The organism is Gulosibacter sp. 10 (genome assembly GCF_900163695.1).
Classification (GTDB): domain Bacteria; phylum Actinomycetota; class Actinomycetes; order Actinomycetales; family Microbacteriaceae; genus Gulosibacter.
Genome location: NZ_FUIC01000011.1, coordinates 1 through 57,671, shown reverse-complemented (window position 1 = coordinate 57,671; position 57,671 = coordinate 1). Strand labels below are relative to the sequence as shown.

Genomic DNA, 57,671 nt, shown 5'->3' with positions numbered 1-57,671 from the left:
CCGACCGGCGCGGCGCGCTCTGCTCCTGCTGGAACTCGTCGCCGAAGGGCCAGAAGCCCTCCTCGGGCTCCGGCTGCCTGGCGGCCCGCGCCTGCTGGGGCGTGGTCGCCTCGGTCACGAACGGCGAGGTGAACTCCGGCGCCTCGGGCTCGGGGCGGGGAGCCGAGCCCTGCGGGGCAGGGCCCGGCACGGGCTCGGCGGGGGCGATCGGCGGCAGGTCGGGCATCCCGCCCGACCGCTCGGGCGGCCGCTGCTCCGACTGCTCCGCCGCCCTCGCCGCCGCGAGGAAGGGATTCTCGGGGCGGGGCTGCTCGGCGCCCGCGGCGTCGGCGTCGCCCCGCTGCCCGGCCTCGCCCGGCCCGGTCGCGGCTGCCGCGGCGCCTGCGGCGGCGGCCGCGGGATTGCGGCCGACGGGGCCCGTCCCGTAGAACTCGGCGGCCCGGCTCTGCGCGCGCTTCTCGGCGTCGCTCCGCTGCGGCTCCTGCATCCGCGAGGGCAGCGGGACGATCCCGGTCTGGTCGAATCCGGGCGCCACGATCGGCCGGTCGGCCGGATCGTCGGCGAGCCCCTTGATGAGCTGCGTGAACGTCGCGTCGTCGGCGCCGCCCGAATCGGGCTCCTGCTGCCTGGGCCGCGAGAACGCGCTGCCGGCGGGCGCGGCCTGCCCCGTGCGGGAGGCGTCCTGCTGGGGGCGCTGCTGCTGCGTGGATTGCGCCGGGCGGTTCGATGCGGGAGGGGTCTGGGCCGCCGACGGCTGGGCGCCGCGGGCGCCCTGTTCCTGCGCGCGCTGGTTCTGGACACCCTGGTTGTGGACGCCCTGGTTCTGAGCTCCCTGGTTCTGCGCGCCCTGATTCCGGGGGCCCTGACGCTGAGCGTCCGGAGCCTGCGCGCCGAGCTGCTGAACGCCCGGCGTCTGCGCATCCTGTGCCCGACCCGTCGGCGCCTGGCCCTGGGCGTTCCGGCCCTGCCCGGAGGCGTCCGGCGCGGCCTGAGGCGGCGCTCCGGTCGAAGCCTGCTGCCGCGGGGACACCTGGGGCTGCGGCTGGGCCCATCCGGCGGGCAGCGTCGGCGGCGTCTCGCCGCGCGCCGGCGTCGCGGACGATGCGCTGCTGCTCCCGTCCTGGGCGAACGGGCTCCGCGGCTGACGCCGGGGCTCGTCGGCGCTCGCATCCGGCAGCGGCATCGCCCTCGTCGGCGCATCCGCGCCCGCGTCAGCCGGGGCATCGCGCTGGGGCGGCCGCTCCTGGCGGGGCGGCTGCCGGCGAGGCGGTTCCTGACCCGTCGGCTGCTGCGCCGGACCCGGCCCGGCGGCGCCGGCGGTCGGAACGGGCCTGTCCGGCGACTGGGACGGCGCGGCCTGCCGGGGCGGCTGCTGAGCGCCGCGATCCCCGGCCGGCGCGTTCGCGCCGGGAACCTGGGCGTCAGGACCCTGCGCGCCAGTTCCCTGCCCGCTCGAACCCCGCGCGCCGGAGTCCTGCGCGCCGAAGGGCTGCGATCCGGGGGCCTGCGCGCCCGGCGTCCGGGCACCCGGCGTCTGCGGGCTGGGCTGCTGCGGGCCCTGCTGCTGCGGGCCCTGCGCACCGCTTGGAGCCTGCGGCCGCTGGGCCGCGGTCTCGCCGGTGTGCTGCGGGAAGAGCGGCGGCACGGAGGGAGGCGTCGTGGGCTCGGTCCGCGCGGTCTCCGTCGGCGCCTCCACGGTGTTGTCGAGGTCGAAGTTGAAGCGCCGGCGGGAGCGGCGCGTGGGCGGCGGGACGTCCTCGTCCCCGACCGCCGACTTGGGGCGGAAGCGGCTGAAGAAGTCGTCCTCGCCGTTCTCCTCGGTGTCAGCTGTGCCGATGTCCCACGGGTCCGGGCGGCCCCCGCCCGGACGTCGGGGAACCGAGTTGCGCTCGTCCGGAGAGACGGGCGCGGCCTCTTCGCGCAGCCGCGTCCCGCACTCGCCGCAGAAGCGCTGCGACGCGTTCGCGACCGCTCCGCACTGGGGACATCTCGTCATGCTCATCACTCCTTGGCTGCCACAGACCCGCTCGAGGCCGGACGTCTCAGGCAAATTTACCTGCCCGACGGCGCGTTTGCTTGCGCGCACGCCAAGGTTCGGCGCCGCATCGGAGCGAATCCACACGTTCGATCCCTACCATGACCGCATGTCTGAAGCAGCTACCGAAACCGCCAAGGCCGACTACGACTTCTCCAAGGACCCCGGCCACCACCGCTACGTCGTGCACTACGACGGCGACATCGTGGGGTTCACCACCTACCGCGAGCTCGGCGACGGCGTGCACTTCGACCACACCGTGGTCGACTCCGCCCACCAGGGCGGCGGCGTCGCGTCCAGGCTCGTGCGGTTCGCGCTCGACGATTTCGCCCAGTGGAGCCGGATGCCGATGATCCCCGACTGCTCGTACGTCGCGAAGTGGGTCGAGAACCACCCGGACTACGCGCACCTCCTCAGCGCCCGCGGCTGATTTCATCCTCCTCTCATCAAGCGTCCATACGCTCCCTCGCATGAACAAGAAGCTCCAGAACCTCGCACTCTCCTCCGTCGCGGTCCCCGCGCTGCTCGTCTCGCTCGCGGCCTGCTCGAACGGCGATCAGGGCGACCCCGCGGCATCGCAGGATGCGCCGGCGGCCGACGCGCCGCAGGACGGCGGCGGCTTCCAGAACAGCACCGAGGACGCCGCCCCGACCGAGGACGGCGCGACCGGCGAGAGCGCCGACGGGGCGGGCTCCGGCGGCGACTCGGCCGAGTACGCCACCGCGATCGCCGCGGCCGAGGAGGCCGTCGGCGCCGACGGCGTGGCCTTCTCGCTGGACCGCGACGATGACGACGACGCGCTCTTCAACATCGACGTCGCGCAGGGCACGACCGTGTACGAGATCGACGTGACCGCCTCCGGCGAGGCCCGCATCGACGAGGCCGAGGAGGACGACCTCGACGGCGACGACCAGCGCGAGCTCGAGGCCGCGCAGCTCACCATCCTCGAGGCCATCGACGCCGCGCTCGCGCACCAGCCCGGCGTGCTCGAGGAGGTCGACCTCGACACCGAGAACGGCGTCGTCGTCTGGAACGTCGACTACGAGGACCGCGGCCTCGACGACCTCAACGTCGACGCCGCCACCGGCGAGGTGACCGTCGACAACGACGACTAGCGACGACCGGCAGGGAACCGGCGCCGCCATCCGCGGCGCCGCTCCCGGAACCCGCCGATCTCCGCCGCGGCCAGCGGCCCGGAGCCCGGCGGGTTCTCCGCGTCCCGGGGCGATGAGCGCCCGCGCCCAGGACGCCGCGCCCTACGGCACCCGGTGCGTCCACTCCCGGCTCGCGAACTTCGTCTCCGCGAGCTCGCGCGCCCGCTCCAGCTCCTCGTCCTTCACCTCGCCCGGCGCGCCGCCGTGCAGCTCGACGAACTTGTCGATGAGGTGGCGGATGATCGCCGGCCGCTCCATGCCGGTCTGCGACTTGAGCGGCGAGACGCGCTTCTTGGCCGACTTCGTGCCCTTGTCGCTCATCTTCTCGCGCCCGATGCGCAGCACGCGCAGCATCCGGTCGGCGTCGATGTCGTAGGAGAGCGTCGCATGGTGCAGCAGCGCCCCCGAGCCGAGCCGCTTCTGCGCCGCGCCGCCGATCTTGCCCTTCGGCGAGGTGATGTCGTTGAGCGGCTCGTAGCTCGCGTCGATGCCGATCTCCTGCAGCGCCTCGAGCACCCACTGGTCAAGGAAGGCGTAGGACTCGGCGAAGCTCATGCCGGCCACGAGCTCGGCGGGCACGTACAGCGAGTACGTCACGACCGAGTCGGCCTCCATGAACATCGCGCCGCCGCCCGTGATGCGCCGCACGACCTGCACGCCCTCGTTCTCGGCGCCCACCGGATCGATCTCGTTCTTGAACGACTGGAACGAGCCGATGATGGCCGCATCCTCGTTCCACTCCCAGAAGCGGATCGCGGGCCCGCGCCTGCCGGCGCCGACCTCCTCGGTCAGCACCTGGTCGAGCGCCACGTGCACGCGCGGCGGCAGCGCCCCGGGGTGCAGGATCTCCCAGTCGTACTCGCGCCAGTCGCGCGCCCCGGTGATGGCCCGGCGGACCACGACGGCGATCGCCTCGGGCGAGAAGCCGAGCAGCTGCGCGTCCTCGGGGAGCGCCTCCCGAACCCGACGGACGACCTCCTCCGCGGAGGCCTGCTGCGGCAGCCCCTCGAGCCCGGCGTTGACGGCGTCGAGGGCGTCGTCGGGCTCGAGGAAGAAGTCGCCGGCGAGCCGGACGTTCGCGAGCGCCCCGTCCACCACGTCGAAATCGATGACCACGAGCTTGCCGCCGGGAACCTTGTACTCCCCGTGCAGTCCCTGCCTGTCTTGCATTGTGCGACTCCTTGTCTGTCTTCTCGGAGGTCCGTCTCGGATGATCGGGGCCGGCGGGCGATCCGGTCGGCCCGATCTCCGGGTCGATCAGCGCTCGGGCATCTCGAAGTGCCAGGCCAGCCAGTCGAGCAGGTGGCCGGTCACCTCGTCCCGGTTCAGCTCGTTGAACACCTCGTGCCGGGCCTCGGGATAGATGTGCAGCGTCACGTCCCGCATCCTCGTGACATGACGATACGCCCATGCCAGTGCGCGCGGGCCGCGAGCGCCGTAGCCGATCACGTCCTCAGCGCCGGACTGCACGAGGACGGGCACGCGCGCGGCCCTGCCGAAGCGCGGCATCGGCGGCGGGGTCAGCAGCTGCACGGCCCCGAGGGGCGTCCACACCGAGGAGTCCGCGATGTCGAAGCCGTAGAGGTCGTCGATCATCGCCTGCACCTCGGCGACGTCGCGGCTGATCCAGCTCATGCCGTGGCCGTCGCCGGCCCACTGCGCGTTGAAGTCGCCGGTGTTGATGAACCCGGGCAGCACGAGCGTGCTGCCCGTCAGCACGAGGCCGTCGAAGATCGTCGCGTCGCGGGCGAAGAGCTGCTGGGAGAGGATCGACCCCCACGAGTGCCCGAGGCCGATGAGGGGGATGCCGCGGTACCGCGCCCGCGTCCACAGGATCGTCTCGCGCAGCAGGGCCCGGGTGGCCGGCATGCCGCCCGGCCCCACGTTGCTGAGGCCGAGGAACCCGACACCGGTGCGGCCGTGGCCGAGCTGGTCGGCGGCGACCACCGCGTAGCCCCGCTCGACCAGCGCGTTCGCGAGCCGCTGGTAGCGGCGCGCGTGGTCGCCGGCGCCGTGCGCGATGTGCACGACGCCCTTGGGCGTGCGGCCGGCCGTCCACTCGTACACGTGCACGTCGACCCCGGCGATCGGCAGCACGTGCTCGACGTAGTCGACCTCGATGCCGTCGTTCGTGGTGTCCATGCCCGGCGTGTAGAACCGGTCGGCGACGCCCATCGCTACGCGCGCTCCTGCGCGGCGGCCCAGCGCGCCTCGATCGCCGCGGTGAACTCTCGCACCAGCAGGTCGATCTCCTCGCGGGTCACGACGAAGGGCGGCGCGAGGCGCAGCGTGGCGGGCTTGGCGTCCTTGGCGAGGATGCCGCGCTCGATCAGGTCCATGCACACGTCGTGCGCGGTGCCGATCGCCGGGTTGATGTCGACGCCGGCCCACAGGCCCGCGCCGCGCACCGCGGTGACGCCGCGGCCCTCGAGCGCGCGGAGCCCGTCGAAGAGCACGGGGTGCAGCTCCTGGCTGTGCCGCTGCCACCTGCCGGTGGCGAGCTCGTCGACGACGGCCTTGCCGATGGCGGCGGCGAGGGGGTTGCCGCCGAAGGTCGAGCCGTGCGTGCCCGGGGTCAGCACGCCCATCACGTCCTCGTCGCCGATGACGGCGGAGACGGGCATGATGCCGCCGCCGAGCGCCTTGGCCACGGTGATGAGGTCGGGGTCGACGCCCTCCGCCTCGAAGCGGAAGGTCGTGCCGGTGCGGCCGAAGCCGGTCTGCACCTCGTCGAGGATGAGGAGCACGTCGTGCTCCCGCGTGATCTCGCGCACGGCCTGCAGGTAGCCCTCGTCGGGGACGCTCACGCCCGCCTCGCCCTGGATGGGCTCGAGGATGACCGCCACGGTGTGCTCGTCGATCGCCGCGCGGATCGCCTCGGCGTCGTTGAACGGCACGAGCTCGAAGCCCGGTGTGAAGGGGCCGTAGTCGGCGCGCGCCTTCTCGTCGTTGCTGAGCGAGATCATCGTGGTGGTGCGGCCGTGGAAGTTGCCCTCGGCGCCGATGATCTTCGCCTTGCCCTCCTCCACGCCCTTGACGCGGTAGCCCCACTTGCGGGCGATCTTGATCGCGGTCTCGTTGGCCTCGGCGCCCGTGTTCATGGCGAGGATCATCTCCTTGCCGGCGAGCTTCGCGAGCGACTCGGCGAAGTCGCCGAAGCCCTCGACGTAGACGGCGCGGGAGGCGATCGAGATCTTCTCGGTCTGGGCTCGCAGCACCTCGAGGAAGGGCTCGTAGGCATGGCCGAAGGTCGTCGAGCTGAACGCCGACAGGCAGTCGAGGTATCGCTTGCCGTCGACATCGGTGATCCAGGCGCCCTTGGCGGATTCGACGACGAGCGGAAGCGGTGCGTAGTTGTTCGCGCTGTAGTCCCGGACCTTGCCGATCTCGGTTTGGGCGCGCTGCGATACAGATTCGGTCATACGACCAAGCCTATCGCCCGCATCCGCGCCGTTCCGGGGGACTACGCCTCGAGCCTGCCGAGCAGGCTCGCATCCGGATCCCGCACCAGCTCGTGGGGGAACAGCCGCGCGACCCGCGGGTCGGGCCGGCCGTGCCGCTCGGCGCGGATGCTGATGGTCTGCTCGCGCAGGAACGGCAGCATCTCGACCCGGCCGGCGAGCGTGACGTCGTCGGAGAACACGGAGATCTCCACGGCGTTGCTGATCGCCTCGCACACCTCGCTGCGCGAGCCGCCGATGAGCCGAAGCCGCAGCGCGTCCCGGAGCCCCTCGACGCGGAGCCGCTCGAGGAACTCCTCGTTGGTCTCGACCCGCACCCCGGCCCCGCGCAGCTCGAGCTCGGCGGCGAGGCTCGCCGGCAGCGGCCACGCGGAGGAGAGCAGGATGCGGGCGCGCGCGACGGTGGCGGCCACGAGCACCTGGCCGAGCGCATCCGCGGTGGCGTCCTCGGAGAAGCGGATGACGCAGTCCACGGGCCGGTAGCGGAACAGGTTCCGCTCGACCGGCAGGTTCGTGGCGTCCACGACCTCGCCGAACTCCTCGTTCCACGCGATCTGGCAGCTCAGCGCGGTGCGCCGCACCCGCTCGAACTCGTCGAAGGACATGCCGGGCTGGAGCGCCTCGATGAGGCGGGCCACGCGGTCCTCGAGCCCCCGCAGGTGCAGGGTGTGCGACTGCTCGTGCTCGTCGGCGCGCCACTTGCCGAGGTGCATGAGGGCGTTCGGGCCGCCCGACTTCATCTTCGTGCCGATCATCGACTGCTTCCACCCGCCCGAGGGCTGGCGCTGCACCGTGATGCCGAGCACGTCGCGGTTCACGAACAGGCTGCCCGCCTCGACCTGCTGCACCCACTGCGCGATCTCGGCGCGGTCGAGCGAGAACAGGCCCGCGCCGAGGCCGTAGTCGATGCGGTTCTGCAGCGCGACGGCCTCGTCGAGCGTGCGGACCGTGACGATGTTCACGACGGGCACCGGCGTCGCGTTGCGCAGGACGGGCGACTCCTCGGTGACGCCGGTGCGGATGCCCGGGGTCCACAGTCGGCCCGTGTCGTCGAGGCTGCGGGGCTCGACGAGCCACTTCTCCTCGCCGGTGAGCTCGGTGAGCATGGCGAGCTGCTCCCCCACCGCGCGCGCCACGAGCGGGCCGGTGTGCACGGAGTGGTCGCTCGGATAGCCGACGCGGGTCGAGGTGACGGCATCGACGAGCTGGTTGACGAAGCGCTCGGAGCGCGCGGCGGCGCCCACGAGGACGACCGTGGAGGGCCGCAGCGCGAGCTGCCCCGTCGCAGCCGTGAAGGACGCGGCGATATCGGCTGCGGCCTGGTCGTAGTCGGCCGCCGGGGTGACGACCACCGCGCTCTTGCCGCCCGAGGAGCCCACCACGGGCAGGTCGTGCCGCCAGCCGAAGAAGCGCTTGGCCGTGCCGTATGCGCCCTGCATGATCATGCGCTCCACCCGCGGGTCCACGATGAGCTGGCGGCCCAGCTGCTCCTCCGTGACGACCAGGTCGTCGCCCGAGGCGACCTGCAGCAGGTCGTCGGGGAGGTCGGTGGACCACAGCACCCGCGCGAGCACCGCCGCCGTGCGCGGCGTGCGCGGCGAGGGCTTGAGCACCACGGCGCTGCCCGCGGCGAGCGCGCCGAACACGCCCGCGGCGGTGCTCGAGACCGGGGGGATCCAGCCGGGTACGGCGAGCGAGACCTGCACCGGCTCGAAGCGCGCGCCCTGCATCCGGTCGAGCTGCCGGGCGAGGTGGGCGTCGTAGTTCGCGAGGTCGACCGCGCGGCTCACGTCCGCGTCCACCTCGGCGAACGTCAGGCCCGTCTCGTTCATCGCCACCTCGATGAGCCGCGCGCGGTTGGCCTCCACGGCCTTCGCGAGCTGCTCGAGGCGCGCCGCGCGCTCCCATCCGCTCGTCTGGCTCCACGACTCGCCGGCCGCCTGGGCGCGCTCGAGCACCTCGTCGATCTCGTCCGCGGAGCGCAGGCGGTGGCTGGCGGCCTCGTCCCGGCCCAGGTCGGAGCGCGCCGCGCGGCGCTGGACCCGCGTGGCCCACTCGCGTGTGGCGGCCACGGTGGGATCGGAGCAGGGCTCGTTGCGGAACGTGTTGCGCAGCAGCCGGCCGCGGCGCAGCCCCATCACGACCTCGGTGAGGTTCGGCGCGGCGCCCGTCTCCGCCGGGTTGAGCGGGGCCGAGTCGCCCGCGCCCGAGCGCACGACGCCCGTCTCGCGACCCTCGTCGCGGGACCGCAGCTCGCGGCCGGCCGACGCCTCGGCGTCCTCGGAGCCGTCCTGGGCCCCGCGCCGCCCGAGCACCGTGGTCGCGTCGGGGTCGAAGCCGGCGTGCCCCTTGCCGGGCTCTGGCGCCGACGCCGCGGGCTCCTCCTCGAGCAGCCCCTCGGGGAAGAGCTCGAGCGCGATCGAGGCCGTGATGCCGGGCGCCTCCTCGGGCGCGATGCGCACCTGCGAGCGGACCGGCCCGGTCGCCACGCGGTGCATCCGCGCGATGGCCTGCAGCAGCCGGTCGTCCTCGGCGTGGACCCCGTCCTGGCCGTCGCGGGCCGCCTCGCGCTGCGCCAGCCGCCGCTCGGCCCGGGTCACGCGCCCCCACAGGTACGCGCAGGCGGGCCGGTACGAGTCTTCCGGCAGCAGCGGGATGCGGATGTGCACGCGCGCGCCGAGCCGCGCGTAGCGCTCCCGGAGCCCCGCGTCGTCGCCCTCGTCGAGCACCGCCGAGACGGCGACGAAGCTCTCGCGCATCCGCGCCAGATGGACGGCGAAGGCGATGTCCATGGGCTCGGCGCCCGAGAGCTCGAGCTCGAGCACCCCGCGGTGCTCCGGCGCGAGCACCGCGTCGATCACCTGCATCATGTTCGCGTCCACGTCCCCCTCGTCGAGGTAGGTCGCGACCTTCCAGCCGTGGCGCACCGCGTCGGCGCGCTCCGACTCCCGGTCCGCGAGGCGGTACAGGCCGATGCGCACCGGCGCCCCGCCGTCCTCGCGGCGCAGATGCGCGCGGCCCGCGAGGCGGCGCAGCAGCGTGCTCGACTCGGGCAGGTCCACGGGCGCGCTGATGCCCAGCCGCGCGTGGCCGAGGCCGTCGTCGCCCATGACCCGGCTGATGGTCTCGACGGTCTGCTCGAGGTCCCGCGACCCCTCCGCGCGCAGCACGAGCAGCGTGGGGTGCGGGGAGTTCGCGGCCTCCTGCAGCAGGGCCGCGAAGCGCATCGCCGCGTGCTCGACGGTGCCCTCGAAATCCCATTCGCTGGGCCGGGGCTCGAGATCGCCCCAGGCGATCTCGATCTCGGGGACGTCCTCGCGGTGCAGCAGCTCGCGCACACGCTCGAAGAGGGCGTCCGCGCCCGCATCTCCGAGGATGGGGTCGGTGAGCGGCAGCACGCGCGGGATGGCGTGCTGCTCGGCGGCGGCGCCCAGGTCCCGCTCGAGCTCGCGCGCCCCGGTCACCTCCTTGCCGAAGAAGGCCCGCGCGGCGCGGCGCACGGCCGGCACCGCGATGAAGGGGATCCCCGGGCCCGCGAAGGCCCCGAGCCGGAACAGTCGACGCGAGTGCGGCGTGAGGGTCTCGGGAATCTCGTCCTTGAGATCGCTGAGGCCGAACCCGGAGGCGAGCAGGTCGTCGGGCCGCAGCACCTCGTCGACCAGCCCCCGGAGGAAGTCGGCGCCGCCGGCGGCGCGGAGGGCGCGCACGAAGTCGTCGGCCGGGTCGAGCCGGTCGCGCCTGCGGGGGCTGCCCGCCTGCTCCTGCGCCGCGAGCACCCGCTGCCGGGCCTCGTGCTCGGCGGCGCGCCATTCGGCGAGCGATTGCAGCGTGGGGGCCACGGCCTCGTCGGCGTCGACGCTGGGAGCGGAGTGGCTCGGCAGCGGCTCGGGGCGCAGCACGGCGGGCTGCCGGCTCTCCCGCGGCTCGGAGTTCTGCGGGATGAGCGCGGGCAGCGGCGGCATGTCCGACGGCTGCTGCTGCGGCCGCGGCGTCGCATCCCAGTGCTCCGCGCCGGATGCCGCGGCGCCCGGTCCCGGCTCATCGGCCTCGGGCGCTCGGGACGGCGAGTCCGGGCCGGGCTGCTCGGGCGTCCGCGGGGGCTCCTGCTCCCGCGGCCCGGGATCCTCGGCCTGCTTCTTCTCGAGGATCTCGCGCACGAGGTCGGCGCGCTCCACGCGCCGCACGCGCACCTGCTCGATGTCGCCACGCGCGGTCTCCCGCGCCTCGTGGCGACCTCGTTCCTGGGACGAACCGCGTTCGCCCGTCCCGTCCTCGCCAAAAGGGGTTGCCATGAATCGAGACTAACCATCAGAACCGAGCGCGACCCGCGACACTCTGTCGGGGCGCAGACTCGCCCGCCCGGGCGCCCGGCCGGGCGTTACATGTCGCGCAGATCGCGGAGGTCGCGCAGATCGATCACGCCGGTGTCCGACCTCGCCTCGTCGATGGCCGGCACGTCGGCCTCGTTGATCTCGCCGTCCTCGGCGCCGTCCCGCTCGGCCTCGTCCTGCATCGCCGCGAGCGTGCTGAGGTCGATCATCGTGGTCTCCTCGAGCACCTCCCCGCCCGCGACCCAGGCGAGACCGTCGAGCAGCGAGCCGACCGAGCGCTGCTTCGCCACCACGTCCACCCGCAGGCCGAGGGCGCGCGCGTCCTTCGCCGTGCGGGGGCCGATCGCGCCGAGCAGGATGCCCTCGGGGATGGGGTCGAACTGGCGCACGAGCTGCTCGGCCACCGACCCGCTCGTCACGAGCACGGCGCGGATGCGCTCGTTGCGCATGTCGTACTGGATGGATTCGGGGGCGGGGACGCCCATCGAGCGGTACGCGATGACGGAGTCCACGCGGTGGCCCCTGCGGCCCAGCCCGCGGGCGAAGTCGGGCAGCGACGCCTCGGAGTGCAGCCACAGCACCTTGATCTTGGGCTTGCGGCGCTGCGCCTCGGGCCACTCGACGAGCAGGCCCTTCGCGGAGTTGTCGTGGGTTGGCACGAAGTCGACGCGGTATCCGGCGTCCATGAGCGCCGAGGAGGTCGTCTCGCCGGAGGACGCGATCATCGTCTCGTCCGGGACGCGCACGCCCATCGAGTGCATCACGTCCACCGTCGTCGCGCTCGTCACCGCGAGCCAGTCGTACTCGCCGCCCTGCAGCCGGCGCAGGGCCTCCTCGAGCGCGGAGACGTCATGCGGGGCCGGACTGGCGAAGTTGATGAGCGGCGCAGTGATGGGGAACGCGCCCCGGGCGCGCACCACCTCGGCGGCCGCCGCGCCGAACATCCCCCCGCGGGGCACGAGAACCTTCCACCCCTTGAGTGGCTTTTCTGAAGCCATCACCGCTCCCGATCCCAAGAACTCCGCGACCCGGTCGTCGAACCGAAGGTCGGCACACGAATACCGCCCCGGAGCACGCCGCGCGGATCGCTCCTCGATCCCCGCGACGCGGCTCCGGGACCGAGGCTAGCGACGGCGCCGCGCGAGCCCGACGACGCCCGCGATGATGCCGCCGATCACCGCGACCGCGCCGGCCGCGACGCCGGCGACGACCACGGGCGACTCATCGAAGGCCTTGCGCAGCTGCGCCTTGCGATCGCCCACCCACTCGCCGACCCGCGCCGGCACGTCGAGCTTGTACTCGAGGGCATCCAGCGTCTCCGCGAGCTCTCGCCGGGTGTGCTCGATATCGGCCTTGAGCTCGCCGGAGCTGCGCTTCGGCTGCTCCTTCGCTTCCTCACTCATACTTTCCGAGTCCCTTCACTGCGTTGAAATCCTGCTTGACCGAGGCGATCGTCTCGGTCGGCACCACGCCCTTCATCCGCTTGAAGGACGAGATCGCGATGAGTGCGGCGATGATCATGACGAGCAGCAGCGCACCGGCGACGATCAGCGCCGACAGCCACGGCGCGAACACCGTGTTGAGCCCGAGGATCGCCGCCGTGATCAGCACCGCCCAGAGCGTGACGGCGAAGAAGGCCACCAGCGCGAACAGCCCCGCGCCGATGCCACCGAGCTTCGCCTTCGCGCCGAGCTCGCCCTTCGCGCGCTCGATCTCGTCCTTCGCGAGCTGCGAGGCGAGCCGGGGCACGCTGCTGACGAGCTTGCCCACCGACTGCCTGGATTTCGGGTTGAACTTGCCGAGGCGCGCGGGCTCCTCCGCATTCGGGAACGCGCCCCGCGCCGGCTCATGGTCCGTGGTTCCGCGCGAACCCTTGTCGTAATCGCTCATCGCGTGACTCTCCTTCTCTCCCCGGTAGAGGCTACCGCTGAGCGGGGTTGTCCACGGTCCCGGTCGGGGCCTGCCTCGGCCCGCCGAGCACCTTGCCCACGAGATTCGACGCCACCTTGCCGATGGCGTGGAACGTGGACTCGACCGCCTTCGGGACGTAGCGGTCCACGGCGCCGCGCACCTTCACCACCTGCTTCTGCACGGGCTTGGAGTCCCAGGCCTTCTGCGCGGCCCCGGCGATCTGGTCGTAGCGCTCCCGGCCGGCGCGCGCGCCGAGCACATAGCCGGCGAGCAGCCCGGCGACGAGCGAGAGCTTTGTCGAGGTCTTCATCGGATTTCCCCTCCCGGCGCCGAAGCGCCATCAATGTACAAGCCAAGGCTAGCCGCCCGGCGGTCACAGCTACCAGATAGTCACGCGCTCCTCGGGCGGGAGCCACAGCGCATCCTGCTCCTCCACCCCGAACGTGCCGTAGAACACGTCGATGTTGCGGACGATCTGGTTGCAGCGAAACTCGGCGGGCGAGTGCGGGTCGACCGCGAGCAGCATCTTCATGTACTCCGGGCGACGCTTCTCGCGCCAGGCCTGCGCCCACGAGAGGAAGAAGCGCTCCGCGCCGGTGAGCCCGTCGATGACGGGCGCCTCGGCGCCGTCGAGGTGGCGCTGATAGGCCTTCCACGCGATGCCCAGCCCGCCGAGGTCGCCGATGTTCTCGCCGATCGTGAACTCGCCGTTGACCTTGTCGGTCTCCTCGAGCCCCGTGGGCGTGAGCGCCGAGTACTGGCCGATGAGCGAGGCCGTGTGGCGCTCGAAGGCCTCGCGGTCCTCCTCGGTCCACCAGTTCTCGAGCCGCCCGTCGCCGTCGTACTTGGACCCCTGGTCGTCGAAGCCGTGGCCGATCTCGTGACCGATCACGGCGCCGATCGCGCCGTAGTTGGCGGCCGCATCGCGCGCCACGTCGAAGAACGGGTACTGCAGGATCGCGGCCGGGAAGACGATCTCGTTCTGCGGCGGCATGTAGTACGCGTTGACCGTCTGCGGGGTCATGAGCCACAGCTCGCGGTCGACCGGGTTGCCGACCTTCGAGTACTCCCAGTCCTGCTGGAACACGGCCGCCCGCCGCACGTTGCCCACGAGGTCGCGGGGCGAGATGTGCAGCTCGGAGTAGTCGCGCCACTTCGGCGGGTAGCCAATCTTCGGCGTGAACTTCGCGAGCTTCTCGAGCGCGCGCTCGCGCGTGGCCGGGCTCATCCACTCGAGCCGCTCGATCGAATCGCGGTAGGCCGCGAGCAGGTCGGCGACGAGATCGTCCATCGCGGCCTTCGACTCCGGCTTGAAGTGCCGGGCCACGTAGACCTCGCCGATGGCCTCGCCCAGCAGCGACTCCGCGTGGCCCACGCCGCGCTTCCAACGGTCGCGCTGCTCGGGCACGCCCTGCAGGGTCGTGCCGAAGAACTCGAAGTTCGCCGCGCCGATCTCGGGGCTGAGCACCGAGGCGTGGGCGAGCACGATGCGCCAGATGAGCCAGTCGCGCCACTGCTCAAGGCGCTCCTCGACGAGCAGGCCCGCGACGCCGTCGGCGAAGCTGGGCTGGCAGAGCACGAAGCGGTCGAAGGTGCCCTCGGGCGCCTGCAGCTCCTGCATCCAGCCGCGCATGTCGAGGCCCTCGAAGCGCGCGAGGAACTCCTCGAGCGTCGTCGGGTTGTAGATGAGGTCCGCCTCGCGCGTCTTCACGACGTCCCAGTGGTGCGAGGCGATCGCGGTCTCGAGGGCGAAGACCCGCTCGGCGCGCTCCTGCGCCTTGGGCACCTCGGCGAGCCCGAGCATCCGGGCGATGTGCGCGCGGTAGGCCTCGCGGATCGGCTCGTACTGCTCCTCGCGGTAGTAGGACTCGTCCGGCAGCCCGAGGCCGGACTGCTCGAAGTAGAGCGCGTTGACGCCCGGGTCGCCCAGGTCGCCGAAGACGTCCTGCCCGAAGAAGCCGCCGACGCCGCGGCGCTCCTGCCGGCCCAGGACCCAGAGGAACTCCTCGATCGACGAGACCACGAGCGCCTGCATGACGTCCTGCGAGATCGGGTCGGCGCCGAGGCGCGCGAGGGTCTCCTCGTCCATGAACGCGGCGTAGGCATCCGCCGCCTTGCGGATGCCGGAGCCCTCCTCGGCCTCCTTCGACTCCTCCAGGATGGCGCGGACCGCCTCCTCCGACTCGTCGCCCAGCCGGTGGAAGGACCCGTAGGAGGCCTTGTCGGCAGGGATCTCGGTCTCGGCGATCCACCGGCCGTTGACATGCCGGAAGAGGTCGTCCTGCGGGCGCACGCCCTCGTCGAATGACTCGATGTCGATGCCGGAACGGAGAGGAACGCTGTTGGTCGTCATGTGACCAGGGTACTCACGCCCGAACGGCCGTCCGGCCGTTTCCTGGGAGCCCGCGTTTGCTGGAACAATGGGCGGGTGACGGCTCCCACCTCGACCTCCAAGCGCATCCTCGCCCTCGCGGTCCCCGCGCTCGGCGCGCTCGTGGCCCAGCCGCTGTTCGTCATGACCGACACCGCGATGGTCGGCCATCTCGGGGAGTCCGTGCTGGCGGGCCTCTCGATCGGCGCCACCGTGGTGACCACCCTCGTGGGGCTGATGGTGTTCCTCGCCTACACCACCACGCCGCTCGTCGCCCGGCGCCTCGGCGCGGGCGATCTGCCCGGCGCCGTTCGCGCGGGCATCGACGGCATGTGGCTCGGCCTCGGCTGCGGCATCGCGCTGCTCCTGCTGGGGCTCGCCATCGCACCCTCGGTGGTGAACGCGTTCACGGAGGATCCATTCGTGCGCGAGGCGGCGATGAGCTACCTCACGGTCTCGCTGTGGGGGCTGCCCGGCATGCTCCTCGTCATCGCCGGCACCGGGCTGCTGCGCGGCCTGCAGGACACGAAGACTCCGCTCGTCGTCGCGGTGGGCGGGGCGATCGTCAACGCCGGGCTCAACGCGCTGCTCATCTACGGGGCGCAGCTGGGCATCGCGGGCTCGGCGCTCGGCACCGCGATCGCCGAGACGCTCATGGCCGTGGTCTACGTGCTCGTGGCGATGCAGGCGGCGCGCGACAACGGGGTGTCCATCGGCCCCGGCATCGGCAAGCCGCGCGAGGCCCTCACCGCCTCCTCGCTCATGATCCTGCGCACCGTGACCCTGCGCATCGCGCTGCTGCTGCTCACGTGGGCGGGCGCGCAGCTCGGCGTCTCGGAGCTCGCGGCGCTGCAGGTCACGTACACCGTCTACAACGTGCTCGTGTTCACGCTGGATGCGCTGGCGATCGCCGCGCAGGCGATCATCGGCCACGACCTGGGCGCCGGCGACGGCAGCGCCGTGAAGCGGCTCGTACGCATCCTCGTGTGGTGGGGCATCGGCCTCGGCGTGCTCCTGCTGCTGCTCACCGCGGCCCTCTCCCCCGTGCTCGGCCATCTCTTCGTCACCGACTACGCCGTGCTCGACCTGCTGCCCGGCGCGCTGCTCGTGATGGCGCTGTTCCTGCCGATCGGCGGCGTGGTGTTCGTGCTCGACGGCGTGCTCATCGGCGCCGGGGATGTGAAGTACCTCGCCGTCGCCGGCGTCGTCACCCTCGCGGTCTTCGCCGCGGCGGTCTTCGCGCTGCTCGGCGCCGACCCGGGCGGCCAGGCGGGCGTGAACCTGCTGTGGGCCGCGTTCGGACTGTTCCTCGCGGCGCGCGCGGCCACGCTCGTCCTGCGCGTCGTCGGCGACCGCTGGATCGTGCTCGGCGCGGCGAGGTAGGCGCTGCGCCGGGGCCGCCGGCTCGACTACGATTGCACGGATGCGCCTCGTCATTGCCCGCTGCTCGGTCGACTACGTCGGCCGGCTCACCTCGCACCTGCCCGAAGCCACGCGCCTGCTCATCCACAAGGCCGACGGCTCCCTGCTCATCCACAGCGACGGCGGCTCCTACAAGCCGCTCAACTGGATGAGCCCGCCCGCCGTGCTCAGCATGGCGGAGCTGAGCGAGGAGCAGCAGCTCGCCGGGGTCATCGAGTGCTGGGAGGTCGTGCACCGCAAGTCCGGCGACCGGCTGCGCGTGAACATCTACGAGTGGATCTCGGACGAGCGCTTCGAGCTCGGCACCGACCCGGGGCTCACCAAGGACGGCGTCGAATCGCATCTGCAGGAGCTGCTGGCCGCGCAGATCGAGCGCCTCGGCGACGGCCACACGCTCGTGCGCCGCGAGTACATGACCGCGATCGGGCCCGTCGACATCCTCGCGCGCGACGAATCCGGTCGCGCCGTGGCCGTCGAGATCAAGCGCCGCGGCGAGATCGACGGCGTCGAGCAGCTCACCCGCTACCTGGAGCTCATGAACCGCGACCCGCTGCTCGCACCCGTGCAGGGCGTCTTCGCCGCCCAGGAGATCCGGCCGCAGGCGCGCACCCTCGCCGAGGATCGCGGCATCCGCTGCGTCGTGCTCGACTACGAGGAGATGCGCGGCGACGAGTCGGGCCACCTGCGGCTGTTCTGAGCGGGCCGGGGCACCGGTCTGTGTCTTCCGGGGGCAGGCCTTTGCCCCGCCGCCGGCCTGCACCTCCGAGCCGCCGACCTGCGTTTTCGGGACGCATAGCCGGCCCGAGGCGGATACGTCGACGGCGAGGCCATGCACCCCCATCCGGTTACTTGACCACACCCACCAGATGACGCCTCCGGGACGCATAGCCAGCCCGAAGCGAATACCTCCACGGCGAAGCCACACATCCCAATCCGATCCGACGACCCCCAGACAGCGCCTTCGGGGCACATAGCCGGCCGGAGACGAATACGTCGACAGCGGGGCCATGCGCCCCATCCGGCTCGACCAAACCCACCAGATGACGCCTCCGGGACGCATAGCCGGCCCGAGACGGATACGTCGACGGCGGGGCCATACGTCCCGATCCGGCCGCACGACCGAGTCCCGGCTCCGCGAAGCCCCGCCGGGGCATCGAGTGCTCGCCGGGACTCCGGGAGCCGCCAAGCCCCGCTCTGGACGCCGGCGCCACTCCGCGCGCCGCGCCGGAAGCCGCGCCGGACGCCGCGCCGGGAGCGGCTACCCGTCCTCGGCATCGTCCTCGGGGGCCGCTCGCGACAGGCCCGCGGCGATGAAGAGGCTCGCCCCGGTCGCGATGAACACCGCCGCCGCGCCGGACACCACCGAGAGGCCGGCCACCGCGAGGGGGATGGCGGTCTGGCCCGCGCGGTTGCCCACCAGGCGCATCGACGCGCCGACCCCGCGGATCTCGCGCGGCGTCACGAGCGTCATCCACGACATCGTGAGCGGCTGCACGGCCCCCGCCGCGAAGCCGTAGACCGCGCACGCGAGCAGCAGCGCCCAGACCGGCACGGGCGCGGCGCACGCGATCATCGCCAGCGCGGCTCCCGCAGTCGCCCAGATGAGCACCCGGCGGCGCCCGAGTCTCGAGGTGAGCAGGCCGAGCAGCAGCCGAGACCCCATCGTGGCCAGCCCCCTCACGGTGAGGAGCACCGCGAGCACGGCCGGCGCCAGCATCCGCTCCTGCGCCAGCAGGGGCAGATAGACCAGCAGGATGTCCAGAGACGTGAGCGTGAGGCTGCTCGCGATGAGCGCCTGCGGCACGCCCCGCCTCCGCAGCAGCCGCCACGCCTCCGGCAGCATCCGCTCCGCCGGCGCGGGCGAGCCGCCGCGCTCGAGCGTCGGCCTGACCGCGAAGGACAGCCCGAAGCACGCCGCCGCGACGCAGAGGCAGGCGATCATCACCGGCGCCAGCTCGGGCGAATCCTGCCGCCCCGGTTGCATGAGCAGCAGCGGGCCAAGCATCTGACCCGAGGAGGTGGCGAAGGTGTAGAGGCCGAAGACGTTGTCGAGCCGGCCCCTCCCCGCATCCCGCATCACCCAGGTCTGCTCGCCCACCACCGAGAACAGCACGCCGAGTCCGAGCAGGGCGGTGGCCAGCACCAGGCCCCAGATCGCGCCGCCCGCGAAGAGCGCGAGCAGGCAGGCGGCGAGGAACGAGAGCCCGCCCATCACGAGCGGCACGCGCTCGCCGAGCCGGTCCGCGAGCCGCCCGGCGGGGACGGCGAGGATGAGCGGGGGCACCGCGAAGGCCGCCGTGGCCACGCCGATCCATCCGCCGCCCCCGCCGATCTCGAGCAGGCCGTAGGAGATCGCGGGGCGCATCGCATAGCTGATGATCTGCACCGTCACGGCGTGGACGAGCAGCAGGACGAGTCGCACCGTCCGATCGCCCGGGCGCACCAGCGCCTCAGCGCCGGGGGCGCGGGAACACCACGCCGTCCATGATGGGCCGCGCGGTCCGCACGGCGCCCGTCCGGCGGATAGCGCCGTCCTCGTCGACCTCGAGCTCGACCTCGAACGCGCCGGTGGGATGCTCGATCGACATGCGCGTGCCGATCTCGCCCACGAGATCGCGGGCGATCCCCCGCGGCAGCCGCACGCCGGCCGCCACGCTCGCCGCCCCCAGCACGCCGATGGACGAGTGGCATCGGTGCGGGATGAACGTCCGGGTCGTGACCGTCCCGCCCGACCGGGCCGGCGAGAGGATCGTCATCTTCGGAACCGTGGTCTCCCGCACCTCGCCCAGGCCCATCAGCCGGCCGGCCGCCGAGCGCACCCGCTCCAGCCTGGCGCGGAGCCGCTCGTCCGCCTCCAGTTCCTCGACGGACTCGTCGCCCGCGAGGCCGAGGTCCGCCGCGCGGAGCAGGACCGTGGGCATGCCGTTGTCGACGCAGGTGACCCAGAGGCCGTCCACGAGATCGCGCTCGTTGCCGGTGGGCAGCAGCGCGCCGCAGCTCGACCCCGCGGTGTCGAGGAAGTCGAGGACCACGGCGGCCGCGGTGCCGGGGACGCCGTCGATGCGCGTCTCGCCGTCGTATTCGACGCGCCCGCCCGGCGTGGCGACCCTCGCGACGGCCCGCCCCCCGGTGTTCTCCAGCGCGATCGGCACCCGCGTCGTGCCGTCCTCCGGCTCGACGAGCCCGCGCTCGATCGCGAACGGCCCCACGCCGGCGAGCAGGTTCCCGCAGTTCTGCTTCGCGCTGACGCTCGCGGAGTCCACCGCGACCTGGAGGAAGAGGTATCCCACCCCGTCCTCGCGCCGGCGCACGACCGCCACCTTGCTCGTCAGCGGATGCGCGCCGCCGATCCCGTCGATCTGCCGGGGATCGGGCGAGCCCATGATGCGCAGCAGCAGGTCGTCGCGCTCGCGCGGGTCGTCGGGGAGTTCCTCGGCGAGGAAGTAGGCGCCCTTCGACGTCCCCCCGCGCATGACGAAGCATCGGATTCCTGAAGTCATCGGTCTCTTTCGTTCGGAGCGCCGCGCCCGAGGATCTACTTGCGGGCGGCGGTCTCCTGGTCGTGCACCTCGTGCATGGCCCGGATCACGCTGTCCAGGTGGGCGGCCATCGCCGCCTCCGCGGCCTCCGGGTCTCGCCTGCAGATCGCCTCGATGATCGCGAGGTGCTCGTGGACGGATACGTTTGCGCGGCCGGGCTTCTGCGCCAGCCGGTACTGCTGGCGGACGTTCTGCCCGCGAAGCCGCATGATGAGCGCCCGGGCGGTGTTCTGCCCCGAGATCTCGTGGACCCGGCGGTGGAGCTCGCGGTTCTTCAGCGCGTACCGCTCGCGGTCGCCGGTCTCGACCGCCTCCTGCATCGCGGCGCCGATCTCGCGGAGCTCGGCGATCTCGGCGTCCGACACCGCGGCGGCGGCCTTCTTCGCGCACAGGCTCTCGAGCGCCCGGCGCGCCTCGGCGATCTCGATCGCCTCCTCGAACTCGACCACCCGCACCCGGGCGCCGCGGTTGGCCTTGCGCTCGACCAGGCCCTCCCCCGCGAGCTCGCTCAGCGCCTCGCGCACGGCGGGCCTGGATGCGCCGAACTCCTCCGAGAGGTCCGTCTCGATGAGGCGCTGCTTCGGCACCAGGTCACCGGCAAGGATCTGTTCGCGAATTCGTGCCGCAAGGTCCATGTCTTCTCCGCCGTCGTTGTTGGGTCGTGCGTCGGGGCGGGAGCAGCCCGCCCCGACGCTCGACTGCTAGCCCGTATAACCGAAGATCTCGGCCCACTTGTCAGCGTCAGGTTCCAGATTATCCAGCGATTCCTCCAGGGTTGAGCGGAAGACGAAGTCGCTGTCCGCCGAGGGGAGCTCGATGTCGCCGATGCTCGGGTTCGGAGCGCCCTCCCGGACCGGGAAGTCGCCGATGGACGCCGCGAGCGCCTGCCCCTCGTCCGAGAGGAGCCAGTTGACGAAGACCTCGGCGGCCGCGGGGTTGCTCGCCGACTGGGTCTGCCCGAGGTAGAACGGGTAGGCCGCCGCGCCCTCCTCGGGCGTCGCGATCGAGATCGGCGCTCCGTCGAGCACCGCCGAATAGCCCGTCGCGATCGGGATCGTGCCGATCGAGATCTCCCCGCGGGCGAGGCCGTCGGTGAGCGCGGCCGAGGAGTCGTAGATGCGCGGGTTGTTGGCCGCGAGCCCCTCCATCCACTCCTCGCCGAGGCGATCGAACTGGAAGCGGGTGAGGGCCGCGGTGCTGCCGCCGGCGCCCACCTGCACGATGCCGATCTGTCCGTCCCACTTGGGGTCGAGCAGGTCCTCCCAGTTCTGCGGCGCATCCGCCTCCTCGACGATCTGGCTGTTGTAGCCGAAGCTGTAGACCCGGTCGAAGCTCGAGTAGTAGAGCCCGTCGTCGTACACCGCCTCCTCGAACAGGCCGTCCGCCACGTCCGCGGACAGCGTCGTGGGGGCGAAGGCGCCCGCGTCGGCGATGCCCTCGATGAGATCCTCGCCGGAGATCCTGATGACGTCCGCGGCGAGCTGGCCCGCGGCCTGCTCGGAGAGGATCCGCTCGTTGAGCTTGTTCGGCGCCAGCCGAACGATGTCCACGTCGATGCCGGTGGCCTCGGTGAACGCCTCGGCCGCCTGCTGCTCCGAGACCTCGCTGCCGCCGGTGTAGAAGGTGAGCGAGCCCTCCTCCTGCGCCGCGGCGAACAGCTCGGCGTCGGCGATGAGCTGCCCGTCGATGACGAGCTGGCCGTCCTCGGTGACGTTCTCGGCGGCCGCGCCGCCTCCCCCGCCCGAGCAGCCCGCCAGCAGCAGTGCCGCGGCGGCGGCCGCCGCGAGGCCAGTGGTACGTTTCCGGTTCATGATTCGTCCTCCATCGGATGAAATGCGTGTTGGTGTTGCTAGACGTTCTTCTGCTTGGCGCCGACCTTCTGGGAGAAGAAGGCGAGGATGAAGATCACGACGCAGTACACGAGGCTCGTGGCCGCGCTGCGCTGCAGGATGCCGTTCTCGAAGTCGTCGAAGATGACGATCGAGATGAGCCGGGTATCGGTCGTGAACAGGAACAGTGGCACGGTGAGCTCGCGCATCGAGAGCATGAGCAGCAGCAGGAAGGTCGAGGTCAGCGGCACCCGCAGCAGCGGCACCGTGATCTTCGACACCGCCCGCCACCGGCTCGCGCCGTGCATGACCGCGCTGTCCTCGAGGTCGGCGTGCACCTGCAGGATCGAGCTGCTCGCGCCCTGGTAGCCCTGCGGCATCTGCGCCGCTACGAACGCGATGATCAGCACGAGGAGCGTGCCGTAGACCGGAAGCGGCATGATCAGCCAGGTCCACAGCAGGCCCAGGCCCAGCACGATCGACGGCACCGCGAGGGGCAGCATCGAGACGTACCCGAGCCCCTCCTTGCCAGGCAGCTTCGTGCGGTTCACGACGTAGGAGATCACGAACGCGAGGATCGTGCCGATCAGCGCGGCGGCCACCGCGACGATCACCGAGTTCATCGTGGCTCGCAGCACGAGGTCCGAGGAGAGCGTGTCGGCGAACATGTCGAGGGAGAGCCGCCCGTCGGCGAAGGCGCCCACCACGCTGCCGATATAGGGCGAGTCGTGCAGCGTCACGAACAGCAGCGCCGCGATCGGCAGCACCGCCGAGAGCGTGAAGTAGAGGATGCCGATGATCAGCGCGGGGGCGCGGAACCACCCCAGCCCGACGACGCCGAGCTTCATCCCCTTGCCGGAGACCGTGGTGAAGCTCCGCTTCGACACGATCCGGCGCTGGATGGCCGTGACCACGAGCACGATGAGCACCAGCGTGATCGCCACGGCCGCCGCCTCGTTCGCCCGCGAGGGCGCCGAGTTCATGAGCCGGTAGATGTACGTGGGCAGCGTGTCCAGGCCGCCGGCCGAGCCGATGATCTGCGACACCGGGAAGTTCTCCACGGTGAGCACGAAGATGAGGATCCCCGCGCCGAGGATCGCCGGCAGTGCGAGCGGCAGCGTGACCCTGCGGAGCACCCGGCCCGGGGTCGCGCCGTGGATGCGCGCGGCCTCCTCGAGATCCGGGCTCATCAGGCTCAGCGACGAGTGGATGAGCAGGAACGCGTACGGCGCGTAGTAGAGCGCGAGCACGAAGATGAGCCCGCCGATGTTGAAGATGTCCACGAGCTGGGGCAGCCCCAGATCGCGGGCGAGGATGTTGATGAGCCCCGCGTTCGGCCCGCCCAGCACCGCCCAGGCCAGCGCCCCGACGTAGGAGGGCAGGAACATCGGCACGAGGCCGACGAAGTAGAGGAAGCCCTTCGCGTACACGTTCGTCCTCGCCGTGATGAACGCGAGGAACCCGCCGATGAGCAGCGCGAGCACGGACGAGCCGACCCCGACGATGAGCGAGTTGACGGCCGCCTGGCCCGTGCCGGGCCCGAAGACCGTGCGGAAGTTCTCGAGGGTCAGCCCGGTCAGGTTGATGTTGCCCGGCCGCGGCGGAGAGTCGGTGAACGCGGAGAGCACGACCAGCGCGATGGGGAGCAGGATGAGGATCGCGAGCACCGCGTAGAGCACGGCTGGGAAGATCCCGCGCCGGATGGTCGCGCCGCCGCGGCCGCCGCGGCGCTGCGCCGGCTTCTGCGCGGGACGGCGCTCCTCGGTTCGAGTCGTCATCGCCATCACACCCCCACTTGCCCCACCGAGGTGGTCGGCACGTCGGACCGGGGGATGTCGTCCACGTCGGCGGGCAGCACCTGGATCGCCTCGACGTCGAGGCGCAGCAGGATCTCCTCCCCCTCGGTCTGCGGCGGCAGATGCCGCTTGCTGCCGGCCACCTCGAGCTGCACGTCCGGTGCGACCTGCACCCGGTAGACGGCGGTGGCGCCGAGGAATTCGCGGGTGGCGACGCGGCCGCGGATGCAGTTCGCGCCCGACTCCTCGTCGATGTACTCGATGTCCTCGGCGCGGATGCACGCGCGCAGCTCGTCGGCCGGCACGTATTCGGGCACCTGCAGCGCGATGTCGGATCCCGCGATCCGCACGTGCGCGCCGTCCAGCGGCTCCACCGGCAGGACGTTGCCCACGCCCAGGAAGTCGGCGATCGAGGCGCTCCTGGGCTTCGAGTAGATCTCGTGCGGGGAGCCGATCTGGACGATCCGGCCGAACTGCATCATCGCGATCCGATCCGCCAGCGCCAGCGCCTCCTCCTGGTCGTGCGTGACGTAGACGGAGGTGAGGCCGAGCGACTGCTGCAGCTCCCGGAGGTCGGCGCGCAGCCGCGTCCGCAGCCGTGCGTCGAGGTTCGACAGCGGCTCGTCGAGCAGCATGACCGAGGGCTGCATCACGAGGCTCCTCGCGAGCGCCACGCGCTGCATCTGCCCGCCGCTGAGCCGGGAGGCACCGCGGTCGGCGAAGCCCTCGAGCCCGACGAGCTCGAGCGTCTCCATGACGCGGTCGCGCACCTCCTGCTTGGGCCGCCGCCTGATGGTCAGCGAGAACGCCACGTTCTCGAACACCGTCATGTGCGGCCAGATGGCGTAGGACTGGAAGACCATGCCGATATTGCGCTTGTTCGAGGGCCTGTTGATGCCGCGCTCCGCATCGAAGAGCACGGTGTCGCCCACCGTGATCCTGCCGGTGGTCGGGGTCTCGAGCCCGGCGATGCACCGCATCGTGCTGGTCTTGCCGCAGCCCGACTGCCCCAGGAGCACGAGGGACTCGCCCTTCCCGATCTCCACGTCGAGATCGCGTACGGCGACGTTGTCGCCGTACTGGAGCGTCAACCCCTCAACCTTGATGTCCATTACCGATTCCCTTCGTCCTCGGCTCGGAAGCCGTACGCGTCGTAGGAGAGCTCGCCGCCCCGCCACCGTTCGCGGAGCCGGGCCTCCTTCTCCTCCCGGGCCCGGCCGAGCCGGGCCGCCTCCGGGATCCGCTCCGATTCGACGACCGTCCCGCCGTCGTCGTCGAGGATCACCGCGTCGCCGCTGCGGATCGCGGCGCCCCCGATCCGCACCTCGGCGTCGACCCGGCCCCGGGTCTCCTTCCCCGCGCCCCGGGCGCGGACCCATCGGGTCCAGATCGGGATGCCCATGCCGCGCAGATCGGCGACGTCCCTGACGCTCGAGTCCGTGAGGATCGCGATCGCGCCAGCGCGCTCGAGCTGGGTGACGAGCAGGTCGCCGATCAGCGCCACCGGTCGGGGCTCGGGCATCGCGAGCACCGCCACCTCGCCCGGCCGGATGCGGGCGCAGAGCTCGTGCACGCCGCGGTTGTCGTCCTGCGCGCAGAGCACCGTGCGAGCGGGGCCCGCGATCCGGGCGCCCGGTGCGAGCGGGATCAGATCCGCGTCGATGAGCCCCCGCCGGCCCTGGGCCTCGTAGACGGTGGCCGAGCCGAGCCGGGCCAGCTCCGCCATCGCGGCGCCGCCCATCACAGCGCCCCGACCACGTTGGGCACGAGGCGCATGAACGCCTCGGCCTGGCGGATGGACTTGTCGCCGGTGACCTTGCGGGCGTGGTTGCCGCGGTGCTCGGCGCGCTCCGCGTAGTACTGCTGCAGATAGGACTGCGCCTTCATGCATCCCATCGCCCGCTTCTTCTGCTCGAACACCTCGGTGATGTCCACGAACAGGCTCGGCACGAATCCGCACAGCTCGGGCTGGTGCGGCTCGAAGACGAGGAACTCGCTCGGCGGAGCGGTTCGGAACCCCGCCTCGACGACCGCGCCGGCCGTGAGCAGGCGCGCCCTGGAGACCGCGGTGCTGGCCACCGGGTGATCGGGGTTGAAGGGATCCTTGTCCGGATGGGTGAGCACGATGTGCGGCCGGTAGTCGCGCATGAGCTCCGCGAGGCGCTCGATCGCCTCATCGGTGATCTGCAGGGGGTAGTCCCCGAGGTCGAACCCCTCGAAGGACGCGCCGACCTCGTTCGCGGCCGCCTCGGCCTCGGCGTGGCGGTGCCGCTTCACGTTCTCGACCGTCTGCCCGGGCTCCTTCCAGAGCTCGCCGGACTCTCCCCGCTCGCCGTAGGAGAGCGCGACGACCCTGGCGTCTCCGCCGCCGAGCGTGTGCTTGGCGATCGCGCCCGCGGCGCGCCAGACGAAGTCGGCGCTGTGCGCGCCGACCACGAGCAGTCGTTTCTGTTCCATTCGTGTTGTCCTTCTTCCGAGGTGGACTTGGCTGTCGGGATGGTGCGCGGCCTAGCGCGCCGGCTGATCGTCGAGGAACGAGGCGAGCCACGAGTGGGCCGCGTCGACGACCCGCGTGGGCTGGCCGATGGACTCGAGATACGCGCGCGTATCGGCGAGCTCGTGGACGCGACGGCCGGCGTGCTGCCGGGACCCGTCGATGAGCCGGTCCACGAGGGCGTCCGGATCGCCCGTGAGCTCGTTCGCGATCTGTCCGCGGAGCCACGGCTCGCAGCCGGCCTTCTGCGCCGCACCGACGCTCTCGATCACGACGGCGGCCAGGCCCTTCATGAACGCGCTGCGGATGAGCTTCCGCCCCGCGGCGTCGCCAGCCGGGCCGGGGATCACGTCGATCTCGGCGCCCGCGTGCGCCATGATGCGGGCGAAGCGCTCCGCGCCCGTGCCGCTCGCCATGAGGGGCGTGGCCGCGCCAGCACGGGGCACCGGGGCGAGCACGGCGATATCGGCGAACGCGATACCCGCGCCTGCGGCCTCCCGTTCAAGGGCGGCCTTCAGGTCGGGCGCTGCCGTGTTGAGGTCGGCGTAGACCGTGCCCTCGACCGCGGCGCCGAAGACCTCCCGGGCCACCGCCTCCGCCGCCCGCGCCCCCACGAGCGAGAGCACGAGCTCCGCGCCCTCGACCGCGGCCGCGATCGTCTCGGCCTGCTCGATCCCGGGCTCGTCGAGCCGGACGAACGGGTCGTAGCCGACCACGTCGAATCCGCGCTCCCGCAGTCCGCGGGCGTACAGCGCGCCGGCCTCTCCGAGTCCGAGAACCACTACCTTCGCCACAACGCCTCCTGTCGCCTTTGCCAGATACTGCGAATCTACACATTGCTGACGATTCTGTCTATCTTTTCGTCTGACAATCTTGTCGACTATTTTGCAGGAGAGAGCAGGGCGGCGTAACCGGGCGGGGCGGGCCGGTATGACGACGGGGCAGCGGGAAAGGTGGGAGTGAAAGGTCGGCATGGGGGCCGGGGTCAAGGGGGCAGTGCCAAGGAGTTGGGCGCACGAGGTCCGCGCGCGGAGACGGCACGCGAAAGCGACGTCCGGAAACGATGCATGGGACGGCCGAGGCGGAGAAGATGCTCGGATCGGCATCCGGCACATATCCATCGGACGCCACCCCGCTGTTCGGGACGAATAGCCAGCCCGAGGCGAATGCGTCGATGGCGGGGCCATGTGCCTCCACCCGGCCCCGCACAGCACTCGACGAACTGCACCATTGAGCCACATGGCCCACCGGAGGCCGATACATCGACAGCGAGGCCATACGCCCCTACTCGGCTCAACAAGCCTCACCGACCTGCGTTCCCGAACCACATAGCCAGCCTGCCCGAGACAAATACATCAACAGCAGAGTCATACGACCCATCCAGGCCGGCGAAGCACGCACCGGGACGGCGCCGCCGCGCCGAATAGCCGCCCCGAGACGAATGCGTCTACGGCAGGGCTATATGCCCCCGTTCGATCGCGCTCCAGATCCGGCTCCGACTCGGCCCGGCGCGGTTCCGACTCGGCCCGGCCCGGCGCGGCGCGGTTCCCACTCGGTCCGGCCCGGCCCGGCTGTTCCAGGGGCCGGTGTCCTATCCAAGGCGCGCCTGATCGCGCCGAGCTGTTCTGAGCGGCCCGGGGGCCGGCGCCGGCCTGCGTCGGCTCCGTCTGCTGTTCCGGATGCGTATGGCGTTCACAACCTATATAGGGGGTTCCGCATCCTATTCGCATCCGGAACGGCAGCCCGCGGCAAACCCAGTTGCAGCGCGCGACGGCTGCATCGGCAAGGCGCCCTCGCCCTACGCCAGCCGCACGGTCGCGATGAGCGTGCGACCGCGCATGCGCAGCTCAAGGTGCTCCGCACGGTAGCCCTCGGGAAGCTTCGACACGAGATCGATCGGCTCCCCGATGACGGCGCGGATGCGCCTGCGCAACGCCAGGAGGGCGAACTTCGCGAGCGGGTTGGAGGCCTTGAGCGAGACATCCTCGACGATCGCGACGGCCGTCCCGGTGCGGATCAGCACCCGCGCCGAGAAGTCGACGCGCGTGCCGATGAACCGATAGCCGCCGTCGAGCACCCCGGTCATCGTCACCGCCTGCTCGCCGCCCAGCGGCCGCTCCACCTCGAGGTCGAAATCGACCCGCTTCACGCGCGCCGACGACTCCTTCGCAAGCCGTTCCGCGAGGGCCCGCACCATGGCGCGCGCGTCGTCGATGTCGAACTCCACCTCGCCCTCCGCCGAGAAGCCCTCGAGCTTGCGCTCGCCGAGATCGAGCCACAGGCCGCCCCCGGTATCGACGAGCCAGGCGACCCCCAGCCTGTGCGCGTCCAGCGCTATCCGCACCGGCAGCGTCTCGATCCGGAGGGTGTCGGCCTCGAGCGCCAAGCGGTCGACCTCTGACTCGGTCCGGCTCGCGACGACCGGACGGAACCCCGCCGCGTCCGGGTCGGCCCCGTCGCCGGGCTCCTCGACGCGGAAGACCGCGCCGCCGAGGTCGAGCGCGATGCGCGCGATGTCGGGATGCGCCGCGAAGCCGGCCAGCACCCGCTCCCGCGCGGGGGCCGGAAGCGACGCCCCGACCTCCTCGAGCGCTCGGTCCACGGCCCCGGCGAGGGCCCCGGCGAGCTCGGCGTCGGTCCGCGGGATGGGGCCCTCGCCGATCCGGCAGGCGAATTCGGATCCGAGTCTGATCGGCGGGCTCTCGGTCACGGGCATCCCTCGTTCGGCGGCAGTCGTTCGAAGTGTACGGGGCGGGCCGCCATTCCGGATGCGAATGGCGCGCACAACCCGGATATACGGTCCTGCGACCTATACGCATCCGGAACGGCAGCCCGGCGAGGGCCCCGGCGGCTAAGCTCGGACCGATGCGATTCTTCTTCGACGCGCGATACATCCGCACCGACTTCCACGACGGCATCAGCCGCTACTCGGCCCAGCTGGCCGCGGCGGTGCACGCGCAATCGCCGGACGAGACGACCTTCCTCATCCACGACGAGCGCCAGCTCGAGCACCTGCCCGCGGACGCGAAGTGGCTGCTGCTCCACTCCAACGAATCGCCCCTCGAGCCGATCGCCGCCCTCAAGCTCAACAAGTACCGACCCGACGTCGTGTTCTCACCGCTGCAGACCATCGGCACCGCGGGCCGCAGGTTCAAGGTCATCCTCACCCTGCACGACCTCATCTACTACCGCCATCGCAAGCCGCCCACGCACCTCAACCCCCTGCTACGCCTCGGCTGGCGCGCGTACCACCTCACCTACTGGCCCCAGCGGGCGGCGCTGAACGGCGCGGACGTCGTGGCCACGGTCTCCGAGACCTCGAGGCGCGAGATCCTCGAGGCGCGCCTCACGAAGCGCCCCGTGGTGGTCGTGCCGAATGCGCCCAACGATCTGCGCGCGCTGCTCGACGAGGACGCGCTGGCCCGCCTCGACGGCGCGGCGCGGCGCCCCGTCCGCAACCTCGTGTACATGGGCGCGTTCCTGCCGTACAAGGGGGTCGAGACGCTCATCGCCGGCATGGCGGAGCTGCCCGGCCGCACGCTGCACCTGCTCAGCCGTATCTCGGACGACCGCCGCCACGAGCTCGAGGCTCTCGTGCCCGAGGGCGCCGACGTCGTCTTCCACGGCGGCGTGAGCGACGAGGAGTACGCGGCGCTGCTAGCCGATGACGCCGCGCTCGTGACCGCCTCGGTCGACGAGGGCTTCGGGCTGCCGCTGGCCGAGGCCATGGCCGTGGGGGTGCCCGTGGTCGCGACCGACATGCCGATCTTCCACGAGGTCGCCGGGGGCGGGGCCCTCTACTTCCCCGCGGCGGATGCGCCGGCGTTCGCCGCCCGCGTGCGCGAGCTCGAGGATCCGGAGACGCGCGCCCGCATCCTCGAGGCCGGCAGGGCTCACCTCGCCCGCTTCGACTGGGCGCGCTCGGCCGAGACCCTCTGGGCCACCGCCCGGGACCTCGCGGCGGCGCGGCGATAGGCTGGAGGAATGACCGAGCCTGACGCCACGACCGACTCCGGCACCTCCCGCCAGACCGACGACGACCGGGCGCTCGACGACGCGCCGCTGCTCGAGGAGCTCGATCCCGAGGCGGAGGTCTCGCTGTCGGCCCACGAGGCGGTCGGCGAGGAGGAGTTCGCGGGCTCGGACTTCTCGGAGTCGCGCTCGGCCTCGCGCGAGCACCGCGGCGGCGAGGTGGACGAACCTCGCGGCCGCTTCTCGCCCGCCTCGGTGACGGTGGTGCAGCCGCGCCCCATCGCCCCGACGACCCCGGTCCGGCTGCAGCAGCCCGACGCGCGGCCGCTCGAGCCCCGCGAGCTGCCGCGCGGCACCGCGACGCCGCCGTTCAGCGCCGTGCTCTGGGACCTCGACGGCACCATCTCCGACTCCGCGCCGGGCATCGTCGCGGCGCTGCGGAAGACCCTCGACGTGTTCCGCATGCCCATCCCCGACGACGAGACGCTGCTCTCCTACGTCGGCCCGCCGATCATCGACACGTTCAAGGAGCTCCACCTCGACAACGCGGTGGAGATCCATCACGCCATCGAGACGTATCGCGAGATCCACTCCGAGTCGGGGCTCGACCACTCGCCCCCCTTCGCGGGCGTCGCCGAGCTCGTGCGCGACGTGCACCGCGCCGGCATTCCCCAATCCACCGCGACGAGCAAGCCCGAGCCCTCGGCGCTGCGCGTGCTGCACCACTACGGCATCCTCGACGAGTTCGACTTCGTCACGGGCGCGAGCCCCGACGAGTCGCGCGCCGCGAAGACCGAGGTCGTGGCGGAGGCCCTCGCCCGCCTCGAGGGCAAGGGCGTGGACCTCTCGAACGTGATCATGATCGGCGACCGCTTCTACGACGTCGAGGGGTCGGCCGAGCACGGCGTGCCCTGCATCTACGTCACGTGGGGCTACGGCCGGGTCGGCGAGGATGCGGGCGCCGCCGGCGTCGCGACCAACGCCGTCGAGCTGCGGGCGATGCTGGGGCTCTAGGCGGCGCGCGGCGGCGCCCCTCCAGGGCAAGAGCCGCCCATCTCGTCATTGGACTTCTGGATAGATCTCCCTCTGGATCTGTACCGGATTCTCATGGCCATCTCGACCTCGAGCGCCTACGTTCGGGGAACCGCATGATGCCGAAGCGCATCTCCGGTTCGCTCCCACGACGAGGTGTCCATGGCAGACGAAACACCGAACCGCGCCCATCCGGCGGACCGCATCGAGGCGATCGTCCGCTCGGACGGCTCCGTCGCACCTGCCCTCGGCGAGCCGCTCGTCCCGGTACCCGCCGAGCTCGTCGAGCTCGCGCAGGGGCTGCTCTACGAGCGCTGCCTGCACGTCGGCTTCGTCTGGAGCACGAGCCTGGCTCGGGAGCACTGGCAGGTCGACCTCATCCGCGAGATGCTTCCGGACGGACCGGCTTGTCGGGTCCACGCGTGGCGATTGCGGGAGCTCGCATACGGCCTGAGCCCGCGCGAGCTCGACATCGTGACGCTCATCGCGGCCGGATGCTCGAATCGGGACATCGCCGAGGGGCTCGTGCTGAGCCTGCGAACCGTGACCACGCACGTCACCAACCTCATGCGCAAACTCGGCGCGACGAACCGCGCGCAGGTCGGCGCGACCGCGTACAACCAGTCGCTGCTGCGGTTTCCGCTGCCCGTCGAGGACATCGGCGCCCTGCCGCTGACGCTCGCCCGGATCGCCGCTTCCAAGGGGCGCCGCCGCGACGACGGCCTGCTCTCCCCGCGCACTCCTGTGCAGAGCCCGCTCACGATCGGCGCACTCATCCCGAGAGCCGGTCGGGCCGCCGACGACGGGAACGCGATGCTCCGCGGAGCGCTCCTCGCCGTGGAGCAGATCAACGCGCGCGGCGGCATCCGGGGCAGGAGCCTGAACCTGCTTCCCGTCGGCGTCGACATCGATGACGAGCGCTCCCTGCGAGGCGGCCTCGACCGGCTGATCCGGCGCGGCGTCGAGGCGGTCACCTCCGGATACTTCGCGCATCAGCTCGTCGCGATCGACCGCAGCGGGGTCGAGGGGATCCCCTTCCTCCATTCCTCCGCCTCCGCCGCGACCGAGCGATTCGTCTCGGCCGATCGCGACCGCTACCGCGGCGTGTTCCAGTTCTGCCCTCCGGATGCGGACTACGCGCCCGGCTTCGTGAAGCACGCCACGGATCTCCGCGCGGCGGGCCTCTGGCGCCCCGGCTCGCCCCGGCTGATGGTCGTGCAGCAGAGCGACTGGGCGATCGTCGATTTCGGGGTGCTCCCGGCGCAGCGGCTCGGCGAGCGGCACGGCTGGGAGGTCGAGACCGTCTCGGTGGCGGACGGCCGCACGGGCAGCCCGTCGAACTGGTCCGATGCCGCCGTGGAGGCGGCGCGGCGACGACCGGCCGCGGTGATGCTCGCGAGCTACTTCGTCGAGGATCACGCCGCGTTCATGGCGGAGTTCCTCCGCCGAGGGGCGGACGCGCTGGTGCACGCGGTCTATGCGCCGTCCATCCCCGAGTTCAAGCACCGGCTCGGCGACGGCGCCGAGGGGATCATCTGGGCCACGACGACGGGCACCTACTCCGACCGGGTCGGCGCGCGATTCGTCGAGCAGTACCGGCGGCGATTCGGCGTGGAGCCCGGGCGATCGCACGCCGGGCTCAGCTTCGACCGGGTCGAGGTGCTCGCCCAGGCGTGGGGGCAGAGCGACCCGTCCGACTTCGACGCCGTCGCGGCGCGTCTTCTGGAGACGCGCCACCGCGGGGTCAACGGGCCCTACAGCTTCGAGACCCCGGGCGGGGGCACGCTCGGGCTCGGCAGCACATCCGAGGATCCGTCCCTCGCCCAGGCGCACACGGTCTTCCAGATCCAGGACGGGCAGGATGTCCTGATCCACCCGCGGATCTACGCAGCCGGCAGATTCCGCGCGCCGCCCTGGACGCGCTGAGCCCCCTGCGGCACGCGGCGGGGCCGCATCGCGGCGGGCGACTCGCGATGCGGCCCCGGCGCTCGCGCGCCGCGCCCTACTCGGCGCGGGCGCGCTCGGCGCGAACCGATTCGGTGGCCCCCTCGTCGAGCTCGAGGCCGTCGGTCACCACCACGCCGTACGCGTCCAGCGCGGTCGCCGCCGAGATGATCTCGTTGCGGACGTCATCGAGCACGGCGCGCTCGTCGCGCTCGAGCGGATCGCCCCAGCCCCCGCCGCCGCCGCTTTCGAACACGAAGGCCTCGCCCGGCCGGAAGTGCACGCCGCCGAGCATCTGCGGCAGCCATTCGCCCGAGGCGTCGTCGGTTCCGCCGATCGTCTCGAGCGCGCCGTCCGAGCGTCGGCGCTGCTGCTTCTGCCGCGCTCCGCGCAATCCTCCGTTCGTTCCGGGAGAGCCTTCCCTGGTCCGGGAGGACTCCATCGTGATGATCTGGCCGCGGCCGATGAACTCGACCTCGAGCCGCACCCCCGCCCCTCCCCGGTACTTTCCGGCGCCGGGCGAATCGGTCAGCATCTCGAAGGCGTTGTACCGGATGGGGAAGAGCAGCTCGGCCGTCTCTGCGGGCAGGTTCTGGCAGTTGCCGAGCGGATCCTGCGTGACGTGCATGCCGTCGTTGAACGGCGTCCCTCCCCAGCCTCCGGCCGGCAGGTCCGAGAACACGTGCACCTCGCGCGTTCCGGGATCCGACACGCTGGCGGTGAACCAGTTCGCCTCCGCGTAGGTGGAGGCCACGATCCGGTCGGGGATCGCGTGGGCCAGCGCGGTCCAGATCGATCCGGTGACCTTCGATGAGGACGCCGTCGTGCATCCGAGCGTGGGTGCCGGCCAGCGCGGGTTCAGCCAGGTGCCCTCGGGGATGGTGATGTCGATCTGCCGGTACATGCCCGCGTTCGCAGGGGCGTCGGGGTTGAGGAAGAACTTCAGCGAGTAGTAGATCGCCGACACCGTATTCGCCCAGGGCGAGTTGATCGGCCCCTCCACCTGCGGATCGGAGCCGGTGAGGTCGACGTGGATGCGATCGCCCCGCACCTCGAGTCGCGCCCGGACCCTGACCGGCTCGTCGCTGTATCCGTCGCTGTCGACGTAGTCGGCGCCCTCGTACTCGCCGTCCGGGATCCGCTCGATCGCCCGACGGGTCATCGTCTCGGTGTAGTCGAGCACGTCCCGCATGCCCTGGCGCAGCCGCTCCGCGCCGTACTTGCGCGCGAGCCGGAGGATCTCGTCCCGTCCCGCCCAGAGCGCGCCGATCTGCGCCTGGATGTCGCCCTCGACGTACTGCGGCGTGCGGGACATGTTCTTGATGATCGCGACGATGTCCTGGTCGATCTCGCCCTCGGCGACGAGCTTGTTCGGAGGCAGCCGGAGGCCCTCGCCGGCGATGTGGGTGTCCATTCCCTGGCCCACGTCGGTCCAGTGGGCGCGCGATACCGCGAAGGCGATGATCTCTCCCTCGAAGAAGATCGGCGCGGTCAGCGTGACATCGGGGGTGTGCGTGCCGCCCATGTACGGGTCGTTGAGCACGACGACGTCGTTCTCGCGCAGACCCTCGCGGGGGAATCGCTCGAGCGAGGCCCTCGCGCTGAAATGCATCGCGGCGATGTGGACCGGGCAGTTGGCCGTCTGGCCGATGAGCTCGACGTCCGCATCGAAGACCGCGTTCGAGAAGTCGACCATGTCGTAGATGATCGGCGAGAACGAGGACTTCTGCAGCACCTGGGACATCCGCTCGCAGGAGTATTCGAAGCCTCTGCGCATGACCTCGAAGGTCACCGGGTCGAGTTGCGTATGGCGCTGGGCGGTGGTCATGACTGCGCTCCCTTGCTCTGGAGAATGATGTGTCCGTACTGATCGATGCGCGCGACCGCATCGGCGGGGATGACGACGACCCCGTCCTTCTGCTCGACGATGGACGGCCCCTCGATCCTGAGCCCGGAGGCGACGGCCTGGGAGTCGTAGACCGGGATCTCCTGGAACTCGCCGTCGAAGAAGACCGTCCGGGTCTTCGGCTCGACGTTCGCCTCCGCGGCGGAGCCGGCCATCGAGTCGTCGCTGGGCTTCTGCGTCAGGCCCACCGCGGTGACCCGGAGGTTCACGAGCGCGACCGGGAACTCGGTCGAGTAGAGGCCGTACTCCCGCTCGTGCTCGGCGTAGAACGCCCGCAGCACCTCGTCGACGGAGTCCGGTCCCAGCGTCCCCGACGGGAGCGGGGTGGTGACCTCGTACGACTGCCCGATGTATCGCATCGCGGCGGAGCGGTCCAGCACGGCCGTATCGGGATCCGCGCCGTCCGCGATGAGCAGCTCGCGCGCCCGCTCCTCGAGCGCCTCGAACTCGGCGTTGAGGGCGGCGAAGTCCGCGCCCTCCAGCGGCGAGTAGAACGTCGTCTCGAGGTCGTGCCGCACGTCCATCGTGATCGCGCCGAAGGCGCAGGCGACCCCGGCGTAGGGCGGGACGACGATCTGCTCGACCCCAGCGGCCTTGGCGACCTCGAAGGCGTGCAGCCCTCCCGCGCCGCCGAACGCGACCAGCGAGTGGTCCCGGGGGTCGCGGCCGCGGTCGCTCGACACCATCCGTATCGCGCCCGCCATGCCCTCGCTGACGACGCGGATGATGCCCTCCGCGCATTCCGGCACGGTCATGCCGAGCCGTTCGGCCAGACCGCCGACCGCCGACTCCGCCGCGGCGAGGTCGAGCTCGAACTTGCCGCCGAGATCGGGGCTGATCCGTCCCAGGACCAGGTTGGCGTCGGTCACCGTGGGGTTCTCGCCGCCGCGCCCGTAGCAGGCCGGGCCCGGCACCGAGCCGGCGCTCTGCGGTCCGACCCGCAGCGAGCCGCCGTCGTCGATCCACGCGATCGAGCCGCCGCCCGCCCCGATGCTGCGGATGTCGAGCATCGGCACAATGACGGGCATCTCCCACTCGAGCTCGTACTCGTCGGTGACGAGTCCCCGCCCGTCTTCGAGCAGCGCGGCCTCGTAGCTCGTACCGCCCACATCGGTGACGATGAGGTTGGGCAGGTCGAGCAGCCTCCCGATGTAGGCGCCGGCCGCGACCCCGCCCGCCGGCCCCGACTCGATGAGCTCCTCGGGGCGCTGCTTGGCGGCGGCGCTGCTCATCATCCCGCCGTTGCTCTTGACGATGTAGAGCGGCGCGGTGGACCCCTGGGACTTCAGCTGCTGCTCGAGGCGGGCCATGTAATCGCCGACCACGGGTAGCAGCGCCGCGCGGATGGCGGTGGTGGTGAAGCGGCCCAGCTCCCGGAGCTTCGGCCGCGTCTCGGAGGAGAGCGCCACCGAGGCGTCGGGGATCAGCTCCAGCACCGCTTCGCGCGCGATCCGCTCGTGCTCGCCGTTCTGATACGCGTTGATGAACGCGATCGCGATGTTCTTGATACCCCGATCGCGGATCTCCGCCACCACCTCGAGCAGCTCCTCGCGGTCGATCGGCTTCACCGGTTCGCCGTCCGCGCCCATCTTCTCCACGACGGTATAGCGGTTGCGACGGGAGATGAGCGGCTTCGGCTTCACCTGGTAGGGGTCGTAGAGCGCCTGCCGGCGCTGCCGCCCCACCTCGAGCACATCCCGGAAGCCGCTCGTCGTGATCAGCGCGGGATCCGGATACTTGCGCTCGATCAGGGCATTGGTCCCGATCGTCGTCCCGTGCACCAGCGTGGAGATCTCGGCGGGTAGGATCTCCGCCTTCTCCAGCGCATCGATCACGCCGAGGGACGGGTCCTGCGGCGTCGACAGCACCTTCGCCGTCCGCACCCCCGAATTCGTCGGATTCTCCTCGTCCCACGCATAGAGGTCGGTGAATGTCCCACCGATGTCTACACCAACTCGAAACATTGCATTCCTTAACACTGCATCGTGCCCCTCGGATGCCCCGCCGTCCTCTGCGTCGAGGGCCGGCCGGGTTCCACGCCTTCGTGGAAGGGGTGCTTCGAGACAATCAAGGCGGTGACCAGGGCGCCTCGTAGGAAATACGTAATCGGTGATCGGGGTCCCGGAGAAGACGAAGGAGCCGACCGGCCGCGCAGGCCGATCGGCTCCCCCGTGGAAGGCCCTCCTCCTAGAGCCCCGCGAACAGCCCCCGCTGCAGCGGCTTGCGCGCCAGCCAGAGCGCGCCCCCGAGCACGACGCCGATCGCGATGACCAGCAGGAAGTACGTCACGTCGTCCGTGATCGAGAACAGCTGCCCGAGCAGGCCCGAGAACGACGAGCCCAGCGCGAGCGTCAGGAAGTTGAGCCCCACGAGCTGCGACTTGAACGCCTCCGGTCCGATGCGGGTCGACAGCGACAGGCTGATGGGGCCCACGAACACTTCGGACGAACCGGCGACGATCATGACGACGATGATCGGCAGGAGCGGCACGGCCGCGCCGGGGAACACCTGCAGGACCACGAGCATGAGCACGTAGGCGAGGCCGATCTGGATGAGGCCGATGCCGAACTTCGCCGGGGCGCCGGGCCCCCTGGTACCGCTCTTGCCCCAGATCTGCGCGATGAGCGGCGTCACGACCACCGCGGCGAGCTGGCTGATCATCGTGATCCACGCCACGGGGAAGCTCCACTCCCCGATCCGCAGGTCCACCCGCTCCGCGATGAGGATCGAGATCGTCGTGAACTGCTGGAAGAGCAGACCGAAGTAGATGCCCGCCGCGAGGAAGAGCGGCAGATAGGCGCCCACCCGGCGCTTCTCGTCCGCGGTCACCTTCCTCGAGGTGAGCATCATGACGAAGTAGCACGCGGCCGCGATCAGCACGGCCGCGGTGACGATGCCGGCGAGCTGCTCGGCGCGGACCAGCTCGAACGCCCAGACCGCGCCGAGCGCGACGACCACGAGCAGCGCGAAGCCGCCGATGCCGAGCAGCCTCCCGCCCGAGATCGGCCGCGGCACCAGGCTCGCCTCCTCCGGCAGGCGACGCATCGAGAACACGTACTGGACGAGCGCCGCGAGCATGCCGACCGCCGCGAGCCCGAAGCCCCAGTGGAAGCCCCACTCGTTCTGCACGAAGCCGGTGCTCAGCGGTCCGACGACCGCGCCGACGTTGATCGACATGTAGAAGTACGCGAAGCCCACGTCGCGCTGGGCCTCGGTGCGCCCCGCGAGCACCAGCCCGACGATCGCGGTGATGTTGGTCTTGAGCGTCCCGGTGCCCAGCACGATGAGCAGCAGGCCCGCGGTGAGCCCGGGGATGCCCGGCAGCGCCGCGAGCGCCACGTGCCCGAGCGTGATGATCACCCCGCCCCAGAACACCATCCACTTCGGGCTCATGACGCGCTCGCCGAGCCAGGCGCCGAGCAGCTGCGCGAGATACACCGCACCGCCGTAGGCGCCGACGATGCCGGCAGCGGCGGCGGGGCCGAGCTCGAGCCCGCCGTCGACGAGCGAGTAGAGCAGGTAGAACGACAGGATGCCCTGCAACCCGTAGAACGAGAAGCGCTCCCACAGCTCGGTGAAGGCCATGCCCCAGACCGTGCGGGGCAGGTGGTGGACGCTGACGGCGCGGGTCTCGGTCTGCACCCTCACTCGTGCAGCCCCGCCAGTCGCGAGCCGAACTGCGCGATGAGCGAGGTCTTCGGCTTGCCGGAGCGGGCCTCCTGCGCATCGGCGTACTCGAACAGCCGGTACATCGTGTGCACGCCGAGCCAGCGGATGGGCTCGGGCTCCCACTTCTTCGCCCGGTGGTCGTTCCACGGCATCCGGACGAGCTCGGTGCTGCGACCCTCGGCCCGGTCGAGCAGGGTCTTCGCCGCGAGCAGCGTGGAGCTCACGCCGTGCCCGGCGTAGCCGCGAACCACGCCCACGCGGCTCTCCCGATCGAAGAAGAGGCCGGCGCACCAGTCGCGGGTCACGCCGATCGAGCCGCGCCACGCGTGCGCGATCGGCAGCGTCTCGCCGGGGAAGAGTTGCGCGAGCTTCTGCCGCAGGCTCCGGATCGTCCGCTCGTCCACCTCGCCCTCGCCCGTGAGCTTGGAGCCGAAGAAGTACGGTGTGCCGCGCCCGCCGATCGCGATGCGGTCGTCCTGCGTGCGCTGCGCGTAGATGAAGGTGTGCGCGGAGTCCATGAGGCAGTCCCGCTCGTCCCAGCCGATGCGCTTCCAGAACCGCTCCGGCAGCGTCTCGGTGGCGATGATCGAGGAGTTGACCGGGATCACCTCGCGCGGCCCGAAGCCGGGCAGCGCGCTCTCGATCTTGCCCGTCGCCGCCTCGGCGCAGACGAAGATGGTGTTCGCGATGACCGGTCCGCGGTTCGTGAGCACGTGCTGCTTCTCGACGCGCGTGGCCGCGGTCTCCTCGCAGATGCGCACGCCGAGGCGGTCGACGGCCTCCGCGAGCCCCGCCACCATCCGGGCGGGATCGACCGCGGTCGTGTGCTGGTAGTGGAGCGAGCCGAGGGCGCCGTCGACGTTGATCCGCTCGCGCGTCTCCTCCGCGTCGAGCAGGCGGATGTCCTCCGGCGAGTAGCCGTACCGCAGGTCGGTCTCGTACTTGCCCTTGAGCCGGGCGTAGCCGGCCGGGGTCTGGGCGACGTGGAGGTTGCCGCCCTGCGCCTGGCCGGCGTCGATGCCCTCCCGGCGCATGATGTCCAGCGCCTCGTGGATGCTCGCGTTCACGGCCTGCTGGAATTCACGCATGGCGGCGATGCCGTCCCCGCCCTGCTTGTTCACGCGCTTGGCCCACACCGCGCGGTTGCCGGGCAGCAGCGTGGACATCCAGCCGCCGTTGCGGCCGCTGGCCTCGTAGCCGACCCGCTTCGCCTCGACGACGGTGATCTTCCAGTCGGGATGCTCCTTGGCCGCGAAGTAGGCGGCCCAGAGCCCGGTGAGCCCGGCGCCGACGATGAGCAGATCCTGCCGTTCGTCCGGCAGGGGCGAGTGGTAGCGACGGGGCGAGGCCGACCGCATCCAGTGCGAGACCTCTCCGTTGAGGATGGCGGACATGAGGGATGACTCCTTGGAATACGACGCGGACGCCGGTGCCGCCGGCGTCCTTGAATGCGCATCCGACGCTAGGCCATCGTCGATCGCCCTCCTATACGACTTGATTCACATACGGACAAGGTTTTCATCCACTTGAACAACTGCCGAGACTAGGTGCGGGTCTGCTGCCAGGCCTGGTACGCGATCCACATCGAGGAGAGGTCCGCGGAGCTCGACACGTCGAGCCCGGTCTCCTCCTCGATGCGCTTGAGGCGGTAGGAGAGCGTCTGCCGGTGCACGCCGAGCTCCTCGGCGGTCTCGCGCCAGCGCCGGTCGTTGCGCAGGAACGCGAAGAGCGTCTCCCGCAGCTTGTCGGCGTGCCCGTCCGGGTCGGCGAGCGGGCCGAGCACCCCGACCACGATCTCCTCCGCCTCGCGCTGCGAGCGGGCGAGCACCGAGATCGTGGTGCCCTCGAACTCCACCCAGCTGCGACCGCCGTGCCGCCCGGCCGAGCGCACCCGGCCCGCCTCCTCCGCCGCCGACCGGACATCGCGGAGGTCGGTGAACGTCGAGGAGACTCCGAAGGTCTTCCCCGTCCCCTCCACGAACTCCCGGAAGCGGGCGAGCTCGCGATGCGGGATCAGCGCGAGGTGCGCGACCCGCGAGCGCCCCACGATCACGGTCATGCGCTGCAGCACGACGCCCCGTGCCACGTGCGGCGCCACCCGCCCGCCGAAGGCGGCGACCTGGAACCCGTCTGCGAGCGAGACGTCGCCGAGCAGCTCCTCGGCCTCGGCCGTCACGGTGCCGTTGAGCAGGCCGGTCATCGCCCGCGCGGAGCGTTCGGCCCAGTGCGTGAACGCCCCCATGATCCGGTCGATGTTGACCTCGAGCACTTTGAGCAGGTGCACCAGGAGGAAGCCGTCGAGGGGCTCTCGGGGGAACTCCGCGAGATGCAGGTCCGCCTCGTAGGTGCCGCGGAGCGGATAGCTGCGCGTCTCCAGCGACTGCCCCGCGGGCACGGTCGGGTTGGCCTCCACGATCGTCAGCCCGGTGAGCCGGTCCTCGACGCGGATGCCCACCCCGAGCAGCGAGACGAGGTCGCGCACGAGCGCCGCTGCGTCGTCGTCCGCGTTCGTCGCCACCTGGTAGAGCTTGCTCAGCTTGAGCACCTGCTGGATCTGCGCCGAGGAGGTGCCCGACGCCACATGTCGGGCCACCACGGCGAAGGGAGTCTCGCTCACCACCGACAGCACCGGGAACCCGCGCCGGTCGGCCTCCTCGAGCAGCGGCCTCGTGATGGCCGGCGCGGTGTCGTGATCGCCGATCATGATGCCCGCGAGCCCCGCATCGTCGAGACGGCCGACGAACGCCGCCTGCTCCTCGGGCTCGGCGGGGACGCAGAGCCCCACGGTCATGAGCAGCTCGTGCGGCCCCAGCCAGCGCTCCGGGTCGCTCAGCTCGCAGCTGTGGGCCCAGAGCACCTCGCGGCCGATCCCGGCCTCGCCGGCGAGCACCCGCACGTTGAGGCTCGCGGTGGAGACGAGGTCGGCGACCTTGAGCACCTCATCCGATGCGGCCACCGTCTACCGGCCGCCCACCGAGCCGCCGCCGAAGCCGCCGCCCGCGGAGCCGCCGCCCGAGAACGAGCCGCCGCCCGAATAGCCCCCGCTGCTGCTCGACTCGTAGACGACGGAGGCGCGCGCGGAGGTCTCGAGGTGGCTGATGTTCGTGTGCAGGCTGCTCACCGGCGTGGTGTCGGGCATCCACGTCGGCGAGGTGCGCTCGTGCTCGTACCACTGGCCGAGGATCGTGGACCAGGAGCGCGTGTACCCGAACAGCGCGGCGTAGGGCAGCAGCCGCTCGTAGACCTGGATCACGGTCCGCCCCTCCGCCTCGGTGCGCTCGGCGGTGTGGGCGTCCTGCAGGGCCGCGAGCCGCTCGGCCTCCGCGAGCGTGATGTACTGCTTGAGCCCCTGCAGCTCCTCGAACGCCTGCTGCCCCTGCTCGGTGAGGCGGATCGTGGACGAGCTGAGGGCGCTCAGCATCCAGATGAGCGCGGCGATGCCGAGGACGGCGGCGATGAGCGGGCCCGCCATGAGGTCCTCGCTGACGTGCGCCCAGCCGAGCACCACCCAGAGCGCTGCGCCCACCATGATCAGCAGCGAGACCACCACGAAGATCTTCCTGGTCCGCTCCGGCGCGGAGGGGCCGATGTCGCCCGACTCCTGCGCGGCCTTGTACTGCTCGTCGAGGAACTGGTCCCAGCGCTTCGCGAAGCTCGCATCGCGGAAGCCGATGGTGCGCGTCGAGCCCTCGCGCTCGCTCAGCGCGAGCACCGTCCTCACGAACTTGCGCGTGACCGAGGGCAGCCTGCCGATATCCCCGATCAGCCGCAGCGTGGTGCGCTTCTCGGAGGGCTTCCGCCCCTCGTCGGGCTCGATGCGGAGCACGCCCCGCACGGCCGCGAAGAGCACGTTCGGCGCGAAGGCTCCGGCCCCCTTCTTCTTGGCGCCGTTGGCGAGCAGGATGCTCGCCCGCACCGGCTCGATGTCGGTGGAGTACCGGGTGATCACCGGCCCGAGCGGCTTGGCGCGCTGCCCGCGGATGCGAACGGTGATCGCGATCGCCGCGAGCACGATCGTGCCGAGGAAGACGAGGAGCGCGACGAGCTGCGGCCACGTGAGGGCGTTGAGCGCCGAGCCGGTGTTCGTGGCCGTGTCTGCGAAGGACACGTCGAGCGTCACCGCCTCGCGCTCGATGTCCACGGGGGCGATCGACAGGGTCGTCGTGGCGCCGTCCTCCGTCATCGATACCTCGCAGTCGCCCGTGCCGGTGCTGTAGAGGCTGTCCTGGTAGCAGACGATGTTCAGGCCGTTCACGCCCTCGTAGCGGTCCTCGCTCTCCCGCATCGACTCGGCGTGCTGCATGAGCTCGGTCGGCAGGTGCACGTCGGCCGAGAACTCGTGGATGGGCTGATCGCGGTAGGGCGGCACGAGGTTCGGCGAGTACTTCTGCCAGCCGTACCCGTAGTCCCGCATCGTGTTCACGAGCGAGTACTCGATCACGTAGGTGGTCTCGCCGTGCACGTAGTCGTCGTCGCCGAGGGAGAGCTCCATGTCCTGCGAGCCGTGCCCCTGCGACTGCTCGAAGGGCACGGGGTTCCCCGCCCCGTCGGTGACCGAGATGTCCTCGATGCGCATGGTCTGCTCGCCCATCCGCACCGGGATCGCCCGCACGATGCCCTTGTTCTGATCGAACTCCGGGAAGTCGGCGACGATGGTCTCGGTGAAGTGCGAGCGCACGATGTCGCCGCCGAACGGCCCCTGCTCGACGCTCACCTCGATGTCGGTGTGCCAGCTCGAGAACGAGAAGTCCTCGACATCCGCCTTCGCGGGCGGGGCGAGCCCCGGCAGGGTCACGAGCAGGAGCGCCGCGAGGAGGATCAGCCCGGGGAGGGCGCGGATGCGGCGGATGGCGGAGGGTGAGGCACGCATGCGCTCCAGTCTTGCAGACCGGCGCGCGCCGCCTCGTCCGTCCGCCGTCGGATCGCCGGGGCCGGGACGGGTGCCGGGGCCGGGGCGGGGGGCCGAGGCCGGCACCGGTGCCGGGCTCCGGAGCCAAGGCCGGCATCGGGGCCGGCGCCGGGGCCGAGGCCGGCGGCACGGCCGGCCTCAGCCCGGCCCCATAGGATGTGCCCACCCGACGAGGAGGAAGCATGACCGCAGCCCGCGTTCGCCGTCCCCACCGCTCGCTCGCGATCGTGCTCTGCACGATCCTGCTCGCCGCCCTCGCGGCGACCCTCCCCGGCGCCGCATCCGCGCGCGCCGACGTGGAGGACTTCACGTTCTCGAGCTGGACCGTGGAGATGGACCTGAGCCTCCGGCATCCGGGCCCGGGCGCCGGGCCCGAGGTGCACACGACGTCGGTGGTCGAGGTGACCGAGACCGTCGTCGCCGACTTCCCGGAGCACGATCAGAACAGGGGCATCATCCGCTCGATCCCCCTTGCGCTCGGCGACGGGCAGATGCTCTTCGGCGCCGCGCAGGTCTTCGACGAGCACGGCGATCCGGTGCCCTTCGAGTCCTCGCACGGCGGCGGCGAGGTGACGCTCGAGATCGGCGACGACGACTACGTGCACGGCGAGACCACCTACGTGATCGAGTACTCGCTGTCCGACGTCATCGCGACCATCGACGACGAGTCCGTGCAGGAGTTCTACCCGAACCTGCTGCCGACCGAGCACCCGCAGACCATCGAGCAGTTCGCCGCCGAGATCCGCGTGGACGCCGAGCTCGCCGGCGCGATGCTCCGCGACGCCTCCTGCTACCGCGGCGCCGCGGACGACTCCTCGCCGTGCGAGCTCGAGGCCGTGGAGCTCGACGACGGCGGCCTCGCCTACTCCTACGCCGCCGGGCCGCTCGCGGCCGACGAGACCGTGACCGTGGACCTCGGCTTCGAGCCGGGCACGGTGCCCGAGCTCACGCTGTTCGAGGAGCAGGGCTGGCGCCCCTACCTCATCGCGGCGGCGGGGCCGGCGACCGCCCTCGCGGCGCTGATCCTCCTGCTCTTCCAGTTCCGCGCGAGCCGGCACGCGCGCGGCGGCACCGTCATCCCCCGCTACGAGCCGGACGAGGAGCTGCCGCCGCATCTCGCGGCGCGGCTCATCCCCACGCTCCAGGGCAACGCGTTCCCCGCGGCGGTGCTCTGGGCCGGCGTGAACGGCGTGCTCCAGATCGAGGAGGGCGGGGACGAGCCCGGGGACGGGAAGGATGCGCTGAAGAAGCCGCTCCTGCGCAAGACGGGCAGCACGGACCGCCTGCACCCGCTCGAGCGGCGGTTCGTCGACACCGCGCTCTTCATCGGCGACGGCGGCACAGTCTCGCTCGACGCGAACGAGACCGTGGGCAAGGGCTACGAGCGCTTCACCACGAGCACCGCGGACGCCGCGGTCGACGAGGGGCTCCTCGCCGAGTCCAAGACCGCGATGCGCGCCCGCAGCCGGACGCTCATCGCGGGCGCGGTCGCCGTGGTCGCGGCGGTCGTCGCCACCATCCTGCTGCTCCCCGCCGCCACCGAACGGCTGGCGCCCTGGGCCATCGGCGCGGGGATCGCCGCGATCGCGATCCTCATCGTCGGGGCCTGCGTGCCGGTGACGCTGCGCACCGACGCAGGCGCTGCGGCGAAGGAGCGGCTCGACGGGCTGCGCGAATACATGAAGCTCTCGGAGGCCGAGCGCCTGCAGATGCTCCAGGGCGCCGGCACCGCCGAGCGCGTGGAGGTCGACGAGCGCCGGGTCGTCGACGTCTACGAGCGGCTGCTGCCCTACGCGGTGCTGCTCGGGCTCGAGAGGTCCTGGACCGAGGAGCTGCAGCACCACTACGAGCAGGCGGACTACACGCCCGCGTGGCTGCCCGGCCAGTCGATGCAGTACTTCCCGCTCGCGCTCGCGAACGTCCGCACGGCCGCCGATTCCTCCGCCTCGGTCGGCGGCGACTCGGGCGGCGGGGCCTCCGCGAGCGGGTTCGGCGGCGGCGGATTCGCGGGAGGCGGGTTCGGCGGCGGCTCGGTGGGCGGCCGGTAGCGGCGCGGCGATTCGGATGGCGCGACGGTGCGGCGATTCGGATGACACGACGGTGCGACGGTGCGACGGTGCGACGGTGCGACGGTGCGACGGTGCGACGGTGCGACGGATGAGGGTGGCGGCACGGATCGGGTGGCAGCACAGTGGCGCGGATGGGGTGACGGCACGGATCGGGTAGCGGCGCGGTAGCGCGGACAGGGGCGCTACGCCGATGGCGGTGGCGGCACAGCGGCGCGGGTGGGCTGCATGGCTCCGCCAGCGAGATAGACGGTTCCTTTCGGCCATACGCCCCAGAAAGGCGCCACCGCGGGTGAGCGCCCGGAATGGGACGCATGGCAGCACCGGCCGCATATGCGACTCCCACCGGCCATACATCCCAGAAACGACGTCATCACGGATGAGCGAACACCCGGAATGGGACGCATAGCGCCGCCATCCACATATGCGACTGCCGCCGGCTATTCACCCCAGAACGGCGCGACAGCCGAGCAAACAGCCCCGGATGGGACGCATAGCAGCACCAGCCACGTATGCGGCTTCCCAGCGCCATCCGTCTCAGCCAGGATCAGCCGAATCCGCCGCGGATAACTGAACCCGCCACGAGCGTCCGGCTCCGCGACAGCCGACCGGAGCAGCCGCGACCGGAGCAGCCGCGACCGGAGCAGCCGCGACCGGAGCAGCCGCGACCGGAGGGGCTGCGACCGGAGCAACCGCGGCGTCCACACCCAGATCGACGACCACACCGGGAGCGCGAAAACCACGCCCAGAACGCAGCGACCACATCCGGGCACAGCGCCCGCGCCCAGAAGGCACAGCGCCCGCGCCCGGAGGGGCACAGCGCCCGCGCCCGAGGGACGCGGCGCCCGCGCGCGGCGGCCCGGACGCGGCTACTCGTAGTCGGGGGCGGGGTCGAGCCCGAGGAACTCCTCGTAGGTCGCGGCGCCCGACTCGTGGAAGGCGGCGGCCGCCTCCACCCCGATGAAGCGGAAGTGCCAGGGCTCGTACTCGTACCCGGTCACATCGGCGAGCCCCTCGGGGTAGCGCAGGATGAAGCCGTACTCCCACGCGTGCTCCTCGAGCCACTGCCCCGCCTCGGTCTCGCCGAAGCACTCGGCGAGGATGCAGTCGGGCGCCTCGCCCGGGTCGGAGATGTCGATGGCGAGCCCCGTCTGGTGCTCGCTGTAGCCGGGGCGGGCGCTCGTCTCGTCGGCGGCCTCCTGGCCCATCTCGTCGATGTAGCCGTAGTAGAGGTCGGTCTGCAGCGCGTAGTCGCGGTAGCCGCTCGTGGCGTCGAGCATGAGGCCCGCCGCCTCGGCGTCCGCGAACAGCTCCTTGACCGCGTACGCCGCATCCTCGCGCAGCGAGTGGTCGTTCATGGAGGGCACGTCGATGTCGGTGAGCCGCACGAGCGGCTCGGGCGCGTAGTCCTCGGGGTCGAGGGGCACGCGCTTGTTCACGAGCACGGTCTCGCTCGAGGCGGTGGTGATGTCGTAGGGGCCGTCGTAGCCGGCCACGGTGCCGGGCTCCCCCGTCTCCTCGGGGGTCTCCTCCGGCGCGTCCGCCGGATCGGTACCGGTGGGAGTCGGCTCGGCCGGCGGCTCGGACGCGGTCGGCTCGGGAGCCGCGCTCGCCGTGCTCGGCACGACGGTGAGCGCCTGCGCCTCGGCACCCCAGCCCGCGACGGCGCCGATGCCGACCACGAGGCCGGCGACGAGCACGAGGCTGATCCCGAGCATCGCGATCTCGCCGGATGAGGCGCTTCGTCTGCGGGACTCGCGGTCTGCCGTCACTGTGGGTCTCCTCGAACTCGAGCGGCGTCGGAGACCTCCTCCGGCGCGGCCGCGGCTGCGGCCGGTTCAGCTTCCCACATGCGGCCCGAAGGGGGCCGCTGACGCTCCGCGCGGAGGTCTACTCCGCGTCGGGGCCCAGATCCTCGTCGTGCTCGAGCCGGGCTCGACGCGGATCCCACAGCACGATCTCGTTGCGCGCACGCACGCGAGTGCCGGGCGCGAGGGCGATGATCTCGCCGTGGCCCGCGGCGAAGACCCGCTGCCGGTTGAGCCGCTCCTCGGCGAGCTCGTGCTCGAGCTCGCGCATCCGCCTGCGCAGCATCCGCACCTCCTGGCGGAGCTCGATGACGCGCACGATGCCCTCCAGGCCGACGCCCGCCTCGGAGAGCTCGCCGATCTCGCGCAGCTTCGCGATATCGGCGAGCGAGTACCGGCGCACGCGGCCGGAGGTGCGCTCGGGGACCACGAGCCCCAGGCGGTCGTACTGGCGCAGCGTCTGCGGGTGCATCGCCGCGAGCTCGGCGGCGACGGCGATCGAGAACACCGGCGCGTCCTCGTCGAGTTCGTGCCGCGGTGGTGTCGTCGTCATCGTCGCCTCCTGTTCTGCTGGTCATGCCTGCGGGTGGATCGTGCCGGGTTAGCTGCGCGCCTCGCGCAGCAGGTCCTCGCGCGGGTCGTCCGCGGGGGATGCCGCGATGAAGGCGTCGAGCGCCTCCTCCTGCTCGCGCGTGAGGCGGCTCGGCACGACCACCTCGAGCCGGACGACCATGTCGCCCTTGTGCTTCTTCGTCTCGACGCCTCGGCCCTTCACGCGCATGCGCTTGCCGGACTGCGAGAACGGCGGGACCTTGAGCTTGACGGTGCCGCCGTCGATCGTGGGCACCTCGATCCTCGCTCCCTTGACCGCCTCGGCGAAGGTGATCGGCACGGCGATCTCGATGTTGTCGCCGTCGCGGCTGAACACCGGGTGCGGGCGCACCGAGACCTCGAGGATGAGATCGCCGGGCTCTCCGCCGTTCGGCGAGGGCTGGCCCTTGCCGCGCAGCCGGATCTTCTGGCCGTCGCGCACGCCCGCGGGGATGCGGGCGGTGATGACGCGGCCGTCGCCGGCCTGCAGGTCGATCGTGTCGCCGCGGATCGCGGTCATGAAGCTCAGGGTGGTGGATGCCCGCTGGTCGGCGCCCTTCTGCGGGCCCCGTTGGAAGCCTGCGCCGCCGCCGAACATGCCGCCGAAGAGATCCTCGTAGCCGCCGGGGAAGCCCCCGCCGCGGCCGGCGCTCGAGTAGCCGCCGCCCTGGCCGAACATGCCGCCGAAGAGGTCCTCGAAGCCGCTCGCGCCTCCGGGGCCGCCCGAGCCGGCGGCGAAGCGCGCGCCGGATCCCATCGCGCGGATCTGGTCGTACTCCTTGCGCGTCTCGGGATCGGAGAGCACGTCGTAGGCCTCGGAGACCTCCTTGAACTTCTCCTCCGCGGCAGTGTCGCCCGGGTTCGAGTCGGGGTGGTATTTCCGCGCCAGCTTGCGGTACGTCTTCTTGAGGTCGCCCTCGGACACGTCCTTGTCGACGCCGAGCGTCTGATAAAAGTCCTTCTCGAACCAGTCCTGGCTCGCCATGCACTGCTCCTTAGTTCTCAGTCATGCCCAGCGATGACCGGGCGGGTGGGGTCCCGGCGGAGCGAGACCCCACCCGCTTCGCCGCTATTCGGCCGGGGTGAACACCGCGACCTTGGCGGGACGGATCTCGCGCTCGCCGATGCGGTAGCCGACCTCGATCACGTCCGCGATCGTGCGCTCGGCCACCTCGGGGTTCGGCAGCTGCGCGACCGCCTCGTGGATGCTCGGGTCGAAGGGCTCGCCCTTCTCGCCGTAGGTCTCCACGCCGAGCTTCTCGATGGTCGCGTAGAACTTCGCGACGATGACCTGGAGCGCGCTGCCCTCGGGCAGGTCGCCCGCGGCCTCCGCGCGGCCGAGGTCGTCGAGCACCGGGAGGAACTGCTTCACGATGTTCGCGGCGGCCACGTCGGTCAGCTCCGCCTTCTCGCGGTCGGTGCGGCGACGGTAGTTGGCGTACTCCGCCTGCACGCGCCGCAGGTCCTCGAGGTGCTCGCCGGTACCCCGCGCCTCCCCGGCGGCCGCGGGCTCCTCGCCCTCGGCCGCCGGGGAGTCGGACGCGGCGGATGCGCTCATCGCCTCGTTCAGCAGCGCCTGGAGGTCCTCCTCCGAGATGGTCTCGGCGAGCTCGTCCTCGTCCGCGTCGGGGGCGGCCCCGTCCGCGGCCTCGGAGGCCTCCGTCTCCGGAGCCTCCTCGGCCGCGTCCGCGGGCTCGGCCGCATCCTGCGCCTCCGGCTCGCGAACCTTCCCGGTCTCCGGGTCGATCCGCCGCTTGTCGCGGATGATCGGCTCTTCGTGCTCGTTCGGGTTCTGCTCACTCATCGGCTAGTTCTTCTTCTCTTCGTCTTCGTCGTCGACGACCTCGGCGTCGACGATGTCGTCCTCGCCGCTCTCGCCCTCGGTGGGGGCTTGCGGAGCCTCGCCCGCGGCGGCCTCCTGCTGGTAGATCGCCTGGCCGAGCTTCTGCTGCGACTCGTTGAGCTTCTCGAACGCGGTCTTCACCGCGTCGTCGTCATCGCCCGCGAGCGCGGTCTTCAGCGCGTCGACGTCCGCCTGCACCTCGTTCTTCACGTCGGCCGGGAGCTTCTCGTCGTTCTCCTGGATGACCTTCTCGACCTGGTACGCGGTGGACTCGGCGAGGTTGCGCTGCTCGGCGGCCTCGCGGCGCTTCTTGTCCTCGGCCTCGTGCTCGGCGGCCTCCTTGACCATGCGGTCGATGTCCTCCTGCGGGAGGCTCGAGCCGCCCGAGATGGTCATGGACTGCTCCTTGTTGGTCGCCTTGTCCTTGGCCGACACGTGGACGATGCCGTTCGCGTCGATGTCGAAGGTGACCTCGACCTGCGGGATGCCGCGGGGCGCCGGGGCGATGCCGGTCAGCTCGAAGGTGCCGAGCGGCTTGTTGTCGCGGGTGAACTCGCGCTCGCCCTGGAACACCTGGATCTGCACCGACGGCTGGTTGTCCTCGGCCGTGGTGAAGGTCTCGGAGCGCTTGGTCGGGATCGCGGTGTTGCGCTCGATGAGCTTGGTCATGATGCCGCCCTTGGTCTCGATGCCGAGGCTCAGGGGGGTGACGTCGATGAGCAGCACGTCCTTGCGCTCGCCCTTGAGGACGCCGGCCTGCAGGGCCGCACCCACGGCGACGACCTCGTCCGGGTTCACGCCCTTGTTCGGGTCCTTGCCGCCGGTGAGCTGCTTGACGAGCTCGGTGACCGCGGGCATGCGGGTCGAGCCGCCGACGAGCACGACGTGGTCGATGTCGGCGACCTTGACGCCGGCCTCGGTGATCACGTCGTTGAAGGGCTTCTTGGTGCGGTCGAGGAGGTCCTTGGTGAGCTCCTCGAACTTCGCGCGGCTCAGGCTCGTGTCGAGGTTGGCGGGGCCGTTCTCGGTGAGCGAGAGGTAGGGGAGCTGGATGGAGGTGCTCGTCGAGTTCGAGAGCTCCTTCTTCGCCTGCTCGGCGGCGTCGGTGAGGCGCTTGAGCGCGATCTTGTCGTTCGAGACGTCGACGCCGGTCTGGCTCTTGAACTCCTTGATGAGGAACTCCACGATGCGGGCGTCCCAGTCGTCGCCGCCGAGGCGGTTGTCGCCGGCGGTGGCGCGCACCTGGATGGTCGAGAAGTCCTCGTCCTTGCCGACTTCGAGCAGCGAGACGTCGAACGTGCCGCCGCCGAGGTCGAAGACGAGGATGAGCTCGTCCTCCTTGCCCTTGTCGAGGCCGTACGCGAGGGCCGCGGCGGTGGGCTCGTTGATGATGCGGAGCACCTCGAGGCCCGCGATCTCGCCGGCCTCCTTGGTGGCCTGGCGCTCGGCGTCGTTGAAGTAGGCGGGCACGGTGATGACGGCGCTCGAGACGGTCTCGCCGAGGTAGGTCTCGGCGTCGCGCTTGAGCTTGCCCAGGATGCGGGCCGAGATCTCCTGCGGCGTGTACTTCTTGTCGTCGATCGTCTGCGTCCAGTCGGTGCCGATGTGGCGCTTCACCGACGAGATGGTGCGGTCGACGTTCGTGACGGCCTGGCGCTTGGCGGTCTCGCCGACGAGCACCTCGCCGTCCTTGGCGAACGCGACGACCGAGGGGGTCGTGCGCATGCCCTCGGCGTTGGCGATGACCTTCGGCTCGCCACCCTCGAGGACAGATACGACGGAGTTCGTGGTTCCGAGGTCGATACCAACGGCACGAGACATGTGTTCTCCTTCACTACGTTGAGGCTTGGTCTGCGGTGCTCACCCGAGCCGGCTTTCAAAACCGCCAACCCTGAGTTGACCTGACTCAAGGTTACTCTTGAGCCGAGTCGTGTCAAGTTTGGGAACCTGAGAGTTGAGTGAGGGCGACTCAAGTTTCCGGTCGCGCTGCGGGAACACGAGCACGACCCTGTCCACCGCCTCACCCCGCCCGCCCGCTCAGCCCCGGTACGGCAGCCCGAAGTGCTCGCGGAGCGTCGACCCCTCGTACTCCCGCCGGAACAGGCCGCGATCCTGCAGGATCGGCACGACATGCTCCGCGAACTCGCGGAGCTGGCCCGGGATCGTGTAGGGCATCAGATTGAAGCCGTCGGCCGCCGCCGACTCGAACCAGCGCTGCATCTCGTCCGCGATCCGCTCCGGCGAGCCGACGATCTGATGGTGTCCGCGCTGCCCCGCCACCCGCCGGGCGAACTCGCGGAGGCTGAGCCCCTCGGTCTCGGCGATCCGCCTGTAGACGGCCAGCCGGGACCGGTGCCCCTGCGCCGTCTCGGGATCCGGCAGCGGCGGCACCGGGCCGTCGAGCGGGTACTCGCGGAGGTCGACCTGCACGACGTCGCGGATGCTGCCGAGGATGTGCTCCGGCTGCACGGTGTCGAGCAGGGCCTCGTGCGTCCGCCGCGCCTCCTCGTCCGTCGAGCCGATGACGTACGAGAACCCGGGCGTGATGAGCACCTCGTCCTGGCGCCGACCCGCGCGCTCGACCTCGCCGCGCAGCTGCTCGGCGAAGGCCCGCCCCGCCTGCAGCGTGGTCTGCGCCGTGAAGACGACCTCCGCGTGGGCGGCGGCGAACGCCACGCCGCGCGGCGAGGAGCCCGCCTGCACGCGCACCGGCTCCCCTTGCGCGGAGCGGCGGAACTCCCCCGGCCCCTCGACCGTGAAGTAGCGGCCACGGTGGTCGATCGGGCGGACCGCGCCCTCGCGAGTGTAGGCGCCGCCCTCGCGATCCCACGCGACCGCATCCTCATCCCAGCTGCGCCAAAGGCCGCGCACGACCTCGATCGCCTCCTCCGCGATCTCGTAGCGCTCGTCGTGCGGCAGGTGCTCGCCCCCGCCGAAGTTCGCCACCGTGTCGGGCGAGTAGCTCGTGACGATGTTCCATCCCGCGCGCCCCCGCGAGAGATGATCCAGCGCCAGCACGTGCCGCGAGACGAGGTAGGGGTGCTGGAAAGTGGTCGAGGCCGTCGCGATGATGCCGAGCCGCTCGGTGAGCGCGGCGAGAGCGCCGCCCAGCGAGAACGGCTCGAACGCGTCCACCGGCGGCCCGTATCGCCAGCTCCCGTCGGCGCCGGCGGCGAGCTTGTCGGCGATGAAGAACGCGTCGAACTTCGCGTCCTCGATTATCCGCGCGGCCTCGGCGTACTGGCCGAGATCGTTCGTGCTGCCCTCGGGGATCTCCGGCAGCCGCCAGGCCGAGGCGAGCTGGCCGTGGGGCAGGGCGAACAGGGACAGGTGGATCTGACGGTCCTGGAACATGACTCTCCGATGCGGTCTCGGCCGGTTTATTTAGGGTTGCCTAACCTAAATTAGCCGTTCATGTCGGCGGCGGTACAGCCCCGTACGCGCATCGGCTGCCGTTCCGGATGCGAATAGCGCGCGCATCGTCATATACGGGTTCTGCGACCCATGCGCATCCGGAACGGCAGCCGCGGCGGCGCCCCGTCACCCCGACCGCATAGACTCCGCCCTGTGAGCACCCCAACGACGCCGGAGCCCGGCGAGCAGGACGAGCTGCTGACCACGATGGACGGCGAGCGCGTCGCCCCGCGCGAGCAGCGTCGCCGCGCATTCGCGTGGCAGATGTACGACGTGGGCAACTCGGCCTTCCAGGCCGTCGTCGTCACCTTCGTGTTCGCCACCTATCTGGCCTCGGACCTCTTCCTCGACCCCGAGGTCGTGGCGCTCGGCCAGGCCGACCCGACCAACCCCGTCTACCAGGCGGCGCAGGCGGGCTCGCAGCAGGTGATGAGCGGCCTCGACCTCGCGGCCGCCGTGATCGTCGCGCTGCTCGCCCCCGCCCTCGGCCGCACCACCGACGGCTCCGGGCGGCGCAAGTTCTACCTCGCGCTGTTCTCGGGCGTCACGATCGCCGCGATGCTCGCGATGTTCTTCGTGTTCCCCGACGCGGAGCTCCTCTTCTTCGGCGCGCTGCTGCTGGCGATCGGCGTCGTGTTCTCGGAGCTCGCGGGCGTGAACTACAACGCCATGCTGCCGCAGGTCGCCACCGAGAAGAACGTGGGCCGCGTCTCCGGCACGGGCTGGGGCCTCGGCTACATCGGCTCGATCGTGCTGCTGCTCGTCGTGCTCATCCTCTTCATCCAGAACTTCAACGGGGATGCGCCGGGCGCGGGCATCTTCGGCGTGCCCGACGGGGAGGAGGGCCAGGCCCTCAACATCCGGCTCACCATCCTCGTCGCCGCGATCTGGTTCATCGGCTTCCTCATCCCGCTGCTGCGCCGCGTGCCCGAGGCGAAGCAGCGCGAGGACGTGCCGAAGATCACGCTGTGGCGCGCGTACATCGAGCTCGGGCGCACGATCGCGCGGCTGTGGCGCACCGACCGCAAGCTGCTGCAGTTCCTGCTCTCGAGCGCCGTCTTCCGCGACGGGCTCAACGCGATCTTCGCGTGGGGCGCGGTGCTCGCCGCCCAGGTCTACGGGTTCTCGGGCAGCGAGGTCATGTACTTCGCCGTCGCCGCCAACCTCGTCGCGGGGCTCGGCACCCTGCTCGCCGGCCGTCTCGACGACCGCTTCGGGCCCAAGCCGGTCGTGATCTTCTCGCTGTGCTCGATGATCCTCGCAGGGCTCGTACTGATGGTCACGCCGGACACCAAACTCTCGTTCTGGATCATCGCGCTCGTGCTGTGCCTCTTCGTCGGCCCCGCGCAGACCGCCTCCCGCACCTACCTCTCGCGCGCCGTGCCCGCGGGCCGCGAGGGCGAGATGTTCGGCCTCTACGCCACCACCGGCCGCGCCGCGGGCTGGCTCTCGAACCTGCTCTACTTCGCCTTCATCAGCTGGCTCATGGTGCCCAAGGCGGGCGTGTGGGGCATCCTGCTCACGATCGCGATCGGCCTCGCGATCTTCCTCACGGTGCCGGCCCGGCCCAGAGTCGCGCAGGTGCCGTAGCCGGCCGCTACCGGACCAGGCGGATGTCGACGAGCTCGTGGCCCCAGTCGCGCTCGACGCGGGGCTCCTCGGGCGCGAAGCCGTGCTTGCGGTAGAACGCCTCGGCGCGCGCATTCGTCTCGAGCATCCACAGCCACGCGGGCGCATCGCCGATCGCCTCGCGGATGAGCATGCCGCCCAGGCCCGAGCCGTGCGCGGACCGGAGCGTGTAGAGCTTGCGCAGCTCGAGCGGCCGCGGCGCATCCGCCTCGACGCTGAGGCGCGATTCCGCGAGCCCCGCGGGCTCGCCGTCGACCAGCCCGAGCCAGAGCCCGTCCGCGGAGGCGCGATCCTCGCGCCACGCCGCGATCCGCCGCTCCTCGTCGGCCATCTCGGCCACGAGCCCCTCGGGCAGCACGCCCCCGTAGGTCTCGCGCCAGCCCCGCGCGTGGATGCGGGCGAGGGAGTCGAGGTCGTCGAGGGTCGCGGGGCGGACGCGGATATCGCGGGTCGGCTGCTGTTCGTTCATAGTCGGCCTCCACTGTAATTCCCCCGCCGAGCCGGCCCCGCGAAGTCGCGCGGAGGCGGGCGGCGGCGCCCCGCGCGAAGTCCCACCCGCGCTTCCGCGCCCGGGCCGCTGCGTCGCGCGCCTCGAGCGCGCGAACCCGGCTAGGCTTTCGCGGGACAGCACCCGTTCGACCCTGGAGACCATCGTGGCCACCGTTCTCGCCCTGCACGCCGCAGTCGCCGACATCCCGCTGCTCACCGGCAGCACCATCGCCCGCCTCACGGAGGAGGGCCACCGCGTGATCGCGGCGACGTTCACGGGCGACGAGCCCGCCGCGGTCGCCAACTCGCTCGGCGCCGCGCGCGCCGAGAACCTCGGCCACGGCATCGACCTCGAGGCGTCCGACGCCGCGGCGCAGCTCGCCGATCGCGTCGTCGAGTTCGCCTCGAACGAGCAGATCGACCTCATCCTCGGCTACGACTCGATCGGCGTCGTGCACGAGGCCGCGCACGTGCTCGTGCACGAGGTGGGCGACGCCGTCGCCGAGCGCCTCGGTGCGCCGACCGTCGAGGCCGCTATCTCCCGCGAGCTCGTGAACCGCGGCGCCCAGGTCGCCAAGACCCTGCGCAAGACCGTGCCCTTCAGCGAGGAGCAGATCGCGCAGTTCCGCCCCAAGGCCGAGCTCGCGTACGACATCCCCACCAAGCGCACCTTCGACCGCAAGTGGGACGCGATGAAGGCGGCCGGCGGCGGCAGCGACCAGTTCTCGCAGCTGCTCGCGCGCGGCATGCGCTTCCCCAAGCTCGTGGTGAGCCCGCTGTTCCAGCACGAGTACTTCGGCGTCGGCAAGGGCGAGGCCCCGGCGTTCTTCACCGCGCTCGCGAAGTAGCCGCGGGGCGGCCCGGCCGTCTTCGCGCAGATGCGTCGCAGTTCGCGGTTATGGGCCGCGCATAACCGCGAACTGCGACGCATCCGTTCAGGCGCGGGCGCGAGTCCCGTCAGGCGAGGGCGAGCATCTCGTCAGGCGCAGGCGGGCATCCAGCCTGGAACTCCTCGTGCGACTGGTCGTGATCCGTTCAGGCCAGAGCCCGGTCGAGCACCTCGCGGGCGTGCGTCCAGAGCAGCGCGCCGCCCGCGTCCGGGAGCACCTCACGACGAGTCGAGGGGATGCGCCCCGCGAGCGTCGCCCCGTGATCGGGCGAGTGCCCGAGGTCCTCGGCGCCGAAGAGGATGTCGACTGGGCACCCGATGCGCTCGAAGTCGATCCGCCAGGTCCGCATCGCCAGGAGCGTGTCCCGCGCGTATCCTCGGGCATCGTTAGCGAATCCCTCCGCGAGCGCCCGCCGGTACCGCTCGAGGAACTCCGGCTGCGAGTAGCGGGCCCGGTCGGCCTCGCCCGCGCCCTCGAGGACCATGCGCTCCATCGCCTCGGCGGTGAAGCCGCGGAGCACCGCCTCGGCCCGTTCGGGCTGCGTCGCGGCGAGATCGGCCAGACCGGTCGCCTCCTCGGGCAGCATCGCGCGGATCGGCGGATGCGCGAGCTCGTCGGCCGGCGAGACGAGCACGAGCCGCGTCGGCCAGCCCGCGGCCGCCGCCGCAAGCCCGAACGCCGCGCCCTGCGAGTTCGCGACGATCGGCACCGCATCCGTGCCGGCGGTCCGCGTCGCGAAGGCGCGGTAGTCCTCGGCGGTGGATGCGAGGGTCCGGTCCTCCGCCGCCGTCGATCCGGCCATGCCGGGCCGGTCCATCGTGAGCAGGCGGACGCCGAGCTCCTCGAGCAGGTCCTCCCCGAACGTCATGCTCCTGCCGGTGCCGGCCCCCGCGATGAACAGCACCGGGCGGCCGGTCTCGGGGCCCGTCGTCGCGCCCGCGAGGCGCCTTCCGTCCGGGAGGGAGATGTCGATCGGGTCTGCTGCGCTCATGCCTGCGAGTCTCGCACGAGGCGGACACCGAGGCGGGACGGCAAGCGCCTCCGCAAGGCAGGATGCGTCGGAGGCCGGCGCGGGACAGGGCTCGTCGGGCACCGACACAGGACAGGATGGGTCAGTTGCCAACACAGGGCGGGGCGTGTCTCTAATACACATCTGACGCTGCCGA

General features: G+C 71.4%; 44 protein-coding genes (1 of these 44 running past the window's edge). 10 read left to right on the top strand and 34 right to left on the bottom strand.

Features of this window, described 5'->3' with window-relative positions; genetic code table 11:
- Positions 1–1,996: the 5' portion of a zinc ribbon domain-containing protein gene (locus FM112_RS03850; protein WP_176386656.1), read on the bottom strand. Its footprint begins 764 nt before the window's first position; 1,996 of the gene's 2,760 nt are visible here — the first part of the coding sequence; its start codon is at positions 1,994–1,996; the stop codon falls past the left edge of the window.
- A gap of 148 nt (positions 1,997–2,144) precedes the next feature.
- Between FM112_RS03850 and FM112_RS16770 the strand changes: the two genes are divergently transcribed.
- Together FM112_RS16770 and FM112_RS03840 are read left to right on the top strand one after the other, a co-directional pair.
- A complete protein-coding gene (locus FM112_RS16770; RefSeq protein ID WP_176386655.1) occupies positions 2,145–2,465 on the top strand; it encodes a GNAT family N-acetyltransferase in 321 nt (106 codons plus the stop codon).
- A gap of 40 nt (positions 2,466–2,505) precedes the next feature.
- Positions 2,506–3,150: a PepSY domain-containing protein gene (locus tag FM112_RS03840; RefSeq protein ID WP_087003737.1), complete on the top strand. Its 645-nt coding sequence runs from the start codon at positions 2,506–2,508 to the stop codon at positions 3,148–3,150.
- Positions 3,151–3,291: 141 nt separating this feature from the next.
- Here FM112_RS03840 and FM112_RS03835 read toward each other — a convergent pair whose 3' ends face one another.
- The 9 genes from FM112_RS03835 to FM112_RS03795 all read right to left on the bottom strand — a co-directional run bounded on the left by FM112_RS03835 (position 3,292) and on the right by FM112_RS03795 (position 15,245).
- Positions 3,292–4,341 (bottom strand): biotin/lipoate A/B protein ligase family protein, encoded by a 1,050-nt coding sequence (locus FM112_RS03835; protein ID WP_087004102.1) that lies wholly within the window; start codon positions 4,339–4,341, stop codon positions 3,292–3,294.
- Positions 4,342–4,446: 105 nt separating this feature from the next.
- The gene (locus FM112_RS03830; RefSeq protein ID WP_087003733.1) at positions 4,447–5,364 is read right to left on the bottom strand and encodes an alpha/beta fold hydrolase; all 918 of its coding nucleotides are present in this window, start codon (positions 5,362–5,364) and stop codon (positions 4,447–4,449) included.
- A 2-nt stretch (positions 5,365–5,366) separates the two neighbouring features.
- Entirely contained in the window at positions 5,367–6,611 is a 1,245-nt protein-coding gene (gene rocD / locus FM112_RS03825) for an ornithine--oxo-acid transaminase (protein ID WP_087003730.1), read from the bottom strand.
- 41 nt (positions 6,612–6,652) lie between these two features.
- On the bottom strand, positions 6,653–10,942 hold the full coding sequence (locus tag FM112_RS03820) for an aldehyde dehydrogenase family protein (protein ID WP_087003727.1): 4,290 nt from the start codon (positions 10,940–10,942) through the stop codon (positions 6,653–6,655).
- Positions 10,943–11,028: 86 nt separating this feature from the next.
- Entirely contained in the window at positions 11,029–11,979 is a 951-nt protein-coding gene (locus FM112_RS03815) for a uroporphyrinogen-III synthase (RefSeq protein WP_087003726.1), read from the bottom strand.
- Between the two features lie 126 nt (positions 11,980–12,105).
- A complete protein-coding gene (locus FM112_RS03810) occupies positions 12,106–12,384 on the bottom strand; it encodes a DUF3618 domain-containing protein (RefSeq protein WP_087003723.1) in 279 nt (92 codons plus the stop codon).
- A complete protein-coding gene (locus FM112_RS03805; RefSeq protein ID WP_087003720.1) occupies positions 12,377–12,871 on the bottom strand; it encodes a phage holin family protein in 495 nt (164 codons plus the stop codon). Before FM112_RS03805 ends, FM112_RS03810 begins: the two co-directional genes overlap by 8 nt.
- A 31-nt stretch (positions 12,872–12,902) precedes the next feature.
- Positions 12,903–13,202: a hypothetical protein gene (locus tag FM112_RS03800; protein ID WP_087003717.1), complete on the bottom strand. Its 300-nt coding sequence runs from the start codon at positions 13,200–13,202 to the stop codon at positions 12,903–12,905.
- A gap of 69 nt (positions 13,203–13,271) precedes the next feature.
- Positions 13,272–15,245: a M13 family metallopeptidase gene (locus FM112_RS03795; protein WP_087003714.1), complete on the bottom strand. Its 1,974-nt coding sequence runs from the start codon at positions 15,243–15,245 to the stop codon at positions 13,272–13,274.
- 75 nt (positions 15,246–15,320) lie between these two features.
- Here FM112_RS03795 and FM112_RS03790 point away from each other — a divergent pair, with 75 nt between their 5' ends.
- Positions 15,321–16,646, top strand: coding sequence for an MATE family efflux transporter (locus FM112_RS03790; RefSeq protein ID WP_254910360.1), 1,326 nt, complete (start codon positions 15,321–15,323; stop codon positions 16,644–16,646).
- A gap of 40 nt (positions 16,647–16,686) precedes the next feature.
- Positions 16,687–17,382 carry an endonuclease NucS gene (gene nucS / locus FM112_RS03785; protein WP_087003711.1) on the top strand — a complete coding sequence of 232 codons (696 nt, stop codon included), beginning with the start codon at positions 16,687–16,689 and terminating at the stop codon, positions 17,380–17,382.
- A gap of 561 nt (positions 17,383–17,943) precedes the next feature.
- Here nucS and FM112_RS03780 read toward each other — a convergent pair.
- The 10 genes from FM112_RS03780 to FM112_RS03735 all read right to left on the bottom strand — a co-directional run bounded on the left by FM112_RS03780 (position 17,944) and on the right by FM112_RS03735 (position 29,053).
- A complete protein-coding gene (locus FM112_RS03780; protein ID WP_140400562.1) occupies positions 17,944–19,107 on the bottom strand; it encodes an MFS transporter in 1,164 nt (387 codons plus the stop codon).
- A gap of 28 nt (positions 19,108–19,135) precedes the next feature.
- The gene (locus FM112_RS03775; RefSeq protein WP_087003705.1) at positions 19,136–20,185 is read right to left on the bottom strand and encodes a 4-oxalomesaconate tautomerase; all 1,050 of its coding nucleotides are present in this window, start codon (positions 20,183–20,185) and stop codon (positions 19,136–19,138) included.
- A gap of 35 nt (positions 20,186–20,220) precedes the next feature.
- Complete coding sequence (locus tag FM112_RS03770) at positions 20,221–20,859, bottom strand: GntR family transcriptional regulator (RefSeq protein WP_087003702.1); 639 nt, start codon at positions 20,857–20,859, stop codon at positions 20,221–20,223.
- A gap of 66 nt (positions 20,860–20,925) precedes the next feature.
- Positions 20,926–22,035: an ABC transporter substrate-binding protein gene (locus FM112_RS03765; protein ID WP_087003699.1), complete on the bottom strand. Its 1,110-nt coding sequence runs from the start codon at positions 22,033–22,035 to the stop codon at positions 20,926–20,928.
- A gap of 38 nt (positions 22,036–22,073) precedes the next feature.
- A complete protein-coding gene (locus FM112_RS03760; protein ID WP_087004096.1) occupies positions 22,074–23,831 on the bottom strand; it encodes an iron ABC transporter permease in 1,758 nt (585 codons plus the stop codon).
- Positions 23,832–23,836: 5 nt separating this feature from the next.
- The gene (locus FM112_RS03755) at positions 23,837–24,961 is read right to left on the bottom strand and encodes an ABC transporter ATP-binding protein (RefSeq protein WP_087003696.1); all 1,125 of its coding nucleotides are present in this window, start codon (positions 24,959–24,961) and stop codon (positions 23,837–23,839) included.
- The gene (locus FM112_RS03750; RefSeq protein ID WP_087003693.1) at positions 24,961–25,590 is read right to left on the bottom strand and encodes a dimethylmenaquinone methyltransferase; all 630 of its coding nucleotides are present in this window, start codon (positions 25,588–25,590) and stop codon (positions 24,961–24,963) included. The genes FM112_RS03755 and FM112_RS03750 overlap by 1 nt, the downstream gene beginning before the upstream one ends.
- Positions 25,590–26,306 carry a PIG-L deacetylase family protein gene (locus tag FM112_RS03745; protein ID WP_087003691.1) on the bottom strand — a complete coding sequence of 239 codons (717 nt, stop codon included), beginning with the start codon at positions 26,304–26,306 and terminating at the stop codon, positions 25,590–25,592. Before FM112_RS03745 ends, FM112_RS03750 begins: the two co-directional genes overlap by 1 nt.
- A gap of 51 nt (positions 26,307–26,357) precedes the next feature.
- A complete protein-coding gene (locus FM112_RS17085; RefSeq protein WP_176386654.1) occupies positions 26,358–27,137 on the bottom strand; it encodes an NAD(P)-binding domain-containing protein in 780 nt (259 codons plus the stop codon).
- Positions 27,138–28,141: 1,004 nt separating this feature from the next.
- Entirely contained in the window at positions 28,142–29,053 is a 912-nt protein-coding gene (locus FM112_RS03735; RefSeq protein WP_140400561.1) for a hypothetical protein, read from the bottom strand.
- A gap of 155 nt (positions 29,054–29,208) precedes the next feature.
- On the opposite strand from FM112_RS03735, the gene FM112_RS03730 reads away from it, so the two are divergent.
- The 3 genes from FM112_RS03730 to FM112_RS03720 all read left to right on the top strand — a co-directional run bounded on the left by FM112_RS03730 (position 29,209) and on the right by FM112_RS03720 (position 33,273).
- Entirely contained in the window at positions 29,209–30,318 is a 1,110-nt protein-coding gene (locus FM112_RS03730; RefSeq protein ID WP_087003683.1) for a glycosyltransferase, read from the top strand.
- A 9-nt stretch (positions 30,319–30,327) separates the two neighbouring features.
- A complete protein-coding gene (locus FM112_RS03725) occupies positions 30,328–31,329 on the top strand; it encodes an HAD hydrolase-like protein (RefSeq protein WP_087003679.1) in 1,002 nt (333 codons plus the stop codon).
- 180 nt (positions 31,330–31,509) lie between these two features.
- Positions 31,510–33,273: an ABC transporter substrate-binding protein gene (locus FM112_RS03720; RefSeq protein ID WP_087003677.1), complete on the top strand. Its 1,764-nt coding sequence runs from the start codon at positions 31,510–31,512 to the stop codon at positions 33,271–33,273.
- Positions 33,274–33,349: 76 nt separating this feature from the next.
- Here FM112_RS03720 and FM112_RS03715 read toward each other — a convergent pair whose 3' ends face one another.
- The 6 genes from FM112_RS03715 to FM112_RS03690 all read right to left on the bottom strand — a co-directional run bounded on the left by FM112_RS03715 (position 33,350) and on the right by FM112_RS03690 (position 43,736).
- On the bottom strand, positions 33,350–35,119 hold the full coding sequence (locus FM112_RS03715) for a hydantoinase B/oxoprolinase family protein (RefSeq protein WP_087003674.1): 1,770 nt from the start codon (positions 35,117–35,119) through the stop codon (positions 33,350–33,352).
- The gene (locus tag FM112_RS03710) at positions 35,116–37,161 is read right to left on the bottom strand and encodes a hydantoinase/oxoprolinase family protein (RefSeq protein WP_087003671.1); all 2,046 of its coding nucleotides are present in this window, start codon (positions 37,159–37,161) and stop codon (positions 35,116–35,118) included. Before FM112_RS03710 ends, FM112_RS03715 begins: the two co-directional genes overlap by 4 nt.
- Positions 37,162–37,384: 223 nt before the next feature.
- Positions 37,385–38,839, bottom strand: coding sequence for a peptide MFS transporter (locus FM112_RS03705; RefSeq protein ID WP_254910359.1), 1,455 nt, complete (start codon positions 38,837–38,839; stop codon positions 37,385–37,387).
- Between the two features lie 2 nt (positions 38,840–38,841).
- Positions 38,842–40,260: an FAD-binding oxidoreductase gene (locus FM112_RS03700; RefSeq protein WP_087003665.1), complete on the bottom strand. Its 1,419-nt coding sequence runs from the start codon at positions 40,258–40,260 to the stop codon at positions 38,842–38,844.
- A 149-nt stretch (positions 40,261–40,409) separates the two neighbouring features.
- Positions 40,410–41,822, bottom strand: coding sequence for a PucR family transcriptional regulator (locus tag FM112_RS03695; protein ID WP_087003661.1), 1,413 nt, complete (start codon positions 41,820–41,822; stop codon positions 40,410–40,412).
- A gap of 3 nt (positions 41,823–41,825) precedes the next feature.
- Positions 41,826–43,736, bottom strand: coding sequence for a DUF2207 domain-containing protein (locus FM112_RS03690; protein ID WP_087003658.1), 1,911 nt, complete (start codon positions 43,734–43,736; stop codon positions 41,826–41,828).
- Between the two features lie 221 nt (positions 43,737–43,957).
- Between FM112_RS03690 and FM112_RS03685 the strand changes: the two genes are divergently transcribed.
- Positions 43,958–45,823, top strand: a complete 1,866-nt coding sequence (locus FM112_RS03685; RefSeq protein WP_087003655.1) for a DUF2207 domain-containing protein — start codon at positions 43,958–43,960, stop codon at positions 45,821–45,823.
- 887 nt (positions 45,824–46,710) lie between these two features.
- Here the strand turns inward: FM112_RS03685 and FM112_RS03680 are convergent.
- From FM112_RS03680 to FM112_RS03655, 6 genes are all read right to left on the bottom strand, one after another.
- Positions 46,711–47,613, bottom strand: coding sequence for a M15 family metallopeptidase (locus tag FM112_RS03680; RefSeq protein ID WP_140400560.1), 903 nt, complete (start codon positions 47,611–47,613; stop codon positions 46,711–46,713).
- Between the two features lie 118 nt (positions 47,614–47,731).
- On the bottom strand, positions 47,732–48,202 hold the full coding sequence (locus FM112_RS03675; protein WP_087003649.1) for a heat shock protein transcriptional repressor HspR: 471 nt from the start codon (positions 48,200–48,202) through the stop codon (positions 47,732–47,734).
- A 48-nt stretch (positions 48,203–48,250) separates the two neighbouring features.
- A complete protein-coding gene (locus tag FM112_RS03670; RefSeq protein WP_087003646.1) occupies positions 48,251–49,225 on the bottom strand; it encodes a DnaJ C-terminal domain-containing protein in 975 nt (324 codons plus the stop codon).
- Between the two features lie 84 nt (positions 49,226–49,309).
- Positions 49,310–50,044, bottom strand: a complete 735-nt coding sequence (locus FM112_RS03665; RefSeq protein ID WP_087003643.1) for a nucleotide exchange factor GrpE — start codon at positions 50,042–50,044, stop codon at positions 49,310–49,312.
- Positions 50,045–50,047: 3 nt separating this feature from the next.
- Positions 50,048–51,904, bottom strand: coding sequence for a molecular chaperone DnaK (gene dnaK / locus FM112_RS03660; protein ID WP_087003640.1), 1,857 nt, complete (start codon positions 51,902–51,904; stop codon positions 50,048–50,050).
- A 216-nt stretch (positions 51,905–52,120) separates the two neighbouring features.
- On the bottom strand, positions 52,121–53,437 hold the full coding sequence (locus FM112_RS03655; protein ID WP_087003637.1) for an LLM class flavin-dependent oxidoreductase: 1,317 nt from the start codon (positions 53,435–53,437) through the stop codon (positions 52,121–52,123).
- A 213-nt stretch (positions 53,438–53,650) separates the two neighbouring features.
- Between FM112_RS03655 and FM112_RS03650 the strand changes: the two genes are divergently transcribed.
- Complete coding sequence (locus tag FM112_RS03650; protein ID WP_254910358.1) at positions 53,651–55,087, top strand: MFS transporter; 1,437 nt, start codon at positions 53,651–53,653, stop codon at positions 55,085–55,087.
- A gap of 7 nt (positions 55,088–55,094) precedes the next feature.
- Here FM112_RS03650 and FM112_RS17080 read toward each other — a convergent pair whose 3' ends face one another.
- Positions 55,095–55,595, bottom strand: a complete 501-nt coding sequence (locus FM112_RS17080; RefSeq protein ID WP_176386653.1) for a GNAT family N-acetyltransferase — start codon at positions 55,593–55,595, stop codon at positions 55,095–55,097.
- Between the two features lie 184 nt (positions 55,596–55,779).
- On the opposite strand from FM112_RS17080, the gene FM112_RS03640 reads away from it, so the two are divergent.
- Entirely contained in the window at positions 55,780–56,463 is a 684-nt protein-coding gene (locus FM112_RS03640; protein WP_176386652.1) for a hypothetical protein, read from the top strand.
- Positions 56,464–56,650: 187 nt separating this feature from the next.
- Here FM112_RS03640 and FM112_RS03635 read toward each other — a convergent pair whose 3' ends face one another.
- Positions 56,651–57,496 carry an alpha/beta fold hydrolase gene (locus tag FM112_RS03635; RefSeq protein ID WP_087003624.1) on the bottom strand — a complete coding sequence of 282 codons (846 nt, stop codon included), beginning with the start codon at positions 57,494–57,496 and terminating at the stop codon, positions 56,651–56,653.
- Positions 57,497–57,671: the final 175 nt, after the last annotated feature.

Coding starts and splice junctions, on each gene's coding strand:
- FM112_RS03675 (WP_087003649.1), bottom strand. CDS start 48,202: ATGACGACGACACCACCGCGGCACGAACTCGACGAGGACGCGCCGGTG.
- nucS (WP_087003711.1), top strand. CDS start 16,687: ATGCGCCTCGTCATTGCCCGCTGCTCGGTCGACTACGTCGGCCGGCTC.
- FM112_RS03670 (WP_087003646.1), bottom strand. CDS start 49,225: ATGGCGAGCCAGGACTGGTTCGAGAAGGACTTTTATCAGACGCTCGGC.
- FM112_RS03685 (WP_087003655.1), top strand. CDS start 43,958: ATGACCGCAGCCCGCGTTCGCCGTCCCCACCGCTCGCTCGCGATCGTG.
- FM112_RS03755 (WP_087003696.1), bottom strand. CDS start 24,961: ATGGACATCAAGGTTGAGGGGTTGACGCTCCAGTACGGCGACAACGTC.
- FM112_RS03730 (WP_087003683.1), top strand. CDS start 29,209: ATGCGATTCTTCTTCGACGCGCGATACATCCGCACCGACTTCCACGAC.
- FM112_RS16770 (WP_176386655.1), top strand. CDS start 2,145: ATGTCTGAAGCAGCTACCGAAACCGCCAAGGCCGACTACGACTTCTCC.
- FM112_RS03690 (WP_087003658.1), bottom strand. CDS start 43,736: ATGCGTGCCTCACCCTCCGCCATCCGCCGCATCCGCGCCCTCCCCGGG.
- FM112_RS03745 (WP_087003691.1), bottom strand. CDS start 26,306: ATGGAACAGAAACGACTGCTCGTGGTCGGCGCGCACAGCGCCGACTTC.
- FM112_RS03720 (WP_087003677.1), top strand. CDS start 31,510: ATGGCAGACGAAACACCGAACCGCGCCCATCCGGCGGACCGCATCGAG.
- FM112_RS03700 (WP_087003665.1), bottom strand. CDS start 40,260: ATGTCCGCCATCCTCAACGGAGAGGTCTCGCACTGGATGCGGTCGGCC.
- FM112_RS03635 (WP_087003624.1), bottom strand. CDS start 57,496: ATGAGCGCAGCAGACCCGATCGACATCTCCCTCCCGGACGGAAGGCGC.
- FM112_RS03830 (WP_087003733.1), bottom strand. CDS start 5,364: ATGGGCGTCGCCGACCGGTTCTACACGCCGGGCATGGACACCACGAAC.
- FM112_RS03800 (WP_087003717.1), bottom strand. CDS start 13,202: ATGAAGACCTCGACAAAGCTCTCGCTCGTCGCCGGGCTGCTCGCCGGC.
- FM112_RS03665 (WP_087003643.1), bottom strand. CDS start 50,044: ATGAGTGAGCAGAACCCGAACGAGCACGAAGAGCCGATCATCCGCGAC.
- FM112_RS03775 (WP_087003705.1), bottom strand. CDS start 20,185: ATGACTTCAGGAATCCGATGCTTCGTCATGCGCGGGGGGACGTCGAAG.
- FM112_RS03770 (WP_087003702.1), bottom strand. CDS start 20,859: ATGGACCTTGCGGCACGAATTCGCGAACAGATCCTTGCCGGTGACCTG.
- FM112_RS03725 (WP_087003679.1), top strand. CDS start 30,328: ATGACCGAGCCTGACGCCACGACCGACTCCGGCACCTCCCGCCAGACC.
- FM112_RS03750 (WP_087003693.1), bottom strand. CDS start 25,590: ATGGGCGGCGCCGCGATGGCGGAGCTGGCCCGGCTCGGCTCGGCCACC.
- FM112_RS03760 (WP_087004096.1), bottom strand. CDS start 23,831: ATGACGACTCGAACCGAGGAGCGCCGTCCCGCGCAGAAGCCGGCGCAG.
- rocD (WP_087003730.1), bottom strand. CDS start 6,611: ATGACCGAATCTGTATCGCAGCGCGCCCAAACCGAGATCGGCAAGGTC.
- FM112_RS03765 (WP_087003699.1), bottom strand. CDS start 22,035: ATGAACCGGAAACGTACCACTGGCCTCGCGGCGGCCGCCGCCGCGGCA.
- FM112_RS03810 (WP_087003723.1), bottom strand. CDS start 12,384: ATGAGTGAGGAAGCGAAGGAGCAGCCGAAGCGCAGCTCCGGCGAGCTC.
- FM112_RS03805 (WP_087003720.1), bottom strand. CDS start 12,871: ATGAGCGATTACGACAAGGGTTCGCGCGGAACCACGGACCATGAGCCG.
- FM112_RS03820 (WP_087003727.1), bottom strand. CDS start 10,942: ATGGCAACCCCTTTTGGCGAGGACGGGACGGGCGAACGCGGTTCGTCC.
- dnaK (WP_087003640.1), bottom strand. CDS start 51,904: ATGTCTCGTGCCGTTGGTATCGACCTCGGAACCACGAACTCCGTCGTA.
- FM112_RS03655 (WP_087003637.1), bottom strand. CDS start 53,437: ATGTTCCAGGACCGTCAGATCCACCTGTCCCTGTTCGCCCTGCCCCAC.
- FM112_RS03795 (WP_087003714.1), bottom strand. CDS start 15,245: ATGACGACCAACAGCGTTCCTCTCCGTTCCGGCATCGACATCGAGTCA.
- FM112_RS03710 (WP_087003671.1), bottom strand. CDS start 37,161: ATGTTTCGAGTTGGTGTAGACATCGGTGGGACATTCACCGACCTCTAT.
- FM112_RS03815 (WP_087003726.1), bottom strand. CDS start 11,979: ATGGCTTCAGAAAAGCCACTCAAGGGGTGGAAGGTTCTCGTGCCCCGC.
- FM112_RS03715 (WP_087003674.1), bottom strand. CDS start 35,119: ATGACCACCGCCCAGCGCCATACGCAACTCGACCCGGTGACCTTCGAG.
- FM112_RS17080 (WP_176386653.1), bottom strand. CDS start 55,595: ATGAACGAACAGCAGCCGACCCGCGATATCCGCGTCCGCCCCGCGACC.
- FM112_RS03840 (WP_087003737.1), top strand. CDS start 2,506: ATGAACAAGAAGCTCCAGAACCTCGCACTCTCCTCCGTCGCGGTCCCC.